39 protein-coding genes (1 of these 39 cut by a window edge) are annotated in these 46,832 nt (G+C 40.1%); 14 read left to right on the top strand and 25 right to left on the bottom strand.

What is annotated here, in order from left to right; genetic code table 11:
- A protein-coding gene (locus ACN1CD_RS18445; protein ID WP_419131894.1) for a glycoside hydrolase family 2 TIM barrel-domain containing protein crosses the window boundary here: on the top strand, positions 1-1,474 show its final stretch. 1,625 nt of this gene lie to the left of the window's left edge; 1,474 of the gene's 3,099 nt are visible here — the last part of the coding sequence; its start codon lies off the left edge, out of view; it ends in the stop codon at positions 1,472-1,474.
- Between the two features lie 216 nt (positions 1,475-1,690).
- Here ACN1CD_RS18445 and ACN1CD_RS18450 read toward each other — a convergent pair whose 3' ends face one another.
- The 14 genes from ACN1CD_RS18450 to ACN1CD_RS18515 all read right to left on the bottom strand — a co-directional run bounded on the left by ACN1CD_RS18450 (position 1,691) and on the right by ACN1CD_RS18515 (position 15,787).
- Positions 1,691-3,070, bottom strand: coding sequence for a DUF3526 domain-containing protein (locus ACN1CD_RS18450; protein WP_419131895.1), 1,380 nt, complete (start codon positions 3,068-3,070; stop codon positions 1,691-1,693).
- A gap of 4 nt (positions 3,071-3,074) precedes the next feature.
- Entirely contained in the window at positions 3,075-4,520 is a 1,446-nt protein-coding gene (locus ACN1CD_RS18455) for an ABC transporter permease (RefSeq protein WP_419131896.1), read from the bottom strand.
- A complete protein-coding gene (locus ACN1CD_RS18460) occupies positions 4,520-7,027 on the bottom strand; it encodes a TonB-dependent siderophore receptor (protein WP_419131897.1) in 2,508 nt (835 codons plus the stop codon). The genes ACN1CD_RS18455 and ACN1CD_RS18460 overlap by 1 nt, the downstream gene beginning before the upstream one ends.
- A gap of 13 nt (positions 7,028-7,040) precedes the next feature.
- On the bottom strand, positions 7,041-7,736 hold the full coding sequence (locus ACN1CD_RS18465) for an ABC transporter ATP-binding protein (protein WP_419131898.1): 696 nt from the start codon (positions 7,734-7,736) through the stop codon (positions 7,041-7,043).
- A gap of 89 nt (positions 7,737-7,825) precedes the next feature.
- Positions 7,826-8,200: a hypothetical protein gene (locus ACN1CD_RS18470; RefSeq protein WP_419131899.1), complete on the bottom strand. Its 375-nt coding sequence runs from the start codon at positions 8,198-8,200 to the stop codon at positions 7,826-7,828.
- A gap of 460 nt (positions 8,201-8,660) precedes the next feature.
- Entirely contained in the window at positions 8,661-9,569 is a 909-nt protein-coding gene (moaCB, locus tag ACN1CD_RS18475) for a bifunctional molybdenum cofactor biosynthesis protein MoaC/MoaB (protein WP_419131900.1), read from the bottom strand.
- 1 nt (position 9,570) lies between these two features.
- The gene (locus ACN1CD_RS18480; protein ID WP_419131901.1) at positions 9,571-10,014 is read right to left on the bottom strand and encodes a molybdenum cofactor biosynthesis protein MoaE; all 444 of its coding nucleotides are present in this window, start codon (positions 10,012-10,014) and stop codon (positions 9,571-9,573) included.
- Position 10,015: 1 nt separating this feature from the next.
- Positions 10,016-11,122 carry a ThiF family adenylyltransferase gene (locus tag ACN1CD_RS18485; protein WP_419131902.1) on the bottom strand — a complete coding sequence of 369 codons (1,107 nt, stop codon included), beginning with the start codon at positions 11,120-11,122 and terminating at the stop codon, positions 10,016-10,018.
- Between the two features lie 4 nt (positions 11,123-11,126).
- Positions 11,127-11,360, bottom strand: a complete 234-nt coding sequence (locus ACN1CD_RS18490) for a MoaD/ThiS family protein (protein ID WP_419131903.1) — start codon at positions 11,358-11,360, stop codon at positions 11,127-11,129.
- Between the two features lies 1 nt (position 11,361).
- Positions 11,362-11,859, bottom strand: coding sequence for a molybdopterin-binding protein (locus tag ACN1CD_RS18495; protein WP_419131904.1), 498 nt, complete (start codon positions 11,857-11,859; stop codon positions 11,362-11,364).
- A gap of 69 nt (positions 11,860-11,928) precedes the next feature.
- Positions 11,929-13,107: a gephyrin-like molybdotransferase Glp gene (gene glp / locus ACN1CD_RS18500; protein ID WP_419131905.1), complete on the bottom strand. Its 1,179-nt coding sequence runs from the start codon at positions 13,105-13,107 to the stop codon at positions 11,929-11,931.
- Positions 13,108-14,088, bottom strand: coding sequence for a GTP 3',8-cyclase MoaA (gene moaA / locus ACN1CD_RS18505; RefSeq protein ID WP_419131906.1), 981 nt, complete (start codon positions 14,086-14,088; stop codon positions 13,108-13,110). It abuts the gene before it with no gap.
- On the bottom strand, positions 14,088-14,672 hold the full coding sequence (locus ACN1CD_RS18510) for a nucleotidyltransferase family protein (RefSeq protein ID WP_419131907.1): 585 nt from the start codon (positions 14,670-14,672) through the stop codon (positions 14,088-14,090). The genes moaA and ACN1CD_RS18510 overlap by 1 nt, the downstream gene beginning before the upstream one ends.
- Entirely contained in the window at positions 14,672-15,787 is a 1,116-nt protein-coding gene (locus tag ACN1CD_RS18515; protein WP_419131908.1) for an XdhC family protein, read from the bottom strand. The genes ACN1CD_RS18510 and ACN1CD_RS18515 overlap by 1 nt, the downstream gene beginning before the upstream one ends.
- Before the next feature lie 228 nt (positions 15,788-16,015).
- Between ACN1CD_RS18515 and modA the strand changes: the two genes are divergently transcribed.
- From modA to ACN1CD_RS18535, 4 genes are all read left to right on the top strand, one after another.
- Positions 16,016-16,795 (top strand): molybdate ABC transporter substrate-binding protein, encoded by a 780-nt coding sequence (gene modA, locus ACN1CD_RS18520; RefSeq protein ID WP_419131909.1) that lies wholly within the window; start codon positions 16,016-16,018, stop codon positions 16,793-16,795.
- Positions 16,796-17,467, top strand: a complete 672-nt coding sequence (modB, locus tag ACN1CD_RS18525) for a molybdate ABC transporter permease subunit (RefSeq protein ID WP_419131910.1) — start codon at positions 16,796-16,798, stop codon at positions 17,465-17,467. It begins immediately after the preceding gene.
- Positions 17,464-18,078, top strand: a complete 615-nt coding sequence (locus ACN1CD_RS18530; RefSeq protein WP_419131911.1) for an ATP-binding cassette domain-containing protein — start codon at positions 17,464-17,466, stop codon at positions 18,076-18,078. The genes modB and ACN1CD_RS18530 overlap by 4 nt, the downstream gene beginning before the upstream one ends.
- Positions 18,079-18,230: 152 nt before the next feature.
- The gene (locus ACN1CD_RS18535; RefSeq protein WP_419131912.1) at positions 18,231-18,464 is read left to right on the top strand and encodes a hypothetical protein; all 234 of its coding nucleotides are present in this window, start codon (positions 18,231-18,233) and stop codon (positions 18,462-18,464) included.
- A gap of 352 nt (positions 18,465-18,816) precedes the next feature.
- Here the strand turns inward: ACN1CD_RS18535 and ACN1CD_RS18540 are convergent, their stop codons facing one another.
- The 7 genes from ACN1CD_RS18540 to ACN1CD_RS18570 form a co-directional block, all read right to left on the bottom strand.
- A complete protein-coding gene (locus ACN1CD_RS18540) occupies positions 18,817-19,398 on the bottom strand; it encodes a DUF2490 domain-containing protein (RefSeq protein WP_419131913.1) in 582 nt (193 codons plus the stop codon).
- A gap of 25 nt (positions 19,399-19,423) precedes the next feature.
- Positions 19,424-21,661, bottom strand: a complete 2,238-nt coding sequence (locus ACN1CD_RS18545) for a xanthine dehydrogenase family protein molybdopterin-binding subunit (RefSeq protein ID WP_419131914.1) — start codon at positions 21,659-21,661, stop codon at positions 19,424-19,426.
- A 20-nt stretch (positions 21,662-21,681) separates the two neighbouring features.
- Positions 21,682-22,701 carry an FAD binding domain-containing protein gene (locus tag ACN1CD_RS18550; protein ID WP_419131916.1) on the bottom strand — a complete coding sequence of 340 codons (1,020 nt, stop codon included), beginning with the start codon at positions 22,699-22,701 and terminating at the stop codon, positions 21,682-21,684.
- On the bottom strand, positions 22,694-23,164 hold the full coding sequence (locus ACN1CD_RS18555) for a (2Fe-2S)-binding protein (RefSeq protein WP_419131917.1): 471 nt from the start codon (positions 23,162-23,164) through the stop codon (positions 22,694-22,696). The genes ACN1CD_RS18550 and ACN1CD_RS18555 overlap by 8 nt, the downstream gene beginning before the upstream one ends.
- Before the next feature lie 92 nt (positions 23,165-23,256).
- Positions 23,257-25,602: a mechanosensitive ion channel family protein gene (locus ACN1CD_RS18560; RefSeq protein WP_419131918.1), complete on the bottom strand. Its 2,346-nt coding sequence runs from the start codon at positions 25,600-25,602 to the stop codon at positions 23,257-23,259.
- A gap of 35 nt (positions 25,603-25,637) precedes the next feature.
- Positions 25,638-27,020, bottom strand: coding sequence for a YihY/virulence factor BrkB family protein (locus tag ACN1CD_RS18565; RefSeq protein WP_419131919.1), 1,383 nt, complete (start codon positions 27,018-27,020; stop codon positions 25,638-25,640).
- Positions 26,992-27,372 (bottom strand): hypothetical protein, encoded by a 381-nt coding sequence (locus tag ACN1CD_RS18570; protein ID WP_419131920.1) that lies wholly within the window; start codon positions 27,370-27,372, stop codon positions 26,992-26,994. Before ACN1CD_RS18570 ends, ACN1CD_RS18565 begins: the two co-directional genes overlap by 29 nt.
- Before the next feature lie 597 nt (positions 27,373-27,969).
- On the opposite strand from ACN1CD_RS18570, the gene ACN1CD_RS18575 reads away from it, so the two are divergent.
- From ACN1CD_RS18575 to ACN1CD_RS18590, 4 genes are read left to right on the top strand one after another with little or no spacing between them, the layout of a single operon-like run.
- Positions 27,970-31,125, top strand: a complete 3,156-nt coding sequence (locus tag ACN1CD_RS18575) for a SusC/RagA family TonB-linked outer membrane protein (RefSeq protein ID WP_419131921.1) — start codon at positions 27,970-27,972, stop codon at positions 31,123-31,125.
- A 9-nt stretch (positions 31,126-31,134) separates the two neighbouring features.
- Positions 31,135-31,359 carry a hypothetical protein gene (locus tag ACN1CD_RS18580; RefSeq protein ID WP_419131922.1) on the top strand — a complete coding sequence of 75 codons (225 nt, stop codon included), beginning with the start codon at positions 31,135-31,137 and terminating at the stop codon, positions 31,357-31,359.
- Between the two features lie 11 nt (positions 31,360-31,370).
- Positions 31,371-32,861 (top strand): RagB/SusD family nutrient uptake outer membrane protein, encoded by a 1,491-nt coding sequence (locus tag ACN1CD_RS18585; RefSeq protein WP_419131923.1) that lies wholly within the window; start codon positions 31,371-31,373, stop codon positions 32,859-32,861.
- Between the two features lie 36 nt (positions 32,862-32,897).
- Positions 32,898-34,283, top strand: a complete 1,386-nt coding sequence (locus tag ACN1CD_RS18590) for an arylsulfatase (RefSeq protein WP_419131924.1) — start codon at positions 32,898-32,900, stop codon at positions 34,281-34,283.
- Positions 34,284-35,225: 942 nt separating this feature from the next.
- On the opposite strand, the gene ACN1CD_RS18595 is transcribed toward ACN1CD_RS18590, so the two are convergent.
- The 3 genes from ACN1CD_RS18595 to ACN1CD_RS18605 all read right to left on the bottom strand — a co-directional run bounded on the left by ACN1CD_RS18595 (position 35,226) and on the right by ACN1CD_RS18605 (position 38,303).
- On the bottom strand, positions 35,226-35,435 hold the full coding sequence (locus ACN1CD_RS18595; RefSeq protein WP_419131925.1) for a hypothetical protein: 210 nt from the start codon (positions 35,433-35,435) through the stop codon (positions 35,226-35,228).
- Between the two features lie 53 nt (positions 35,436-35,488).
- The gene (locus ACN1CD_RS18600) at positions 35,489-36,976 is read right to left on the bottom strand and encodes an alpha-amylase (RefSeq protein WP_419131926.1); all 1,488 of its coding nucleotides are present in this window, start codon (positions 36,974-36,976) and stop codon (positions 35,489-35,491) included.
- Between the two features lie 667 nt (positions 36,977-37,643).
- A complete protein-coding gene (locus tag ACN1CD_RS18605) occupies positions 37,644-38,303 on the bottom strand; it encodes a GIN domain-containing protein (RefSeq protein WP_419131927.1) in 660 nt (219 codons plus the stop codon).
- Between the two features lie 968 nt (positions 38,304-39,271).
- On the opposite strand from ACN1CD_RS18605, the gene ACN1CD_RS18610 reads away from it, so the two are divergent.
- Both ACN1CD_RS18610 and ACN1CD_RS18615 read left to right on the top strand, forming a co-directional pair.
- Complete coding sequence (locus ACN1CD_RS18610; protein ID WP_419131928.1) at positions 39,272-39,664, top strand: hypothetical protein; 393 nt, start codon at positions 39,272-39,274, stop codon at positions 39,662-39,664.
- Between the two features lie 234 nt (positions 39,665-39,898).
- Positions 39,899-41,230, top strand: coding sequence for a PAS domain-containing protein (locus ACN1CD_RS18615; RefSeq protein WP_419131929.1), 1,332 nt, complete (start codon positions 39,899-39,901; stop codon positions 41,228-41,230).
- 120 nt (positions 41,231-41,350) lie between these two features.
- On the opposite strand, the gene ACN1CD_RS18620 is transcribed toward ACN1CD_RS18615, so the two are convergent.
- On the bottom strand, positions 41,351-41,809 hold the full coding sequence (locus tag ACN1CD_RS18620; RefSeq protein WP_419131930.1) for a MaoC family dehydratase: 459 nt from the start codon (positions 41,807-41,809) through the stop codon (positions 41,351-41,353).
- A 1,274-nt stretch (positions 41,810-43,083) separates the two neighbouring features.
- On the opposite strand from ACN1CD_RS18620, the gene glf reads away from it, so the two are divergent.
- From glf to ACN1CD_RS18635, 3 genes are read left to right on the top strand one after another with little or no spacing between them, the layout of a single operon-like run.
- Positions 43,084-44,217, top strand: a complete 1,134-nt coding sequence (gene glf, locus ACN1CD_RS18625; protein WP_419131931.1) for a UDP-galactopyranose mutase — start codon at positions 43,084-43,086, stop codon at positions 44,215-44,217.
- A gap of 22 nt (positions 44,218-44,239) precedes the next feature.
- Positions 44,240-45,385 carry a glycosyltransferase family 1 protein gene (locus ACN1CD_RS18630; protein WP_419131932.1) on the top strand — a complete coding sequence of 382 codons (1,146 nt, stop codon included), beginning with the start codon at positions 44,240-44,242 and terminating at the stop codon, positions 45,383-45,385.
- A complete protein-coding gene (locus ACN1CD_RS18635) occupies positions 45,385-46,650 on the top strand; it encodes an amine oxidase (RefSeq protein WP_419131933.1) in 1,266 nt (421 codons plus the stop codon). Before ACN1CD_RS18630 ends, ACN1CD_RS18635 begins: the two co-directional genes overlap by 1 nt.
- Positions 46,651-46,832: the final 182 nt, after the last annotated feature.

Consider the following 46,832-nt stretch of genomic DNA (forward strand, 5'->3'; position numbering starts at 1 on the left):
CAACAGTATGGGGAACTTTCAAAACTATTGGGATTTGATGCGATCGAGTAAAAATATGCAGGGTGGCTTTATCTGGGAATGGTACAACCACGGATTTAAATCAACTGATGAGCAGGGCAGGACTTATTGGGCATATGGTGGCGACTTAAATGGTTACCAGAAAATGAATAGTGAGAATTTTTGTATGGATGGGATTATCTCGCCAGATCAACAATATTTGCCACATACACATATTGTTAAAAAGGTTTATCAGAATATTATCTTCAAACCAAAAGACATTTCGAATGGAATAATTACTGTGATTAATGATTTTAAGTTTACAGATTTAACTTCTAAAAATTACGATTATAAATGGGTCTTATTAAAGAACGGAGCGGAAGTGGCGCAGGGCAAATTTAATGCGATCATTCCAGCAGATGCTAAAAAAGATATCAAACTCAAATTACCCAAGATGCAGAAGCAAGCCGGTGTAGAGTATTTTCTTCAGGTATTTGCCTATACCAGGCAAGCCGATCAATTCATTCCTGCTGGTTTCGAGGTAGCGAAAGAGGAATTTGCTTTTGGATCTAATCGTTATTTTGAACCTGTAAAGACTAAAGCAGGGGAGGTTACAACAGCGGAAAAGGCAGAGAAAATCATTGTGAAAGCCAATCTGGTGGAGTATGAATTTGCACAAAAGAATGGTCAGGCTTTGCTTAAAATGAGTAAAGACGGGAAAAACGTTTTTAATGAGTTGCCTCGTCTTAATTTCTGGCGTGCACCAACCGATAATGAATTTGGTGAAGGTGCACAACGCAGCTTACGCTTATGGGAAGCTGCCGGATACAATGTGATTTACAATTACAAGGGAACAAAAAAGAGCGATCAGGGTGTTTCCATTTCATATGCAGCCAAACTTCGTGGCATTGAAGCCGCAGTAAACCTTATTTATACAGTAAATGGTGATGGAAGCTTAACCGTAGAGGCTGCTTATCAGGCTTTGGCAGATGATCTTCCAGAAATGGTGAAATTCGGCATGTTGATGAACTTATCTGGCGATCATGATCAATTTACCTGGTATGGCCGCGGACCTTACGAAAATTATATCGACAGAAATGCTGATGCTTTTATGAAAATATGGAACGGGAAGGTAAAGGATCAGCTTCATCCGTATTATCGTCCGCAAGAATCGGGAAATAAAACGGATACCCGGTGGTTAAAATTGTTAAATAAAGAAGGTAAGGGCGTAGAGATTATTGGTTTGCAGCCGCTCTCGGTTAGTGCCACGAATAACCTGCCGGAAGACCTGGATCCTGGGTTGACGAAAAAACAGCAACATGCATCTGATATTGTTCCCAATTCAGATTCGATCCTGGCGGTCGACTTGTTTCAAAGGGGAGTTGGTGGATTAAATTCCTGGGGTGCTAAACCATTAAATGAGTATAGGTTTATGGGCAAATCGTACAGTTATGGTTTTGTGATCCGGCCGATATAAATCGCTTGATTTTGAATGTAGTTATAGCGAGATGTTACAACCATTGCCCTGGTTAACTTGCGAAGTTTTCAGGGGAAAGAGCGTGGCAGAACTTCGCCAGTTTTATTAAATGTTTCCAGTAATTTGAAACATTAAGGAATTAAGGTAAATAAGTCAATGCTTAAAGTCTTAATGCCTTAATGTTTCGATAAATGATTAGGGAATCCAGTATAATAATTAAGATGCCTGTACATTTCTGGTGAGGGAACTACTTTTGAAGTTTCTGAATGCGATTGTCGATAAAACCAATGTCCAGATTAGGAGTGGAAGCAACCTGCTCCAATCGTGAACTTTGCTTGATGAAAAAGCTTTCAATCCGACGGTTTTAATATCTGTAGATGCAATATCTTTCTCTTGAAAAATAGCAGGATAAAAATGTAAACGGATTTGCTCATGGTAATTTCTAACAGCCTGTTGAAACTCCAGGTGTGCGCCCAGATCAGATCCGGCCAGCTCATTCACCGCCAGTTGCGTTTGAATGGTAGGGAAAAACAAGGCTGCTATATTGGTAAATTGCTGTCTGGCAGCGAGTTTATCTGCAACAGCCAATCTGCTTTTTAATGCCTGATCATCACCCATTTGCTGCATGCCATAATACCAGAACCAACTGAAACTTTTATCTGCCGGGAAAGGATATTTTTTTAGCTGCGGATAGTGCTCGAAAAATGGTTTCATGGTCACTTCCTTGGGCATATCCCATTTCTCATGGTAGCCCTCTCGTTGATTAATTACATTTTGCAAGGCTTCTGGTACCGAATACTTTTGGGTAAGTAAAAGGTTTAAAGATGCGGGAATCACGATGCAGATGGCTACCCAAATGGCCACGAGTGCCGATGCATTATAGCTCGAAGATTTATCCAAAGAAATGATAAAAATGGAAACTGCAAACCAGAAGGCAAGATAGAGCACAATCAACCCTGCAACTGCAAAAAAAGTAGTGTCTATTGGCAGTTCGAGATAAATCACTGCAACTAAGAGAAGTAAAAATGCCACAACAAAAACAGCTGCAATTCTGATTAAGCATTTCTGCCAGATTACCTTCGACAGTTCATTGCTTTGCGATTTTAATAACGACCATACGCCACTTTCCTGCTGTTCGGAAATTAAGTTGTACGTAAAAGCAATGATTACCAGCGGGAAGAGAAAAATGTAAACAAAGCTAAGATCCATATTGCCCAGAAGCATGCTCACCGGATTAGTAATATCGGTATCGTAAAGTTGTCCTTCTACTGCGAGCATCGTAACCGAGATGAGGCATGGATTTACATCCCTTTGGCCATTGGCAAATGCCGCCCATTGATCTGGCAGGTTCGCCGAAGAAAATTTATTGTGAAAGAAAATCAGTCCGATATCTTTATTAAAGTGCTCAATATTTTCAAGTGTGTGTTTTTTCTGCAATACCGCTGCCTTTTCGATCACGGCCTTTTGGTTGGCAATAAAGGTTTTTCCAAAATATAAGCCTGCAAAGCCAGTAAGGAGCAATACAACTATGCCGATCCAGGCAGAGTAATTTCTGAAGAAAAGTTTGAATTCTAAATGATAAGTGCTTTTTTTCATTTGTTTATATTGTTTTAGTCCACTTGGATGCATACTGAAGCAAGAAAAGTATTGCGGATAACCAGATTAGCATGGAAATCAGTGATAGCGATTCGTGCGCCAGAACGTGGTTTAAGGGATCGAATTTGTAATTAAAGTCTGGCTGCTGGGCCCAGTTAGATTTGCTGATGGATAAAGGTTTTTCATGCTCACCCGGAGAAATATTACTGATTTTATCAATTTGAAGTTTGTTCATTTTCTGCGCCAATCCGTAGCGGTAAGCTTCAGCCTGGTTTTGAAAATCTACATAAGTCTTAAAATCAGAAGCGGTTAATGCCATCGAAATCTGTTTCAAGGATAAATAGGGATTAATCAAACCTGCAAACACGGTAAAGCTGTTTTGTTTCTCGAAGGTCTCGTTTAGCTTGCGTTGGTGATCGCTGTAAATATTCGAGGTAATTTTTTCCCCTTCGGCCATAATGTATCCACCGTAATTGAAAGGCAACTTTTTTACATCAGTTACCTGGTATTTGCGAAGCAAGGAATCTTTGATGGCTGCATAATGTGCATCGTTTGGATCATGACTATCACCTTGTTTTCGAATGTCGGCAGCAATGGCATCAGCAAATTCAATTTTTGATGGCGTAGGGTGAATCTTCGAACCCATGGCCTGAACGATTCTTGGCATGAGCACGGCAAAAAATATCCAGCAGGATAGCAGTGTAATCAATGCCGTTTTAGAACTGCGTTGAAATGCTGAAACCAATACGGTAATGGCCGAAACCACGAAAAAATAAACCGAGTAACTGGTAATCAGAATTAAAAGGCGCAAGGCTGCATCCATGCTGATCTCCCAATTGCTTAAAGATGCCCACAGCAGAATGGTAAGTAGAATGAGTGGAATAAAAATGGTTAAGGCCACGCCAATAATTCCAAATGTTTTGCCCCAAAGTAGCTTTTTCCAACTTACATCCTGACACAGCAAAATTTTAAGTGTTCCTGATTCCCGCTCTGCGGAAATGCTGTTATAACCCAGAAAAAAGATGAGCAGTGGCACCAATAACTGCAACACCATCGCAATGCTGATTTCACCAAAACGCAACATTCCGTTAGAAAAACCGGCCTCGCTAAAGTTTACTGTGTTTTGCTTATGGGCTTCCAGAAATATGGAAACACCAGCGAAACTTTCAATCCCGAAATCGAAGAAACTTAATTCGTGCTTTTCGCGGAAAGCAAGGTAGCCATAATGGGCCATCCGGTGCGGGTGTTTATCTGGTTTGGAAAGCCATTGTGACCGTACTAAATTTTTATAATGCAAGCGTTGGTTGTTTTGTGTTTTAAAATTTTGCCAGCCTACATAAGTGGCCAAACAGAGTGAAAGCCCCAATAAAATAGTGAGTACTAACGTTGCCTGATTACCAAAAGTAGATTTGTAGGTTTGTTTGGCGATTGTAACAGTTATTTTCGGCATTATATTCTATAGGTTACATTAAACATTACATTTCTGGGCGTACCCGGGAAGAGGCGTAAATAATTTTGTGCGCCAACCCAATAGGTTTTGTTCAGGATGTTGTTGATGTTCATGGCCAGCTGAACTTTAGATGCAGCAGGTGAATAATAGATCGCCGCATCTACAACAGTATAAGCCGGAAGGGTAAAATCTCTGATGTATAAGGGAAGTTTGTTCCCACTATATTGCAGGCCTGCACCAAAACCAAGTCCTTTTAATGTTCTGGTTTGCAAGTCATAACGGGTCCATAAGCTGGCGCTGTGTTTTGGGGTGTTTTGCACCCGTTCACCCACAACTAAAGGATTAAAATCATCAGTAACAATGGCATCTACATAACTGTAACCCACATTGAATTGCCAGTTTGGTTTGATGAAACCCGATGATTCTACCTCAATTCCCCTGCTTCGCTGTGCACCGCGTTCAATTAAACGGTTTACATCCAGCGGATCGTTGGCATTCATTAACAGATTTTTCTGGTTAATTTCGAATAGGGCAACATTTACCATCAAATTGCCTCCAAGCCATTCAGATTTGGCACCAAGTTCTTTCAGGTTACTTTCCAACGGTTTAAAATTAGTACCTGCGGGTGGTGGCACAATTACTAAACTGGAAGTATTGCCCTGTGGTTGATAACCCTGGAGGTAAGTACCATAAACGTTAATGTGGCTGTTTACGGCATAGGTAATTCCTAACCTCGGCAAGAGTTTGTGCTGACTGATTTTGGTTTCGTTGGTAAGCCTGTAATTGCCATAATCTTCATACCATTCTTGTCGCAAGCCTAAGGTTAAGGTAAGTTGCTCATATTTGATTTGATCCTGAATATAAACACCGTTAATGAGGTAATACGAAGGTGGTATTTCTACTTTCGTAAACACGTAATCGCTCAGGTTTTTTAAGGTGTAGGTTGGGTTAGCCAGGTTAAAATGCTCTACATTCGGAAGAGGGGCATTTACGCCGTTAATTACACGAAACTGATATAGATCTTTCTTAGTAACATCATATCTTGCTGCAATTGTTCCATCTTTTAGGCGATAGCCCTGAGCAGTATTGATTCCGCCGCCTCTTAATTTTTGAGTATTGATGCGATCGTAGCCCACCACCAGTTTATGCTCGAGGCCAAAAGTATTTGCATTGATATTAAAATAAGAACTGATATTTTCTGTTGAATATTTTTGCTGGCGCTGAACGGCGATCATACCTGCCAGGGTACGAATGGGCTGATTATTCTCATCAATTGCGAAGGCGTTATTGGTGCGGTGTTCCAGAAGATCTTCGTTCCAGTTTTGTTGCATATAGGCCACATTGAAAGCTATATTTTTAGAAAATTTATGGGCGAAATTCGCCATCAGCATGAGGTCTTGTGTATTAAACTTATCATTGCTGGCGCCCATGTTAAACCGGATAGGAGTACTGTTCAAGTCTGTTTGCCCAGCTATAGCACCGAAAATTGCCTGTCCGCGATCTAGTCTGGAATTGCTGTTGTTTAACACCATTTCCACATTTAAGCTAGTCTTATCATTTGGGATATAAGAAAAAGATGGGGCAATCATATAACCTTTTCTAAATTGCAGGTCACGGAAACTTTTACTGTCTTCGTAACCTACATTTAACCGGTACAATAAGGTTTTTTCGGTGTTGATAGGACCAGTAAAATCCAGTGCACCACGAACGGTACTGAAACTTCCGCCAGAAATGCTGATCTCTTTACGGTCTTCTGTTAGTGGTTTTTTGGTCACCAGGTTGATACTCCCGCCAGGGTCTACACTGGAAAAAGTAGCACTCGCTGGACCTTTTATTACTTCAATTCTTTCGAGGTTATTGGTGAGTGGCTGATTGAAATAATTTTGACGGGTACGCATGCCATTGATGATCGTTCCCTCTTCGTTTTGATTAATGCCACGGATGGAAAACTGGTTGTAAAAACTGCTCTGAGATACACTGGTTACGTTTTTAACAGCGTCGGCCAATACAGCCGCTTGTCTATCGGCAATTAATTCTTTTGAGATAGAAGAAATGGCTTGCGGAATATCCTTGTTTAAAGTAGCCGTTTTTGTAGCTGAAAAAGAGTAGTTTCCATAATACTTTTTGCCGTTTGTGCCCACAATTTCAACAGTTTGCAATTCTTCGTTGGCTGTTGCCAGAACAATAGGGTCGAGGTTGAACTCGCCCAAGCCATTAATGGGGATGTTTTTAGAAAAGGTGCTGTAGCCAATCGCCGAAACAGTGATGGTATAGGTGGCTGTTTTTGGTAGCACAATAGAGAAGTTTCCTGTTGAATCGCTGCTCAGGTTCAGTTGATCTTTACCGCTTTTAAATTTAATGGTGGCTTTGTTGATGCCTGTTCCTTGTGCATCAGTTACTTTTCCAGAGACTTTAACCTGAGCAAAAGCAGTGATACTGATGGTGTTGATAATTAAAAAAAAGAAAATTGCCTGCCATATCCAGCGGGCGTTATATTGTTGGTACATTAAAAATGTTTGATTAAATGGTTTGTAAGTATAATTCCTGAAGATCTGTAGCTGAGATTTCGCTCGCCAATAAGGTGTGAATCAGTTCGCCTTGTTTCATAATGCCGATATGTGTGCCCAGGCTCACGGCATTAAAAATATCGTGTGTCGCCATCAGAATGGATTTCCCTTCTGAAGCTAGCTTTTTCACCAGTTCGGTAAATTCTGCTGTAGCCTTTGGATCAAGTCCGCTGGTGGGTTCATCCATTAAAATGATTTTTGCGTTTTTTGCAACTGCGATGGCAATGCCTACTTTCTGGCGCATGCCTTTACTAAAGCCTGCCAGATGTTTATGGTGTGCGGCTGATTGTAGACCACAGTTGGATAAGAACTTCACGAGTTCTGGCTCGCTATAATTAAAACCTGCGAGTTTGGAAAAGTAATCCAGATTCTCTATGGCAGAAAGGTTTCCATAAAGCATTACTACTTCAGGGATATAGGCGAGATGCTTTCTTCGTTGATCATCGCTTGCAGAAATTTCTTCATTATTGATCAGAATTTTTCCAGCGCTGGGTTCGATAAATCCTAAAAATAAGTTGATAGTGGTGGTTTTTCCGGCACCGTTTTGACCCAGTAAGCAGTATACTTCCCCAGGATTAACGGTTAGATTTAATTGATTGAGGGCTTGATACGATCCATAATTTTTGGACAGCGAAATGGCTTGAAGCATAAAAAAATAAAATAAGTTGATTGTACACCGCAGGCGGGATACAGTAAATAAGATCTTCGATGTTGAAAGAAAAGAGACTCGCTAAGGAGTTAGGCGATCACACTTGGCGGACCTTTATTGGCCGCAGAAAGAATATAGGCAACAGGGTGTTTTCCCAGATAACTAAATTGGTATTCAGATGGTTCATTTACTACCAAGGTTGTTTCACAGGTGCTAGGAAGTGTATAAATATGAGATTGATGTTTTACTACTTCACAAAGTTTGCAATTTACTTTGCTTACTTTAAATTGAGTGATCGATTGTACCTGCTCTGATTTGGATTTGCAATGATCGGAAGGATCCTGATCATGGGAGTGAAGCGCCTGAATTAATAGGGCATTGGTGAACAATATCAATAACAGAAACGCCCAGATTTGGGTGAGTACTGCCTTGCGATATGATTTACCTGAATGCTTCAATTGCAACAAAGATACATTTATGAGTAGGCTTTCTACAATTTTTTTGAAATTTATTGGCTAGCCCTGGTCGTAGCGAGATGCTACGACCTAATCATTCAATCGAAACATTATGGCATTAAGACTTTGAGTATGGATTTATTTACCTTAATTTCTTAATGTTTCTCAAAATACTTGAAGCCTTCAATAAAACTGGCGAAGTTCTGCCACGCTTTTCTCCTTTGAAACTTCGCAAGTTGACTCTAGTTTCAATAAAACTGGCGAAGTTCTGCCACGCTTTTCCTTTTGAAACTTCGCAAGTAGACTCTAGTTTCAATAAAACTGGTGAAGTTCTGCCACGCTTTTCCTTTTGAAACTTCGCAAGTTGATTTAATCCTGTTGTAGCGTTTAGAGGGGGTGGTTGATAAAACTGGCGAAGTTCTGCCGCGCTCTTTCCCGTTGAAAATTAGCAAGTTAACCCTCTGTTATCCTAATGTTTCTGACCTTTATTCACTTTGAAAAGATGTAAAATCTGGGGAAACAATGCATCAATATATTCTTCTACACCATTTTTAGATCCTGGAAAGGTTAATACCAAAGTGTCGCCAATAAAACCAGCGATACCTCTGGATAACATCGCATAAGGCATGCGTTCTTGTCCATATGTTCTGGCAGTTTCCATGATTCCATCAATTTGGCGGTCGATAAGTGGACTGATGGCTTCGGGGGTAACATCTCTAGGGGACAAACCTGTTCCTCCTGTAAAAATAAGCAAGTTGATACCACCATGAGACAGTTCTGTTGCGGTATTACTAATTGCTTCAACTTCATCAGGAACAACTGCGTATTTTTCTGTTTCGATCCCAAATTGTTCCAGCCTCGCCATAATTGCTTTGCCTGAAAAATCTTCAGCAATCTGCCCGAAAATAGAATCCGAACACACTACAACTGCGGCTTTCAATTCAGGAAATTTAAGGTTTTTGAAGTCAGATTTTCCACCAGATTTTTTAAGCAGGCGAATATTTTGAATTTCTATTCCTTTATCAATCGGTTTCAGCATATCGTACATGGTAAGTGCAGAAACAGATGCACCATGCATGGCCTCCACTTCGACTCCGGTTTTGTAAATGGTATGTACTTCTACAGAAATGATGATGTTTAAACCTTCAATTTCATAAGTAATGGAAGTAAATTCGATTGGAAGCGGATGGCAATCCGGGATGACATCGCTTGTTTTTTTAACACCAAATAACCCTGCCGCACGGGCAAATTCAAAAACATCGCCCTTAGGTATTTTCCGTTGGACCACTGCATCTATCGTTTCTTGTTTCGAAACCTTAACTGTAGCGGTGGCGATGGCAATTCTTAGTGAATTTGACTTTTTTGTAATGTTTACCATATTAAATATTTTCCTTCCACTGGTGCGATTCGTCTTCAAATATTTCTTTACCCCAAATTGGTAATTCAGCCTTAATTCGCTCTACCAATTCGTTACAGGCTTCAATGGCTGGCTTTCGATGTGCTGAGGAAGTAAATACAAACAAACAAATTTCACCAGCTTTTATGTTGCCCAAACTGTGGTGTACATGCATGCAGCTTAATGGATATTTTTCAAAAATCGCTTCCCTGATTTCGTGCATTTTAGTTAAGGCTACTTCTTCGTAGGTGGTATAATCGATGGCTGCCACAAATTTTCCATCTATTTCATCTCTCCTTACCTGGCCCATAAATATACTATGCCCACCGATAGCAGTTTTTGTAGCGTGTTTTGCAATGCTTTCAGCGATAAAAGCCGGATGAATTGCACCTGCTACAAAAATATTTTTTATTTTCTTTTCACTCATGTTATTTTTTTAGAAAGTGATTTCTCCATTTCGAAATGCCACCTTTCAAGCTATAAATTTTCTTCATGTGGCCATATTTTTCATGCAATAATTCAGCAGCAGCTACACTTCTGATTCCATGCTGACAAAGCAGTACAATCTTACTGGCTTCGATATTGTTTTGCAGAAAAGCGCTAAACTCAGACATTGGCACCTGCTGATAAATATCTTTATTTAAGATTGGGAACTCGTGTTTTTCCCTTACGTCGATTACTAAGGCTGCTTCCTGATCTTGTAAATGTTGCATTTGTTCTACATCTATCTCTTCGAAAATGGATGCCGTAGCACCAGATTGATCATCATTCATCGTTAAAAAATCGGCTTTGCTTTTTGGTAAATCGTAATTACTGCCAGCTGAAATGTTGAGTTCATATTGTGAATGGGTAAGCGAATGATAATGAAATAGTTTATTGATTAACGGCTGGCCAATTCCGGTAATCAGTTTGATCGTTTCTGCTACAACCATGGTGCCGATGATTCCAGGTAGCACGCCCAAAACGCCATTTTCTGCACAGTTTTGAACTTCACCAGCCTTTGGAGGAATAGGGAAGAGGTCGCGGTAATTCGTGGCAATTCCTTGTTTATCTTTCACATTAAAAATAGCCAGCTGACCTTCGAAACCCGAAACCGCTGCAAATATCAAGGGTTTTTTAAGTAGTGCACAGGCATCGTTAATTAGATACCGTGATTCGAAATTATCAGTGCCATCTATGATCAGATCATAACTTTCCAGTAAGTTGAGTATGTTATTTTTATTCAGGCGGATGTGATGATCTTTAATCGAAATATCAGGGTTCATCAACCGTAGTTTTTTCGCGGCGACCTGAACTTTAGGTTTGCCGATGTCGCTGGTATCAAAAAGAATTTGTCGGTGGAGATTTGAGAGTGAGACCGTATCATCATCCACCATCCCAATCGTGCCAATGCCTGCTGCAGCAAGGTATTGCAATACCGGGCAACCCAAACCGCCAGCACCAAGCACCAGTACGCGGGCTTCACTGAGTTTTTGTTGTGCTTCTGATCCGAATCCTTTTAAGATTAGCTGCCTGCTGTATCGCTCCTGATCCATTGAATTAACCTCCCGAAAATGGCGGCATAATGGCCACCATATCGTTTTCTGTAAGTTGTTGGTTTGATTGAATAATATTTTGATTAACCGCTAACTTATACTTCATTCCTGATAATTGCGGAAATGATGTTTCTAAATATTGTTGGAGCTGGTTGGTGTCATTAATTTCAGAAACTTCAATTTCCTGTCCCGCGATGAATTCAGAAATTTTACCAAAGCTGATGATTTCTAATTTCATATTAGTTCGCTTTAAGAATACTTATTTTAGTTAATCCCTTAACAAATCTCCTGCCTGTTGCCAAATCAGAGGTGGCAATCATGGCAATGTTTCCTTTTTCTGCTTTCGCAGGATCGGCAATAAAATCAGTCAAAATTAAGATATTGTTTTCAGATTTTGAATTGAAGACTTCGTTCCAGGAGAAGATTACTTTATAGCCATCCGTAGCCGTAAAAACCAGGTAATATTCGCTTAGTTTCTTTGGTGAAACCTCATTAATTTCTACTTTGCTGAGAATTTCTTTTAAGGATACTCCTTTAATGTTTTTGATGCTGCTTTTGCGTTGCATCAAATGGTTATAAATGACTAAGCTATCCATGTTTACCATTTTGTAATCGGCAAGCGAAGCCAAATCAACAGTTAGTTTTTTCTTTACACTTCCTTCCACCGTGAATTGTTTGCTTTCCTGTGCCTGGCTTTTGATGCAAAATAAGATTAGAATGGCGAATAGGTATTTCATTACAAATTTTTGTCTTGATACTTGATACTTACTACTTGATACTTACTACTCACTACTTGATACTTAATATTATTCAGGAAGCAACAGCACCGTTACTTTTTCTCCTGCCATAAAATATTGTTGGTCTTCGTTTAAGCGGATTAGACAATTAGATTGGGCAAAAGAACTTAAGCGAAACGATTCCTGCGCATTTAATGGTTTTGCTTTTCCATTTGCATAAATTCCTTTCAAAAAATGGGTGAGTCCGATGGGTTTTTCATAGTCAATTTCCAGTTTTGCTTCAACTTCTTTTACACTGCTTTGCTGCTTTGATAAAGCTTTAATTGCTGGTAAAACATAGTTGTAATAGCAACTTAAAACAGAAGATGGATTGCCAGGTAAGCCGAAAACAAGTTTCTGTTCTTTTGTGCCAAAATATAATGGTTTTCCAGGTTTCTGCTTTATTTTATGAAACTTCTGCTCAATGCCACATTTCTCAGCGGCAGCAATCACATAATCATAATCACCTACACTTACTCCTCCATTTAATAGCACAACATCGCTCTCGTTCATTGCAGTATGAAGTGTTTCAGTCAATGATTCCAGATTGTCGTTTACCCAAAGTAAATTAATATCTAAAATGCCTTCAGATTTTAATGCGGCTGAAAGTGAGTAAGAATTGGATTCATACACCTGCCCAAAAGCCAAGGGTTTCCCTGGTTGTTGTAATTCATTTCCTGTGAGAATGATGCTGACTTTAGGCATGGGGAAAACAGTGACTTCGCTGATGCCAATTCCGGCAAGAAAGCCCAGTGCTGCCGGCGTGAGTAAGCTTCCTGCCTGCATAGCAAGTGCGCCAGCTTTAATTTCAGCACCTTTTTCTCTCACATTTAATCCAATCGTAGCTTTAGGATCTTCGATCGTAATCTGATCGGCCGATCGGGAAATTTTTTCCTGCATCACTACCGTATCTGCGCCTTCAGGAAGTGGTGCACCTGTAAAAATCCGACTGGTTTCGCCGTTTCCAATGGTTAAAGATTGATTGGTGCCAGCAGCCATCTCGCCAACTAGTGTATATGTCTTTATTGATTCTTCAAATTTGATCGCATAACCATCCATAGATGATTGCCTGAAAGCGGGAATATCAAACTTTGCGTAAATATCGGCAGCCAGAGTATGTCTGGCGGCTAGATTAAGCGGTACGTTTACGGGTTGAAGAAGGGTAATGTTTTCGGCGATAATCTGCTTGGCTTGGTCTACGGTAATCATTTATCCTCCAATTGTGATCATACTCCTGTTATTAATGGCCTCGGCATCAAGCTTTTCAAAATGACTAATCAATTGACCGCCAAGTTCTTTTTTCTTATCCCAAATGTTGGCTTTAATTAGGGGAAGTACCTCTTCATTATTTCTCAAGGCAGTAAGTAAATCGGTTTCCCCATTGGAGAATAAGCAATTTTTAAGTTTTCCATCGGCGGTTAAACGCATCCTGTTGCAGGTGCTACAGAAAGGCGCTGTCATGGTGCTGATAATGGCGAAAGAGCCTTCATGCCCTGGAATCATAAAATGTTTAGCCGTATCGTGAGGTGCACCTTTTACAGGCAAAATAATGAAGTCTTTTTCAACCTCTGTTAGAATTTCCTGAAGTGAAAACATTTTATTACTCGTCCATTTGTTACCACTAAACGGCATAAACTCAATAAACCTGATTTCTATAGGATTATGTTTTGTCCATTCGATAAAATCTTTGATCTCGCCATCGTTCAAACCTTTCATTACCACCATATTAATTTTGACGGTAATTTTTTCCTGAAGCAAGAGTTCGATGTTGCTGCGTACCTGGTGGAAAACATCCCGACGGGTAATTAGCATAAATTTCTCTGGCTGTAAGGTATCCAGACTGATGTTGATGGTTTTTATTCCGGCCTCTTTTAAGGTAGGAAGCATTTCTGCAATCCGGGTTCCATTAGTGGTGATCACCAGCTCTACAGGTAGTTTTCCCAATGCGGAAATAATTGCTGCGGCATCTTTTCTAACTAAAGGTTCACCACCGGTAAGCCTGATTTTCTTTACACCCTGCTCTACAAAAATTTTGGCAAGTTTAATGATTTCGTCGGTTTGCATTAACCTGGAAGCAGGGGTGAAGTCGTATTCCTCCTCTGGCATGCAATAAAAGCAGCGGAAATTGCAGTTATCGGTTAAAGATATCCTTAAATAATCATGAACTCTTCCGAACGAATCTGCTATCATTAATTGTTTATTAAATTGTGGTAATCGGTTTCGGTATCAATATCAATATTACCCAGCGCAAATGCAACTGTTTCCACATCATTATCGTGTAATTTTAATAGTGATTTTGCTCCGTTATTTCCTTTTAGAGATAAAAGTTGAGGGAAATACCGTTTATTGAACAGTGCCGGGGTACCGGTTGTTTTAGCATAACTGCTTGCAATGATACCTTTTTTTGTGCTGATCTGTTTTTGTTCTAAGGCTAGAAGAACCGTGGCATTGATAAATGCCTGGTCGGAAACGGTAATGATCATGTTTTCCAGTTCTGGTGCATGCTTTAATATTTCGGCTACGCCTGCTGCGATGCTGGATACCATTCCCTCCGCCCAATTTTCATTTACAATAAATGGTAAATCTGGAGGTAATTTTTCCTGAATCTGATCTGCAAAGGCACCAAGAACCACCAAAACTGGTTTAAAATTGGTTTCTAAAGCGGCATCAATCGTCCATTCGATCAGGGTTTTATCCTTAAATACCAACAGCTGTTTTGGCCGACCAAGGCGACTGGAATTTCCTGCAGCCAGGATGATGATTCCGGTATCCATCAATTATTTTCAGTTTCGTGAACATGGATCGGCGCATTTTTCTTTTTCAATTGCCTTGCAGATGCGCCAGATAAAACAGCCTTAATTTCTGCGATAATAGATATTGCAATTTCTTCAGCAGTTTCTGCACCAATATCTAATCCAATAGGTCCGTGTATACGCAACTGGTTTTCTTCTGTATTCAGGTTCAATTCGTCCAACATTCTGATCAGCTTCTTTTTCGGACCTAAAGTACCAATATATGGTGCGTTTGTAGGCAACAAAAGGTTTAGTAGCGCAAGATCATAGTTGTAATTATGCGTCATTAAAACGAAAGCCGTATTTCCATCAATTTCAACCTGCGGAAGCAATTGCTCAGGCTTGGTAACTAAAATTTGGTTGGCGTTTGGAAAGCGCTGACTGGTGGCATGTGTCTGTCGGCCATCAGCGATGATAACCTTCCAACCGAGTAAATCGGCAAAGTTTGCAAGTGGTTGCGCATCGTTTCCGGCACCGGCAACAATAAGCGAAATCGGCGGACTGATAAATTCCAGAAATACCTGAATAGGTTCTTCATCAACTAAATATTCTAAAAAAGTAGATTTTTTAGCTTTCAGAACTTGTTGAAGGTCGTGATGGAAAAGAGGTAAAATCTCATTTTCCTGATGGGTGTGTTGATCATTTTGTGTCACCAGGGCATTGGTTCCAATTTGCTTCTTTCCATTTAAAGAAAATAATACTGCCAAAGCCGCATTTTCGCGTTTAGCTTCCAATGCTGATAAGATCGCGATCGGATTTGCCTTTAAATTATCGAAAATTGGTTCAAAAAGAATATAAACAATTCCATTGCAACCGAGTTGTACCCCAAATTTCGCATCATCCTCATCCATAGAATCGTAGGTGACTAATTTGTTTTCTTGCTGGTGGATGGCACTTAGCGCTTTTCTTAGTGCATCTCCTTCCAAACAACCACCACTAATGGCGCCGGTTAAAATGCCATCTTCGGTAATGAGCATTCTGGCACCTGGCCTGCGATAAGAAGATCCCTCCACTTTAACCACAGTGGCTAAAGCTGTTTTTTTTCCTTCTTTTCTGGCCTTATCGTATGCTTTTATAATATCTACAATCTCTTTCATAGGATGATTTTCGGGTAACGCAAGTTAACCACTATATTTTAATATGGGCGTACCACCCGCTACAACTATTAACAATACCTGCGCTGATTGTTTTAATTTTTTTGTGGATCGATTTTATAGAGTTGTTTTACAGCCGTTTTTCTGGAATTCACTCAAACCCAAATGCCATTTCCTTGTTAATTTAGCTAAATTAGCCTTTTGTAAAATGGTTATGATAAGTTTTCATTCATGAGAAATCCCCTTGGTATTAAGATATTAATTTTGCTCTTCTGCATAACTGCTTACACATCGCTTTCAGCTCAAATATTACGGGTGGCTGTGGCGGCGAATGCACAGACATTAATCAAAAAACTTCAGGCAGATTTTAATAAAAAAACAGGGATAAAGATCGAAGCTATTGTTGGCGCCTCAGGAAAACTAACCACACAAATCATGAATGGTGCACCTTATGATGTGTTTTTGTCTGCCGATACGGAATTTCCGGAGCAATTGTATGCAAAAGGTTTTGGGTTGCAAAATCCAAAAATTTATGCCCTGGGCAGTTTAATTATCTGTGGAGACGCAAAGGTGGATCTAAAGAACTGGCAAAATGCATTACATGATGCAACAGTAGGTCGGCTGGCCATTGCAAATCCAAAAACTGCTCCTTATGGCAAAGCTGCTGAAGAAGCGTTGGCCTTCTATAAACTGAAGGAGAAAATAACTTCAAAACTGGTGTATGGAGAAAGCATTTCGCAGGTAAATACTTACATTCAGACTGGCGCTGTTGGTTTGGGCTTTACTACAGAATCATTTTTGTATGAAAACGTGGATCAATCTAAACTAAAATGGGCAAGGATAGACTCTAAAAGTTATCAAAAAATTGAGCAGGGTGCAATTTTATTAGCTTATGCGAAAAAAGGCATGTTGACAGAAGCTAAAAAGTTTTATGAATATCTTTCATCACCCTCAGCCCGAAATATCATTCGCAAAAGTGGCTATCATTTACCTTTAGTAGAGAAAAGTTAAATGGATTTTGAACCGATTTTATTAAGCTTAAAACTTGCCCTGATTACGACAGCCATACTTTTGATGATCGGAATCCCGGTGGCTTATTGGCTTTCAGGTAAGAGTTCAATGCCCAAAATACTGGTGGAAGCGCTGATTACAATGCCATTGGTATTGCCACCATCAGTTTTAGGTTTCTACCTGCTTTTGGCTTTCAGTCCGAATAATGGATTCGGTAAATGGTTGCACGAATACCTCAATCTTCAACTTGTTTTTTCTTTTGAAGGATTGGTATTGGCTTCTGTTATTTACAGTTTGCCTTTTATGATTAGTCCTGTGAAATCGGCCTTTGGTCACTTGCCAGAAAACCTGGCGCAAGCGGCCTACACCATGGGTAAAACGCGTTGGCAAACCTTTATTCATATTTTATTGCCTAACATTAAAGCTTCAGTCTATACTGCCGCGGTATTGACTTTTGCGCATACACTTGGCGAATTTGGAGTGGTGCTGATGATTGGTGGAAACATTCCTGGGGTAACGAAAGTGGCTTCCATTGCCATTTATGATTCGGTTGAAACCATGGATTACACTAGCGCCAATTATTATGCCTTGATTCTTTTTGCTATTACTTTTACCATTGTGCTTGCTGTTTTTATTTTTAATAAAAAAGCTGTTAAAAATCCTTTTGAATGATAGAGATAGACATTTCTAAGCGTATCAAAACCTACAAAGGGTGGGAGGATTTAAAAATCAATACCCAATTTGAAACGGGAAAAATTACGCGAATTACCGGTCCTTCGGGCGTTGGAAAAACCACTTTACTGAAAATTTTGGCTGGATTGGTAACACCTGAGCAAGGAGTAATTAAATTTAAAACTGATGTTTGGTTTGACTCCGCAAGAAAATTTTCGAAGCGGATTCAGGATCGAAATGTCGGTTTTGTTTTTCAGGATTATGCATTGTTTCCAAACATGACTGTTGAAGAACATTTGAAATTCGGAACAAAGAATCACGAATATATTGATCAGTTATTGGCGATTGGTGAAATGGCAAGCTTCCGCCAAAATTTGCCCAATCAGCTTTCCGGTGGGCAACAGCAACGGCTTGCCATTTTACGTGCTTTATCTACCAAACCTGCTTTACTGTTAATGGATGAGTCTTTTTCTGCACTTGATAAAAAGTTGAAAAGTACATTGCTGGAGAAACTTCAAACATTATTTTTAGCGCAGGGTACAACAGTTTTGCTGGTTACACATAATGAAGCTGAACTGGAGGGAAGTTCTGGGGTGTTTTGTATGGGGTAGTAAAGTGACTATATGTTAATCATCCCCATGGTTGGTGGCTCACCAACCATTTTGCCATCACCAATTCCTTAGTTAGTGGCTCACCAACCAAACCGCTTTTTCGCTGCGCAGGCTTGCCTCGGCTGGCCGCCGAAGGGCTCTTACTTTTTTGCTTGATCAAAAAAGTAACAAAAAAATCAAGGCTTGGACCTGATGTCGGATTAGCTCGTCAAAATTTAAATGGCGGTAGCACAAGGGCTCGATTTGGTTATAATAAGGGATTTGTTTTAGGAGCCGTTCGCGCTACCTTGGGTTTGGGATGTTTGAACGTGGATGCAAAAATTTCAACGGCTTCTCCTTCCATCATTTCCTATGCCGCAGAGCAGGGTGCAGATTGCGGGATGTAAATAGTAGGTGTCGATCGCGAGGTGCGAAGAATGCTTTTTTCTACGCCCTTTCCCTGCCGGGGAAAGGTGCCGCCAGGCGGATAGGGGCTTTTTCTCCTTTCATCATTTCCTATGCCGGATGGCAGGGTGCAGATTGTGGGATGGAAATAGTAGGTGTCGATCGCGAGATGCAAAGAATGCTTTTTTTCTACACCCTTTCCCTCCTGGGGGAAAGGTGCCGCCAGGCGGATAGGGGCAATTAAAAACTTGTTGTAATCATCAACTGCCACACATTAGTTTTAGCATAACGATCTTCTTCCTTTTGTGTCCAAAACATGTAGCCAAACTCTGTGTCTATTTTTTTGCTCCAACGTTAACCTAAAGATGCCAGAGAACGATTCTGATCGAAGATATGCCCATTCACATTGTCTTTATTTTGAATGGTGAGGAAAAGTTCATTTTGCACACCTGCATAAAAGCCTTTGGTAAAATCAGCATTTGCGGCGATCGGAATCTGTGCAGCAATAAAGGCCCTAGCACGTTGTGAGAAATCAGTGCGAGCTTCCTGATTAACAAAACGTTGTTCTAAACGGAATCTTAAATTCCACTCTGTACGCCTGGTGTTGAAACTAAAAAGGTATTGCTGGTAAATCCGATTCTCGGGTGTAAGGATTTTCATCTGCATTTCATCCCTTTCCCATTTCCCAAGAAAGGTGTAACCAAACGCGACAGCATGTTTTTTGTTGATGTTATAATTTAATGCCGTACGGAAAAGTAATGCGGAGAAATCATTAAACTGATCAGAGGAACGCAACTGCAAGTCTGCTAAGACATCAAAATTTTTATTGAGTTTTTGTGTGTGAGAAATAAACAGCCACCCTGTATTTTCGGTCTGGGCGGCTGTATTAAATGCTATTAGGCATAAAGTAACTATTACCGATAATTTTCTAATCATTATTTTGTTGAATACAGTAGCGAACTTAAATCAACTCGTTGAAATGAATGGGCAGCTTATAAATGCGCTTCCCTGTAGCATGGAAAATAGCATTCGAAATAGCCGCAGGCATCCCCACAAGGCCAATCTCTCCAACGCCTTTTACGCCAAGTTCATTAATCAACTCATCAGGTTCATCAGCAAAGATGACGTCGAGTTGTTGAATGTCTGCATGAACCGGAAGATGATACTCACCTAAGTTACTGTTAATGTATTTCCCAAGGTTCGGATCCATAATCGTTTCTTCGTGCAGCGCCTTGCTGATTCCCCAAACCATTGAACCGTAAACCTGGCTTCTAGCCGTTTTCGGATTGATTATTTTCCCCGCGGCAACTGCAGTTACTGCCCTGGTTACGGTAACTACGCCCAGATCTTTATCAACCTCAACTTCAACAAAAGATGCACTATGGGTGGCTAAACTATAGTTTTTAAGTTTCAGTAAATGGGGTTTACCCATATTGGTGGTTTTAATGGCCCTGCCTTTATTAAAGGCAATCAGATCCTTAAAAGTGACCAAGGCATTTGGATTATTATTTAAGAAAATCGTTCCATTTTTGAAAGTAACCTGATCATCTTCAACCTTTTTAAACGGTGAATCAGTCATTTCTTTGGCCTTTTTCAACAACTTTTTTCTCAGTTCCTTTGCTGCAACTACTATGGCAACACCGGTAGAAGATGTCATTGCAGAGCCGCCCTGAAACATAGAGAATGGCTTTTTGCTATCGCCATATTGGAAATTAACATCTTCCATATTTAATCCAAGCTGATCCGCCGCAATTTGCGTCATCACGGTAAAGGTTCCGGTGCCAATATCAGTAACCGCATTATTGAGCACCATTTTCCCATCGGCAGTAATCATGGCTTCTACGCGGGAGGGAAATTGAAACGCATCCCAGATTCCGGTTGCCATTCCATAACCCACCAGTTTGTTTCCGCGCTCCATACTTCTTGGTTCCGGATTTCGTTTATCCCAGCCAAACTTTTCTGCCGCTTCCAGGTAACAGGCCCTTAAGGCCTTGCTGGTATACGGCTTTTTTGCTGATGGATCCATTTCTGAATAGTTGATCAGCCTCAATTCGAGTGGGTCGATATTCAGTTTATAGGCCAGTTCATCCATGGTACATTCGATGGCGTGCAAAGCTGTACTGCCTCCGGGTGCCCGCATATCCAGTGGTGTGTACACATCCAATGGAACAAGTTCCTGCTCAAACAAGGTGTTAGGCGCAGGGTAAAGCCTGTGGCTCCATGCTGCAATCGGCTCAAAATAATCTTCAAAAGAAGAGGTTTCACTTTTTGAGGAATGATTCAATCCTGTCAGTTTGCCATTGATATCTGATGCAAATCGTAGGTTTTGAATCGTCGGCGGACGGTGTGCAAAAGAGAACATTTGTTTCCGCTCCAAAACCAGTTTAACATTGCGTTTGAGGTGAAGCGCAGCCATTACACATAAAAATAACTGATACTGCGGACGAAGCCCCGAACCAAATGCACCACCTACAAATGGTGCTAGCACCCGCACATTTTTATATTTTAGTCCGAAGATATTAGCAACATAAAGTTGATTATTAATGGTTCCCTGCGTTTTATCATAAATGGTCAGTTTGCCATCGCCTTCGTAAACAGTTGTAGTTGCAAATAGTTCTAGTGGATTATGGTGTTCGGTTCCGTGGCTATAAGTAGTTTCCACTTTCACGGCTGCATTCTCGTATGCCTTTTCAAAATCGCCTGTTGGTGGCGGTGGAGGTGGTTTCAACGCTGTTGCAAAACCTTTTTTTGCTGGTCTCGACAAGTCAAGGTTACTTTTTAAAGAGGTTTTAAAGGATTCTTCTTCATATTGGAAAGCAACCTCAGTAGCTGCGAAGCGAGCCATTTCAAAACTTTCGGCAACTACAAGTGCAATTGGTTGGCCATTGTATAGGATGTTTTCATCGTAAAAAGGTTTGAAAACTGTTCCCGGGGGAGCATCCATATCGGTATATTGCAAATCGAACCAGGCCAGTTTGGTTCTGTTTTCATGAGAAAGTACCTCTACCACACCCGGCAAGGCCATAGCTTTACTCACATCAATACTTAAAATTTTTCCTTTGGTGATGGTGCTGTTCACCACATAGGCATAAAGTAAATTGTCAACTTCGTATTCAGCCGCGTATTTTGCAGTACCCGTTACCTTTTGTTTACCTTCCAAACGGCTAATCGGTTTTCCTACATTTTTATTGGTATCCATTTTCATGTGTTTCTTAAATATTATGCAGATGGACGTGCACCTGGTAACTGACTTTCTGGATTTAAGGCCATTAAGCCATTCCTGATGATTGCTTTTTTGGCGAGTGCGATTTTAAAGTCATTCGACCCAAATCCTTTGGCGCCTCTTAAAATGAGGTCTGCTGCTGCAGCAAAATTTTCTGCATTTGCCTCTTTATTTTTTAAAAATGCTTCAGCTTCAATGCTCCGCCATGGTTGATGTGCAACTCCACCCAAAGCAATTCTTGCTGATTCAATGATGCTTCCATTTAACTTAAATGCCGTGGCGACTGATACCAGTGCAAATGCATAGGAATGGCGGTCACGGAGTTTTAAGTAGGAATAATGATCAGAAAAACCCTCCTCTGGTAAATCAATAGAAGTGATGATTTCTCCTCTTTCGAGTGTATTATCTAAATCCGGACGATCGCCGGGTAAGCGATGAAAATCTGCAAAAGCAATACTGCGATCGCCATTTGGTCCGCTTACACTAACCACTGCTTCTAAAGCGGCTAGCGCGATGCACATATCTGAAGGGAAAACGGCGATGCATTCTTCACTTGTTCCTAAAATAGCATGAATTCTATTGTAACCATCTTTGGCCGGACAACCCGAGCCAGGTTCACGTTTATTACAAGGCACATCAGGGTCATAAAAATAATAGCAACGGGTGCGCTGCAAGAGGTTTCCGCCATTGCTGGCCATGTTTCTGATTTGTGCAGAAGCCCCAGCTAGAATTGCCTTTGAAAGTAAAGGGTATTTTTCTGCTATTACCGGATGGTAAGCGGTGTCTGCATTTTTAACAGCTGCACCCAATCGGACTTTTCCATCCTCTAAAGTTGTAATCTCTGCATTTTCATTTAGGTGATTAATGTCGATCAGACTGGAAGGATGAGTGAGGTTGTATTTCCAAAGGTCAATGATGTTGGTGCCTCCGGCCACGAACGCTGCTTCTGGAGCCTGATTAATTAAATCGATCGCGTTGTGAGTATTGGCAGCCTGTTTATATTCGAAATTATTCATGAGTGCCTCCGTCTTTAACCTCCATAATGGCATCGATGATACCTATATTTGCACCACAGCGGCAAAGGTTTCCACTCATTAATTCCTGCACTTCTTCTCTTGTATGGGCGTGACCTTCCTGAAGCATACCCACGGCACTACAGATTTGTCCGGGGGTGCAATAGCCACATTGAAAAGCATCATGATCTATAAAAGCTTGTTGAATAGGATGAAGTTTATCTGCTCCGGCAATGCCCTCAATGGTGGTGATTTCAGAGTCATTTTTCATCACCGCAAGGGTTAAACAACTCAAAATTCTTTTACCATCACAAATAACGGTACAAGCACCGCACTGTCCATGATCGCAGCCTTTCTTTGTACCTGTAAACTTAAGGTGTTCTCTTAAAGCATCCAGAAGCGAAACCCAGGGAAGCAGGTTCAGCTCATAACGCTGTTGATTAACGTTTAGTGTCGTTTTTGTCATTGTAGATATGTTTTGTCGTTCGGAAACCCGCACTCATACAACTCTCTACATTTAGAAAAGGTTTTATGCTAAAATGAATTGGTTACAACTTATTACATAATCTTCACCTCGGCATCTTTAAGTTTTTTCACCAGCTGTTGCAAAAACTGACTTTTAAATTCAGCTTCCACATAGATATTATTAATCCAGAGCAATACTTTAATCTCCAGACTATCAGCGGTTATGTTGTTAAGCAATACCTCCGGAGGTAATTTTTTAACGGTATTATCTGCTTCATCTAACATTGAGGTGATTAGTTTGCTAATTGCTTCAAAATCGCTGTCTGCACTTACTTTGAAAATAAGTTCAGTTTTGATGAAATCATTGTTGAGCGTCCAGTTTACTAACCTGCCAGAGAGTAAGTCGCCATTTGGAATAATCACTTCCGAACCCTGAGGCGTAAGAAGTTTACTCGAGCGGATGCCAATATCACGCACTTTTCCCTTTTTATCTGCGAGTTCTACGTAATCTCCAATGCGGAATGGTTTTTCGAAAATGAGAATGATTCCGGAAACAAAGTTGTTTACAATATTCTGCATCCCCAAACCAATCCCCACGCCAAAGGCACCCAATACCACGGTTAATTTATCCATCGGCAACCCCGAAGCCATTACAGCGAGTAATACACCTGCAACGATAATAACCAGACGTACCAATGCTACTTTTGATCCTTTGTGCCCGCTGCCTTCGTTAAAGGTAATGCGTTCTTCGCCAAATAATAAAGGAACATGTTTTTGCAGTTTATTAGCAATGTAAACGATAATTACAAAAAATAGGATATTGCCAAAACTGAAATGAATACTGCCGAATACCCTGGGCTTAGACAATACTTCGCTCAGCCAACTCCATAGTCCGCCAATCAGACTCAGGTTGATGAGTAACACCATTACCCACAATAAAATACAGAGAAAAGAAAGGCCTTTTTTAAATTTTTCTTTGGCTTTATTATAATTGATTCTCGAAAAAATACCTTTATTGCAAGCGCTGATTTTCATTTGCAGATCGAGTGCATCAAGCATAATTTGCATAAATACACTCAAACCGATGAGCTGAATAAGTCCGATTACGCCGGTAACACTGGTTACCTTAGCCATATCCACTCTTCCAAAAACATTAAATAAAACTGCGAGAACATTCATTAGCAGGAGCACAATTAGCACTGCCTTTACATATTTTTTAGAAAATTCTTTGAAGGTTACCTTATTGAAAAGCTGGATGCCTATCCAGATGAAGAAAATGTTAATGGCGATTAATACCAGCCGGAATGGAATTGTATCATCTACGCCGGCATTACCGACAATCAATACCGTATATAAAGCGATCAGCAATATCCAGAATTGGAGTTGTTTTTTTTCTAAAACGTTCCAGAGGTGTACCGTCATCAATACCAAAAGTAAAAATTGGATTAACTCTATGTATAGGGAAGGGGCATCAGGCTCAAAAAGTGGGGTAATGTTGAGCAATACAATTATCGTGGAGAAAACCGGTAGAGGTTTAAGGTATTCGAATTTAATTTCACCCAGCTGGCGCCTAACCAAAGCGCGTTTTGAATTCCTGAAGTTTCGACGAACCCAAACAAAAAATGCTATAGAAATCAAAATGGCCAGCAAACGGTTATCCCAGGTGGAATGAATAAAATATTTAAGAATTTGCTGCTGCCCCTGGTAAGAAGCCGAAATGAGATTACCTGTTGTATTACTGGCAGAATTTCTAAGCGGTGCTTCCCAGAGATACGGATCGCGTTTGCTTAAGGCGAGTTTACCTGAAAGTTCCAATTTCTCTGCCGTTTGTGCACGCAAATCGTTCACCATAACATTAAGCGCAGATGCATTGGCTAAAAGTACGTTAACCTGTTCTAGGTTTTTGCCCGTTAATTGTCCGGCATCCTGCAAACGGGATTTGATTTCATTAATTTGAGGTTGATATAATTTACTTCCTGGTAGACCTTTTTCATCATTCTTAAGCAGGGTGTCATTGCTTACGCTTACCACCTGATCAGACATTTTCTGAAGGGCATTGCTATTTTGTACCAGAATTGCTGTGATGCCTTTCAGCTTTGTGTCTGCATCCCGCAGGATCAGGTTGAAGCTTAACAAATTTTTAGTGTCCAGATCATCCTTAGCTTTGAAAGCTTTCACCAAAGGATTAACATTTTCTTTTACTGCATCAATTTGCCTTCTAATGCCTTCAACATCATACCCTTTTTTATTTACAGCATTGATTTCGGTAATGGCAGACTGAGCCGACTGTAGCTTAAATAGCAGTGTATCGGGAATAGTCTTGGCCGAATCAACCGTCCGATTTTCGGTGTTTTGCCCTTTGCAAAACGAACTTGCAAATACAAGTGAAGAGAGGATAAAACTTAAGAAAAGATATTTTTTTCTCACAGCAAATTTCATAATATTTAATAATAGTTTATTCTATGATGAACTCTTTACTTGGCCTGCGTTTGCTGCAGCGAACTGTTCTCCAATTCCGTCTCCACCTCTTTTATCCCAACAGCATAGTGATTAGGGTGAATTTCGGAGCCGTAAGCCAATGCATAAGATTTGGTAAACTCTGCGCCAAAATAAAGAATGATGGATGAATAATAGGTCCAAAGCAATAAAATTACCAAAGAACCCGCTGCTCCATAAGTTCCTCCGGTATTCGTTTTCGAGATATAAAATGAAATGCCAAATTTCCCGAGCATAAAAAGGATTCCGGTTACTGCTGCGCCAGAAACCACATCTTTCCATTTAATATCAGCATCTGGCAGCACTTTAAAAATTACGCCAAAAATTGTTGTAATCACACCAAAGGTAATCACCAGGTTAAGGATATAGAACACCAGAACAGATACACCTTCAAACCTGGCTTGCAGGCGCTCACTAAAGCCATCGAGTACGGCTGTAACGGCCAGTGTAACCACCAATAAAAAGCCCAGACTAACAATTACCGAAAAGGATAAAAATCTATTCTGCAACAACTTGAGCCAGCCACGTTTTGGCTTGGGTTTAATGCCCCAGATGGTGTTAATAGAATCCTGGATATCTGCAAAAATGCTCGTAGCACCAACCAGCAACGTAATAATGCCAATAATAAAAGCAATTGTTCCCTTATCGCCGATGGCTGCACTGGAAATTAAGCCTTGCATTTGAAGTGCAGTCTCACTTCCCAGAAAGCCTTTAAGCTGATCGAAAATTTTCCCCTGCGCCACTTCTTTTTCATAAAATATGCTGAAAAGAGAAATGATCACCACTAACAAAGGACCCATAGAAAAAACGGTATAATAGGCCAAAGATCCACTCATTTTGGTAATCTTATGATCAATAAGCCCATCAAAAGCTGATTTTAAAACAGCGAATATTCCTTTAAAAGTAAGTTTAACTTTTTTTCCTGATTGCTGCTCTGGCTGTTTTTCTGGCTGCGGCTGTTTTTGAGTGACCACCTGCTTTTGCGGTCGATCTATGGGTGCCTGAATAACGGGTTTAGGATTAGTACGCTTTTTTGCTAATGCTTTCTTAACAGTGAGGCTCGCTGCTGTAGATAAAATCATTCGTTTTAAGAACCCACTTTTCCGAAGGATAGTAGCATTAAGAAGTTTCGAAGTCATCTTAGGCAAAAATTTCTGCCGCATATCGCCAACTGCTTCGAGATCACTCTGCCAGGAAGGTTTTATAAGGCTATTTTTAATCGGTTTTAGATCGAAAGATTTTATTTTTTTTACCGAATGTAGGAGGCGCTCATTGCTTTTTTTAACCTGATTTTTTATCTCTTCCCGCCGTTCATCGAAACCCACTATATCTTTAATGTCCCTGCTCTTTGTTGTCTCCATTATGCTGTGTCGATAAAAATTTTCGAATGGTAAAATTAATCAGTCCAGGTTCTATTAAACTGTTTTTAGTCATGTTTACAATTATCGCTACCAAAATATAAAACAAGGTAAGGCCACCGAAGCCCAGTGCAAAGCTGCTGAACAAATCAGAAAAGAAAAAGCCGAGTGTTACTGTTCCAAAAAGGAAGGCCAGCAGGACACAAATCAGGGTGAAAGTGTTGGTGATTAGATTTGCACTTAGTTTGGCAACATGATGTACCGTATCTAATTTCAGTACTTCGAGTCTGAGTTCTGCATTTTTTTTTATTTCCTCAAATATGATTTCGGCTTCCCGTATTTTATCTTCGAACATAGGCTATTTATCTGGTTTCAGCAGGTTGATAATAGGTGTTGCTGTGTTAATTACATGCTGATGCACCAACCCAATTTCTTTTACCGCCGTAATACCAACCCTTGTCATCTTTACATTGTTTTATTTTTATCGAATTAATCAGCATAGAGCGCTCATAAATTTAGGAATGAGCGGGTTAGAAATAAGTCTTATTTTCTTTAAATAAAAATTAAATCATTGATTGTAAATAGCTTAATTTTTTTTAATAAAGACTACTAAATACATAGACTTAATGTATATTTGACACTAACTAAAACAGGAAATAAAAAAACCGATAGGTAAGTCTACAAGCGATTAAAAGATTTAGTTATGAATACGCTGATATATACAGCATAATCTGGAAAGGAGGAAGCATAAAAAAAGATAATTACTAAACATAAAAAAAGGGAAAATGCATTACTGCATTCTCCCAGATTAAAACCATTAACCGGAAATCAATTGGCGTTGCATCCGGTCAAGCTATTCAATAATCATGTTAAATTTATGAAATCTGTTGGGTAATCGCTAATCGTAGCTGATCCTTTTGCAATTTCATGATTAACACAAACCTAATCAATTATGAAAATAAGCGGAAAGTCCTGGAAGGACTCTCATAGCTCACTTTTGCCCAGAACTTTTCTGCTCACCGGATTCACAGGGATTATTTTGATATCCACTGTATTTCAAACATCAGCAAAGGGAAGCGGCGAAAAATTAAAAGTAAACCACATTTTCTCTTCAAATGGTATTTCCAGCATGCATCGCGATTTTTTTAATCATAAGGGAAACGCGGAAGTAACTTCTGGAGTTACCGTATCAAATGCAACCACTATCAAAGGAAAGGTAACTGATGAAAGAAATCAGCCGCTTCCTGGCGTGAGTATCAGGGTTAAAGGTAGTAAACAAGCCGTTTCTACCAATAATGAGGGTGACTTTCAGCTTATTACAGCAGAAGAACAACCAACTTTGGTCTTTACCTTTATCGGTTATAAAACACAGGAAGTTATATTTAAAGATCAGCCATTAGCCATAAAACTCGATCCGGATCAAAGCAAACTAGACGAAGTGATCGTAGTAGGTTATGGCACTCAAAAAAGAAGTGATGTTTTAGGTGCCGTGGCCACGTTTAACACTAAAGGAATCGAAGAAAAACCCATTGCCAGAATTGAACAGGCCTTAGTCGGACAAATGGCAGGTGTGCAGGTGCGGCAACAAAGTGGCTTGCCTGGCGCAGGTTTAAGCATTCAGGTTCGCGGCGCGGGATCAATCACCGCAGGGAATGAACCACTTTATGTGCTAGACGGCTTTCCACTGGATGTAGCCAGTCAAAATGCAGCTGGTGGAATTTCAAATAGTCCATTGGACAATTTAAACCCTAAAGACATTGAGAGTGTTCAGGTGCTAAAAGATGCGGCTGCGGGTGCAATTTATGGATCCCGTGCGGCGAATGGTGTCGTGATTATTACCACCAAAAAAGGTGTAGCCGGCAAACCACGGATTAGCATAAATGCCAATGCAGGTATCAGTTCTGTAGCCAGAAAGGTAGATGTGTTAAGTGCCGAAGAATGGGTGGCTCAAGCGACCGAATTGGCCAACAATGCCTGGGTAGCTTCAGGTCCTGGCCGCACCATCGGACAAACCAATACAGAAAAAGCAGCAATTCTTGGTTTGCCAGCAGGGACGATCAATACAGCGGTAATGACCGATCCAAGATGGGCGCAACCTGGGCATCCTGGATTGGATTACGTAGACTGGCAAGACGCCGTTTTTAGAAATGCTCCTTACCAGAATTATGAAATCTCTGCCAGTGGCGGATCTGAAAATGTGAGTTATTTCATCTCCGCCAATTACCTCGATCAAAATGGAACGCTTATTAATTCGAATTATAAAAATTACGGATTGAGGGCCAACATCGAAGCAAATGCCAGCAAGAAATTAAAGTTCGGACTTAATCTCGCTCCCTCATATTCCATCAATAATGCGCCGCCAGTTGAAGGAAAAGATAATCAGCTGATGACTGCCCTCACCATGGTTCCTGTGGTAGAAAGTTCGGCGGGGTTAAATACTGGCGCTTATGGCAACAATGTTTACACCTGGTCGAGTCCGAGGTCCATCAGTCCTTATGCCTATATCGAAACGGCGATAAATAAAATCAAAACTTCGAGGTTACTGGCTTCAGTATACGGAGACTATCAGATTGTGAAAGGACTTTCATTACGGTCTACTGTAAACTATGATAATATAGATAGAAATACTTCACAATATACTTCAGATCAGGTTTTGGTAGGGGTAGCCTCATCGTTACTCACTAATCCCGGGCTTTACTCAACGGGTGCATATATAGTAAACAAAAAGCAAAACTTTCTTAACGAAAATACTTTAAACTATACCACTACAATTGCAGACGTTCATAAAATTTCTGCCATTGCAGGTGTATCTTACAATATTGTGCATTCGGAAGGAGTGAGGCTGGCCACTGCCGGAGGTTTTGCCAATAATATCATTAAAACCCTGAGTAATGCGATTGCAAATGCAGCAGGAGTGACCACAACAGGTACTTCTACCGCTTCGAATAATACTTTATTTTCTTATTACAGCCGTTTACAATATGCCTTTAAGGATAAATATCTCTTCTCCGGAACGATCAGACGTGATGCTTCTTCAAAATTTGGCGCAGAAAACCGCTGGGGAACATTTCCCTCTTTATCTGCCGGATGGAAGATTTCGGAAGAGTCTTTCCTGAAAGATGTTAAAGCCATTAGCAATTTAAAGTTGAGATTAAGCTGGGGTAAATCTGGTAATAATAATATTGGTGATTATAATTCGATCAGTACTTTAATAAATTCTAACTACGTTTTTGGTGGAAACACACCAACTACAGCAACCGGACAGGTGGTTTCTGGCCTCGCAAACAAAGCGCTTAAATGGGAAACCTCAGATACCTATGATCTGGGTTTAGATCTTGGACTTTTTGGCAACCGCATTAATTTCACTTTCGATGCTTACCATAAAAAGAATACCGATCTCCTGCTGAATTTGCCAGTTTTATCGGCAAGTGGATTTAGCAGCAGTCTTCAAAATATCGGAGCCGTGGTAAACAAAGGTTTGGAATTTGGCCTCAGCTCGACAAACATCCGCACTACAGATTTCACCTGGTCGATGAATGCCAACATCGCATTCAATAGTAATAAGGTAACAGACCTTGGGCCAAGCCATGCCGATATAGAAATTGCATCTGCCTACAGCGGAAGCAATGCACCATATTTATTAAGGGAAGGTCTTCCTGCGTTTAGTTATTATATTACGAAAACGGATGGGATTTTAACCGCTACAGATATTGCCAATCCTGCAGTAGCAAAGGTTTCCGGGCAACGCGAGGGCGATGCAAAATACCTGGATGCGAATGGGGATGGAAGGATCAGTGCGGCCGATCGAGTTGTTGCCGGACAAGCCAATCCTAAATATACCTGGGGCTGGACGAACACTTTCAAATACAAAGATTTCGATCTTGGGATTCAGCTTTATGGTCAGCATGGAGGTTCAATCTTGTCTTATCTGGGCCGGGCAATAGACTTTTCCGGAAGTACTACGGCCAATGTACTTGGGGTGTGGAGAGATAGATGGTCGCCTGCTAACCCCGATCCTAATGCACCGAGAGGCAGATTGGCCACCAATTATACCTATCCTAATGTGACTTCGGATTGGGTCTACTCCAGCGATTTTTTCCGTGTGTAGAACATTACTTTGGGCTATAACTTAAAACACATTTTTAAAACCCGTACGATCTCTTCTGCAAGAATATTTGTGGCCCTGGAAAATTATTTTTCACACGATGAGTACAAAGGTGGGGCAAACCCAGAGGCACAAAACACCAACGTAAGCGGAAACAGCAGCTATGCGGTATCTGGCGATTATGGTTCGATGCCATTAAGTAAAACGGCTTCGATTGGTTTAAACATTGGCTTTTAGAATAGAATAAGATGAAAATTAAAATATATTTAACCCTGTTTTCTTTAATGCTGATTTTGATCAGCTGCGAAAAACAGTTGGATCAAACGCCCGAATCGAGTTTGGCGACTGATAACTTTTTTACCAATAATAACGACTTTTTGCAGGCAGTAAATGGGGTATATTCCCAGTTGAATAATTATCCAAGTCAGGCGCTGTGGCTAAGCGAAATGCGAAGCGATAATATCAATGCCACTTCTGATGGCAACCGTGATTGGGATGGAATAAACAATTTCACGCCGAATATTACCACTACCGGATTTATTACTACTGCCTGGCGGGCAAACTTCAACGGTATCTTTAACGCAAATACCGTACTCGAAGCATTAGAAACGAAGTCGAGCGTTTTATCCCCTGCAAATGCTACTCGGTATGCTGCCGAAGTACGTTTTCTACGGGCGTTTTACTATTTCTCTTTGGTGAGAACCTTCGGGCAAGTGCCGTTAATTTCAGATGTAAAAAGTGCTGCTGAAGTTGCATCAATTCCCCGCAGTCCGGTGGCAGATGTGTATGCATTAATCGAATCAGATCTTCAGTATGCCGCGACCAATTTGCCAGCAACTTTTACGGGTATTGATCTCGGCAGGCCAACTGCTTCTGCAGCCAGGGGTTTACTCGGTTTGGTTTATTTAACTAAATCCGGACCAACCTACGGCATTAATGGCCCTGGTTTAAACAGCAATGAATATGATAAAGCTGCTGCGCTTTTCGATCAGGTGATTAGCGGAAGCCCATTTAGTTTCGGCGCTAATTATGCTAATATATTTTCCTACACTAATGAGAATAATAGTGAGGTGGTTTTTGATATTCAGTTTGCTTCGAGCTTAAATGGTGCAGGTTTTCCTTCTCATTTGGCACCTGTAGCCTATTGGACGAGTAATGGGATTTCCAACAGCTTTGGAAATGGGTATGGAGCAAGCACTTTTCCGGTTTCAAAAAGCCTGGTGAATTCATATACCACCAACACCGTAAGCGGAACAGATGTTCGCTATCCTTTTAATGTAGCTACGACGTATGCTCCAAGTCCGTTTATTAAAAAATATATTGATGTGCCTAAAAGGGGACTATCAGGACGGGACTGGTCGATTAATTTTATAGTTTTGCGTTACACGGATATTTTACTGATGAAAGCAGAATGTATCCTTCGCGGGGCGCCCGGTTCGCAGACTGATGTTGATGCCATTGTAAACCGAGTACGGGCAAGGGCAGGAGTAGGGCCGTTATCCAATGTAACCCTTCCAGTTCTTATGCAAGAACGACAAAGGGAATTTTTAGGCGAAGGACTTCGGTGGAATGATCTGGTGAGATCAGGATTAGCTATTACGCAGATGAATGCCTGGCGGACTGCCGATGCGATTACAAAAATTAATGAAGTAGTACCAAATTATATTATTTATCCGGTACCAGCCGCTGAAATTCAAACCGCGCCTGGCTTATATACACAAAATCCCGGCTACAATTAGCGCCGGGATAATTGGATTGATTTTTAACGAGATAAAATGAGTGGAAAAAATTTATTGATGGCAGGTATTTTACTCTTTTGGAGTGGAATCACCCTTGCACAATCAAAACCTGGACAAAAACCCAACATTGTTTTTATTCTGGCGGATGATTTAGGTTATGGCGATGTTGGTGTTTACGGACAAAAGAAAATTCTCACCCCAAACATTGATCAATTGGCGAAGGAAGGTACTCGTTTTACTGATTTTTACGCTGGTGCGCCTGTCTGCTCGCCATCACGGGGTTCGATCCTCACGGGTTTAAATACTGGTCATGCCACCATCAGAGGTAATGCGACTGATCAGGGTGGAATTGCCGGGAAGAAGGGTAAAAACGTAGTCTATCGGGCGAACCTTACTAAAGATGATTATACCATTGGTAACCTGATGCAGGATGCTGGCTACCGGACTTCACTTGTTGGGAAATGGCATGTAGATGGTTACGATTCGCTGGCTACGCCTTTGCAAAGAGGCTTTGATCAGTTTTCGGGCTGGCTGATTAATGTTCCTTCAACTTATGCCAGTACCTACTGGCCCGATCATCGTATCATAAACGGTAAACTGGTGCCGGTAACGTCAAATGAAAATGATCAAAAAGGTTATTATGAAACGAATATATGTACAGATGAGGCATTGGCTTATCTGAAAACACAAAAGCAAAATGATAAACCTTTCTTCCTGATGCTAAATTATAATAATCCACATTCTCCATTGGAAGTACCATACCTGGCGATGTATAAAGATAAAGACTGGCCAGAGGATATGAAAATCTATGCTGCGATGGTTCATTATTTGGATCAATCGGTAGGAAAGGTGAAGGATTATTTAGTTAAAAGCGGCTTGTCTAAAAATACGATTGTTTTCTTTGCTTCTGATAACGGACCAAGATCAGAACCAACTACCAGGTTAAAGGCTGTATCAGAATTTTTTGATTCCAACGGACCGTTGAAAGGTTACAAAAGAGACCTTTATGAAGGTGGAATCAGAATTCCATTTATTACCTGGGCACCATTTATAAAAAATGCACCAAAAACAAGTTACGTTCCTGGATATTTTCCTGATATCATGCCCACCTTCGCTGCGCTTGCTGGTAAAACTTCTGGTTACCGTACCGATGGCGTAAGCATTTTGCCGACCATTAAAGGTGAAAAACCAAAATCTGATCGTTTCTTATACTGGGAGTTCTTCGAATTAGGCTTTGAACAAGCCGTTCGCTATGGCAAATGGAAGGGAGTGAAGCGCAAACATAAACTTGAACTTTATGATTTGAGCACAGATATTAGTGAAATGAATGATGTGGCTGCAATTCATCCCGACGTTGTAAAGAAAATCGAAGCTTACCTTTCAACCGCTAGAACTGAATCGCCATACTGGACAGTAAAATAAGGTTGGTCGACTTACGAAGTTTAGTTGGCCTGTATGTTGGAGAAACTTCGTCAGTCTAATAACGAATTTAGACTTGTGTTTAAACTGTCGAAGTCTTTCTGCGCTCCAAGCCTTTGAGACTTCGCAAGTTGATTTACTTACGAAGTTTAGGTGGCTTTGCGTGGTGGAGAAACTTCGTCAGTCTAACAAATAATTTAGATGCGTATTTAAACTGTCGAAGTCTTTCTGCGCTCCAAGCCTTTGAGACTTCGCAAGTTGGTCGACTTACGAAGTTTAGTTGGCTTGTGTGATGGGGAAACTTCGTCAGTCTAACAAATAATTTAGATGCGTATTTAAACTTTCGAAGTCTTTCTGCGCTCTTGGCCTTTGAGACTTCGCAAGTTGATTTACTTACGAAGTTTAGTTAGCCTGTGTGGTGGAGAAACTTCGTCAGTCTGACCAATAATTTAGATGCGTATTTAAACTTTCGAAGTCTTTCTGCGCTCCTGGTCTTTGAGACTTCGCAAGTTGATTTACTTACGAAGTTTAGGTGGCTTGTGTGGTGAAAAACTTCGTCAGTCTAATAACGAATTTAGATGCATGTTTAAACTTTCGAAGTCCTTCTGCGCTCCAGGCCTTTGAGACTTCGCAAGTTGATTTACTTACGAAGTTTAGATGGCTTGTGTGGTGAAAAACTTCGTCAGTCTAACAAATAATTTAGATGCGTATTTAAACTGTCGAAGTCTTTCTGCGCTGCTGGTCTTTGAGACTTCGCAAGTTGGTCGACTTACGAAGTTTAGGTGGCCTGTGTGGTGGGGAAACTTCGTCAGTCTTTTAGTGATTTATTTTTAAAACTGTCGAAGTCTTTCCACGCTCTCTGGCCTTCGAGACTTCGCAAGTTAATTTAGGACTGGCGAAATCCTTCCACACTTCTGGCCTTTAGACTTCACAAGTTGAAAAAGCTTAAGCGTTATGATCTGTTATCGCTTTACCCAAATTTACCACTAATTGCGTGTCTAAATCATCAAGCGTTTTCCAATCGATCCCTTCTTCTCCTGGCTCTGCATAGATTACACCTATTTTTTCTTCGCCCTTTAAAATTCTATAAGTTCCGTTATCCTGGGGTGCTACTGAATAAGTTAAGCCTTCCACGTTTAATTCAAAGTTTTCCATTTATATGATTTTTTATTTTAAAACTAATTTTACAATTTCAATCTGCTAAGATATTAGCCACGAACCGCCCAAGCCGATACCGAACCTGCATTGCAACGGAATTCGCCCGAACCATTTTCATCAATCGTTACTTCACCCTCTACATGACCTAAATAATCGGTAAAAACCTGTCCGGCAAATTGTACACCGATTTCCATGTGTTTAATACCAGCTTCACCGTTTGATAATATCACTGCCAAACCTGAACCCTGATGTTCTTCATCTCCGGCTCTGGTCCAGCCGATGCAACTTGGGTGATCAAAATAATCACGTTGTAAACCATACGCTTTATCTTTTCTCAAACTCAGCAATTGAGGAAGCTGCGGCAGCGAAAGCATGGTCACTTCATGATCTTTTCCATCAGTTCCTTTATCAACATAGGCAGAACCGTAAACATCTGAATAGAAAACACATGGATAACCTGCTTCACGAAGTAGAATGACGGAATAAGCATGTGCCCTAAACCAAGGCTCTACCGTTTGCTCAAGAGACTGAAGTGGCTGTGTATCGTGATTTTCTACCAGTGTAACGGCCAATTCCGGACGGGCTTGTACCAAACTTCCATCTAAAATGGTGGCTAGATCGTAACTTTCACCTGCTTTTGAAGCTTTAGAGAAATTTGCCTGAAGGCAAGCATCAAAAAGAGAAATACGTCCTTCAGTGGCCTCAATATAATTTAGCATGGCTTGCAGATCATACGGAGACCAGTATTCGCCTACGGTAAAAAGTTCTTTGCCCAGTTCAGCACGTAAATAATCCAGCCATTCGTTGAAGAAGGTATGCGGCATATGTTTAATCGCATCCAAACGGAAACCATCGAAACCTACCGTTTCATGAAACCATTTCCCCCAACGCTTCAATTCTTCTCTCACCGCAGGATTTCTGAAGTCGATATCAGTTAACATGAGGTAATCATAGTTGCCGTTTTCATCATCCAATACCTCTTCCCAGCCTTCACCATATTGGTTTTGGATGCTGTAGATAGCAGTTTCTTCAGTTCGGGCATCAAAATCAACACCAGTAAAACATTGATAATCCCATTTAAATTCTGAGTATTTTCCATTTCTACCCGGATAAGTGAATTTCGTGTAAGCATCAATTTCGTAAGGTTCGGAAATGAATTCGTTCCGGTTATCTGGATTTACTTTTCTAACTATTACTGGCTCATGTTCATCTGCACCACCGAGGTGATTCAGTACGATGTCTACATACACCTGAATCCCGGCTTCCCGGGCAGTTTTAACTGCGTCTATATATTCTTCTTTTGTGCCATACTTGGTTGCTACGCTTCCTTTCTGATCAAATTCGCCCAGGTCATACAAATCGTAAGAATCGTACCCGGTAGATTCAGTACCATCCATTCCTTTATGCGCAGGCGGCAACCAAATGGAGTCGATCCCCATTTCTTTTAAGCCTTTTGCATCGTTACGAACTTTCCTCCACAGGCTACCATCTTTTGGATAGTACCATTCGAAGTATTGCAGCATTGTATGATTTTCCATTTATTTTTATTTTTGAATACAACTCAAAAAGTTTCGCTTTGTTTGGCAGATCGAATAAATCTCTTCAAATACATCTGATAACCGTAGTAGTAAGGCGATAATGGTGTCTAAAAATCAAAACTTCGATTTTTGTATTTAACTTTTAATGATGATTTTGTGTAATATTTAGGATACTTCGTTTGCCTATTGGCTAATACGATAAAGGATAGAAGACTGCGAATTAAATGATTTTAATTTGTTTTCGTATCGAAAACTAAGGCTGTTTGGAGCTGGTTTAGTTATTGAATCTGGCTTAACTGTCAATAGGACAATTTATTACAAAATTGTGTCGTGCTTTTAACTATTAAAATGTTTGGTATTGTATTTTTAAGGTTACGTGAAATTTATATTAAATATTGTTTTTTAATATTGTAAATACTACATTAGCTAAAGATTTAGTAAAGTAAATAACGATATAGCTCTCAAAATAAACATCTCCATAGTGTTTTTACAATGCGATAAGCCTGTCTTATCGCATTTGTATTTTAGTTTTTTTTAGTAATCAACATTGAAATTTATAGGTTTCATTAATTTTTTCCTCGAATATTAATGTATACTGAAAAGGGGTGATGGAATGCTGCAACAGAAATTATAAACATACAATAGAAGTCTTTTTTAATCAACCCATTTAATTTTTAGTCGATACCGGATTTTTTGCAAGAACCAATGGCTGTTTTGGTGTCAACATTGCATTTGTAGGAATTCCTTCTTCTGTTATTTGATTTGTTAAAGAATTAATGGAAGTCTTTAACGCATCAAAATTGTTCAAAATAATTTTAGAAGTGTTACTTGCAATAAGGCAATGGCTTTTTGTAGATCCACCTAAGGTTACCTGGGCATTGTCTGCGATACAAGTATAAATGCTTGAAGTTTCGGTATTGATATCTGCACTTGCGTTTTCACGAAGAAATACCTGAAGAAACTGAAACTTTAGTTTACCAGCTGTTTTAACGACTGCATTATCCCCAGCTTCAATCCTATAAATATCGTTTACATAAACAAAGAATTTAGTTTTTTCATTACTGTGTGAAATAATGTGGAGGATGTCGCCTTGTTGAGTAACCCTGGCATTCCCGAAATTATCATCTGCATAGTTAATTCCAAAATTCCCGTTTTGAATTAGGATCACTTCCACATTGCCTTTCACTGAAATTTTTCTAAAAGGAGATAAAGTAGTGGATTTGATCGGGCGTTCTTTTGCCGCATAGGCTGTTGCAGAAATAGCGGTTGTAGATAAAAAGATCACAGCAAGTGCTGTCGCAATTTTCTTTGTAATAGAAGTACTCATGATGGCTTTATTGTTTAGAATAAATTATTTTATGGTAATTAATATACCTGCCAGCCGATTAACCAAGGCTATGCCAATGAATAAAAACTGACTTAGAAGGTTCTTAAATGGACTATTTAACATAATAGTATTTTTCTATTGTCCGTTATCGGACATTTCTTTGTTCGCATTTGAACAAGCAAAAGCAGTGGAAGGGCCTTTTCGGTAGTAGGGAGAGATATAAAAAGTAAAATGCATTGTGTTTGTGCAGTAGCGTCTGGAAGCATGGCAAATTTGAATTCTAAATGCAAAAGTTGTATCATTTAAATGCAACATTGTTGCTTATTTTTTGGATGCTATATTTTCATGATTACCTTTGGATCAGTTTAGATTAGTTAATGATTGCGGGGGAGAGTGGTTCCTTCCCCGCTTTTTTATTATGCAAGTGTTATAACCCCTCCGTCCCTAAAGGGGAACTGCCTTTCACTCGGTCATATCGAGTAGTCAAAAAATTAAATATCTTTCTATCTGTTGGCGTCTCACCAACAGAAAATAACAATTAATGTGATAAAAGTAGGCTGGTTGGTAAGCTACCGAACCAGCAGGTTAGGATAATTGCCCAATCTTCGTGTGCTGTGATTTTTTCTCTTTTCCCTCTGTGGTTAAAATTTCAGTAACACTATTTTATTCAATTCCAATTAATAAAAGTGATAAACTGATTTCATAAGTTACTATTTCGATTTAGTAAATTATTTCCATCTCTAAATACATCTGAAACAGCTTGATATGCGTATATGCCGAAGCTCATGCGAAAGTCATTACGTACAACATTCACTACTATTGTATGTTTAATAAGTCCAAAATATGAGTAATTGTGTATTTTTGTGACCTTTAATTTCCTTTTCTTTTTAGCCGCGAGTAAACTATATTTTCTTTTTCCCTTTTTCCAGAACTTATAATATTTAATACGTACCCAACAGGGTATTTTTATGAAAAATTTTATTTTATTTTTGTTACTTTCTATCTTATGTGCAGACACGACGTTCGCACAACAAGCCGTTAGGGGCTGCCTTGTTGGTAATGTACTCTATACCGAGCCCTCAGGAAAAGGCCTTGATTATTTTTTAAGGTCGCCGGGTAGCCAGACATCTACCTGTGGATTTCAAAGGGTTGGTAATACAAGCAATTGCAGGCTCTACAATAGCGGAGATATTAATGCCGAAAGCAGTTACACATTATATCATGATGCAGCAAGTAGCGGTTGGGTAGAAATTTCGAATTGTCCGGTAGATGATACCTCCTGGATGCTCTTTGTGCCAGTTTCTTTATTTAGTATGTATAGTATATCAAGGAAAAAAGTATCCTTTATTAAAAAAACTTAAAGGAAGATCACTTTTAATCTAAAAAAATCTCCGATAGCTTGACCATATTAAAACTAAGTTACTGTAGAAAATATACCGAAGTGATGATGAAAATATGGCTCCTAAGTATTGAGCTTAACCATATGTTTTAAAGCAGGCTATTTAATTATTAATCAGGAGTTAATTCTTATTCTCCAAATTTTAAACAATGAATGCATAATCTTGTTAATATCCAAAGTTTTATAGTGTAGCACAATGACAAATTCTAATCACCCACCTAAAAGCGAAGCCAGCAGGCTGAATGCACTTCACCGTTATCAAATTATTGGAACACCGCCAGAAGCTAGTTTTAATCGTTTAGCAACACTTGCCGCTCAAATTTTTGATCTTCCGATGTGTACCATCTCTTTTTTTGGAGAAGATGAGGTGTATTTCAAAGCAAGTATTGGTTTTGGAGACCCAACTTTAACATCAGATAAAGAAAGTCTGTGCAATAACCTCGTTGTTGATGATGGTGTAAAGGTTGTTAATGATGTTTTTAGCTTACCTGAGTTGGCCAATAATATCCACAAGGTTGGGTTTTATGCCGGAGCACCATTATTTTCAGATAATGGCTATCGGATTGGTGCTTTGTGTGTAATGGGATATGAAGCCAGGGCATTCGATGAAACCAAACAGCAAATTTTACTCGGCTTGGCCGATGTAGTAATGGACCTGGTTACATTGCGATTGGCAACGGATCACTTGCTTAAAGAGAATGAAAATATCACTGCCGATAATGCTGGTTTAATTGATTATCAACATCAAATAGCTGAGGCAAACAGCAACTTGGAAATTCTTCAGGATAATTTCGAGATGCTATTTGAACATGCACCAATGGCTATTGGTATTATTTCTGGCGATGATAATATCATTATTCAGGCCAATAAAAAACTTTTGGAAATTTTAGAAAAAGATGCTGATTTCATTGGAGAGCCATTTGATGCTGTCGTTCCAGAATTAGAAGAACAGGATTTGTTGAAGTTAATTGCCAAATTACGAGAGACCGGAATGCCACAACATGGCCAGGAAGTGAAGTTGCTGGTTTGGGTAGAAGATCACCTCAAAAGTCTTTATATTAACATTACACTTCAATTTACAAAAGACCTGGAAACCGGTGCCAAAAACATCATGTTTATGCTTGCCGATACCACCGAATATGTAATTTCAAAGCAGCTTAATCAGGAAGCTAATGTAGTACTGATGAGTGCAATCGAGGCAGGCGGAATGGGCTATACGGTAGTTGAATTTGCAACGGGAAAGATGATTTCTAATGATCAGTTTAAGCAAAACTATGGTTATGAAGTTAATGAAGAATTTGATTATTCAGATTTATTTGATGCCATGTTGCCGAAATACAGACAAATGATCAAGAAGTCTGTTCAAGACGCAATTGAAAATAACGGCGTATACAAAGCCGAGTATGAAGTAAAATGGAAAGATGGTTCTATCCATTGGATCAGCGCATTCGGTAAGCCCAGATATGATGTACATGGGAGGGCTTCACACATTATCGGGCTCAACAAAATAATCGAAAAAGCAAGTTAAAAAACCAGCTCATTGTTTTTCGAAGGCAATTAATTCGGACTTACTTATTTATCAAGGGCCTCTCTGGCAGAAATGTTTCGATTAGGTGTTTGCTAGCAAGAAAGATTGGTTACAGGCTCTTTAATTGAAGTGATATAAAAAGACTACATTTCCGGTATATACAGGTTTCTTGCCATCTCTGGTAGTCAGGATGGCCTGGATTACCACTTTGGTAATTCCCCGCAGGTCGCTGATGGCCTCGAGTTTAGCATGGAGCTGAACTTCTTGGCCAGCGATAACAGGCTGACCAAATTTAAAGCTTTCAATACCATAGTTAACTTCCATTTTCACATTTCTAATATCAGCAATCTGTTTCCACAAATAAGGAATGAGCGAAAGCGTCAGATAGCCATGGGCAATAGTAGCGCCAAATGGACTTTCTGATTTACATCTTTCAGTATCGGTATGAATCCATTGTGCATCCTTTGTAGCTGTCGCAAATTTATTAATCTGCTCCTGACTTATTACATGCCAATTTGAAGTGCCCAGTTCTTTGCCCAGGTATTCTTTGTATTCGTTGAAACTGTTGATGATAAGCATTTTAAAATGTCTAAAGTTTTGTTTTAATATCGTTAATGCCAAGTTGTGCTTTTCGCAATGGCAAAAATAAACATCTGGAGCATAAATTATTGATCAAATTACAAATTTCCTTCACTATTTTCTACATTCCATCTTTTCGACTTCGGGCGTACGACCATTAACAAGGGGAATTGTACATGATGAGTCGTAAAATTTACCAAATCTTAGTCTGTCACTTTTTTGTGAAACATTTTTTCAATTTATACTGTCATATATACAAAATGAATGAGATAGAGGTTGGTGTTTTTGTGCGAACTCATACTGAAATGGAATTACTGAACTAAATTTACTGCGTAGCTTTCCGCTGCGCTACAGGTCAGCATGACGAATCGGTCAGTGCATCCCTCGAGGAAATCCCTTTGCAACGAATCGTCCTCCTGAACTTGATTCAGGATCTTATCCATAGGTGCTGAACTAAATTTAGTGCGTAGCTTTCCGCTGCGCTACAGGTCAGCATGACGAATCGGTTCGTACATCCTCTCTAGAAATCCATCTTGCAACGAATCGTCCTCCTGAACTTGATTCAGGATCTTACCGAAGATAGGTACTGAACTAAATTTACTGCGTAGCTTTCCGCTGCGCTACAGGTCAGCATGACGAATCGGTTCGTACATCTCTCAAGAAATCCATTTTGCAACGAATCGTCCTCCTGAACTCGATTCACTGTTGTCCGGTTAAAGTTTAAACGATCTATTAAATCCTTTAAATCAAGCTAAAAAAGCTGTTTTTATCTCATTTTTAAAAGGTAAGCCCATTGTTTTATAGGTTTCCTAAAAATCTTGCACTAATTCGGCTGTCCGGTAAAAAACTATCATTTTCAGAGGTTTTAATATTTTAAACCGCTCATAGCTTCCATATCCTGCAAAATATTCTTTTGGTTAAGGAATATTGCAGCCATTTGTGATTAGGCTGTCCGGTAAAAATTTGTTCAAAAAGTTTTACCGGACAACAGTGAACTCGATTCAGGATCTTAATTAAATAGGTGCTGACCTAAATCCGATAGCTATCGGATCAGTATGACTACAAACTTAGATTAATCAGCATTTAATATCTAAATCCAAGTCAGTATTTATACACAAAAACGTCGATTAAATACGTAATTTTTGATTTGAATTTTTTTGCCTAAACAACCGACTCAAAACCCGTGTTGCATCTTCAGCTAGTTTGAGAAACCTTCTTTAGAACCAAATTCTAAAATGACGGACAGATCAAGACTAGCCTCCCACAATAATAATATGATAGAAGATAAGGAATACGACTTTTTAATAGTAGGAAGTGGTTTATATGGATGTGTTTTCGCGCACGAGGCAACCAAGAGGGGGAAACGGTGCCTCATCATCGATAAGAGGGCACATTCGGGCGGCAACGTGTATTGTGAAAAAATGGAAGACATTAACGTACACCAATATGGTGCACATATTTTCCATACCAACGATAAAGGTATTTGGGATTATGTAAATAATTTTGTTGAATTTAACCGCTATACCAACAGTCCGGTAGCCAATTATAAAGGAACGTTGTATAACCTTCCATTTAATATGAATACCTTCTATCAGCTTTGGAAAGTACAAACGCCTGCCGAAGCGAAGGAAAAAATTCAATCTCAGGTGGAAGAATCGATGGTAGCCGTGCCTGCCAATCTTCGCGAACAGGCTTTGTCACTCGTTGGCACTGATATTTACGATAAACTCATTAAAGGCTATACCGAAAAACAATGGGGCAGACCCGCAGAACAATTGCCTGCTTTTATTATAAAGCGATTGCCCGTACGTTTTACTTTTGATAACAATTACTTCGACGATAAATACCAGGGCATACCCATTGGTGGCTATAATAAATTAACCGAAGGATTGCTAAAGGGAATTGAGGTGAAGCTGGAAACGGATTATTTTGCCGAGAGGGAAAAGTGGGACAGCCTGGCCAGTCAAATTGTATTTACCGGTAACATCGATCAGTTTTATAATTACCGCTTCGGAAGACTCGAATACCGGAGCTTAAGATTTGAACACCAGGTTTATAATACCGTAAACCTACAGGGAAACGCAGTAATTAACTATACCGAACGCGAAATTCCTTACACGAGAACCATCGAGCATAAACACTTTGAATTTGGCAATCAGCCGAAGACCGTTGTAACGAAAGAATACCCGGAAGAGTGGACACCAGAGAAGGAAGCTTATTATCCGATAAATGATGAGCGCAATACCAAAATATTTAAGGAATATAATAAACTGGCCAAACAAGAACAACATACCCTGTTTGGAGGGAGGCTGGCCACCTACAAGTATTATGATATGCACCAGGTTATTGCTTCCGCATTACATGCTGTTGCTGTCCACTTCAAAGAACAGCCAATTAATCATCTATAAAAACCTAAACCATTAAATATATATGAGTAAGTTAATATCTGCTTTACCTAAAAATCTTCTATGTTTCTCACATCTTCGCTGGGACTTTGTCTTTCAGCGGCCGCAACATTTAATGACCCGATTTGCAAAGGAGCAACATGTTTTCTTTTTGGAAGAGCCTGTTTTTGATGCTCAAGGTAGGGATTATCTTGCCAAAGAAATTCGTGATGGAAATATAACCCTATTAATTCCACACCTGGCTGTTGAGAAAAATCAGGAAGAAGCGCAACGGGCAATGAGCAATTTACTTTCCGAATTTTTAGCAGGCGAGTCTATGCGCGAATGGATATTCTGGTATTATACGCCAATGGCGCTGCAATTCTCTTTAAATCATAGGCCCGAACTGATCATTTTCGATTGTATGGATGAACTATCGGCTTTTGATTTTGCACCAAAAGAACTTTTAATGCTGGAGAAAAAGCTGATGGATATTGCTGATGTTGTATTTACGGGAGGACATTCTCTCTATGAAGCCAAAAAAAATCAACATAATAATATATTCGCTTTCCCGAGCAGTATTGATAAAACGCATTTTGCTTCCTCACGAGAAGAGATTGAGGAACCTGAAGATCAGGCAAAAATCTCCGGAACAAAACTTGGCTTTTTTGGCGTGATCGATGAACGATTTGAAATTAATTTAATTGAGCATATTGCTGCAGCACGGCCAGATTGGCAATTAATTTTACTAGGCCCGGTAGTTAAAATTTCTCAGGATACGTTGCCGAGACGGGCAAATATCCATTACCTCGGACAAAAATCCTATCAGCAACTTCCAGCCTATTTATCCGGATGGGATGTGGCGTTAATTCCGTTTAAACTAAATGAATCAACGCGGTTTATTAGTCCGACGAAAACACCAGAATATCTTGCCGCCGGGGTTCGGGTGGTTTCTACGCCTATCCGCGATGTGGTAAAACCCTACGGAACTCAACGTTTGGTGAGTATTGCAGAACATCCAGAAGATTTTGTTCAGGCGGTTGAGCAAGAGTTAAATGCGGCTGATGAAGCAGCGTGGCTTTCTAAAGTGGATCATTTTCTGAGTGATAAATCCTGGGAGCATACTTTCTCGGCCATGAAACTTCAGATGTTAACTGCTATGAAGCGTCCTGACACCTTATTGGCGAGTTAATGATGACCGATTCTTTCACGCCGTTTTCTTCCTTCTGGATGGGTGGCTTTGAATGTACAGATCAGCTTAATCACTATGGCAACCGCGTAGATTTATTGGCCTTAACCGGGCATCTGCAGTATACCGCCCGTGATTATGCCTTGCTGAAAACCTTTGGTATTTCTACCGTTAGAGAAGGAATTCGTTGGAGTAAGGTTGAAACACGACCTTATGAATATGATTTTTCTTCTGTACGGAACATGATTGATGCCGCAAGGATTCATGGCATTCAACAGATTTGGGATATTTGCCATTTTGGTTATCCTGATGACCTGACGCCACTGCACCCGCATTTCCGGAATCGTTTTGTAGGCATGTGTATTGCCTTTGCCGAATTTTACCGCGATTATGCACCAGAGTTTGAGCTGATTGCTACGCCAATTAATGAATTAGGCTTTATTTCCTGGCTTGGTGGTGAACAGGCCAGTACAACACCTTACGCAAGAGGGATTGGTTGGGACATTAAGTACGCTTTGGTTGGTGCTTATATAGAAGGTATCAAAGCGATGAAAGCCATCAACTCAACCACTAAAATCATGAGCACCGAGCCCCTCGTTAATATTGTACCGCCATTAAATGCTCCCGATGAAATGGTATTTAAAGCTGCTGAAGAACATGAGTTACAGTTTCAGGCAACTGATATGTTAACTGGTTTAATTTGCCCGGAATTAGGCGGAAGCAGTGAACTGATTGATTTTATGGGTTTCAATTTCTATTACAATAACCAGTGGGTTTTTGGCGATTTTACCTCCCTTCCATGGGCTAACTTAGAATTAGATCCCCGCTGGCGTGGACTTTCTTCACTCTTGCTGGAAGCCTATACCCGTTATGGGAAACCAATTGTATTGGCCGAAACCAGTCATTCTGGCGAGCACCGTCCAAACTGGTTGGAACTGATTACCCGCGAGTGTATGAAAGCAATTGGTGCTGGCGTACCTCTAAAAGGCGTTTGCCTTTATCCAATTATAGACCGGCCAGATTGGGATCATTTACATATCTGGCATCACTCCGGTTTATGGGATGCAGATGGCGACAATCCTTTCGGCAGGTACCTTCATGAACCTTACGCCAGAGCTTTTCTTGATGCGCAGCATACTTTACAAATTTATAGGTCTGCATTTCATGCCGGGATAACCGAAGGCTTTATTTATTTAGATCAGGGTATTGGAATAAACGGAGAAACAAAGGGAACTATGATTTCACTGGCGCCGGAAATTTTAATATAACAATTGACTGATTTGCCTCGGCTAGCCGGCGAAGGGCTATCTTCTTTTTCTTAACAAAAAGAAGCAAAAGTCAAGGCTTGGATCTGATGTCGGATTAGCTCGTCGAAATTTAAATGGCGGTAGCACAAGGGCTCGATTTGGCTTGTAATGAGGATTTATTTTAGGAGCCGTTCGCGCTACCT

Origin of the sequence: Pedobacter sp. N23S346, assembly GCF_048515415.1 — a bacterium.
Lineage (GTDB): Bacteria > Bacteroidota > Bacteroidia > Sphingobacteriales > Sphingobacteriaceae > Pedobacter.

Coding starts and splice junctions, on each gene's coding strand:
- ACN1CD_RS18600 (WP_419131926.1), bottom strand. CDS start 36,976: ATGGAAAATCATACAATGCTGCAATACTTCGAATGGTACTATCCAAAA.
- ACN1CD_RS18590 (WP_419131924.1), top strand. CDS start 32,898: ATGAGTGGAAAAAATTTATTGATGGCAGGTATTTTACTCTTTTGGAGT.
- ACN1CD_RS18540 (WP_419131913.1), bottom strand. CDS start 19,398: ATGATTAGAAAATTATCGGTAATAGTTACTTTATGCCTAATAGCATTT.
- ACN1CD_RS18510 (WP_419131907.1), bottom strand. CDS start 14,672: ATGGATACCGGAATCATCATCCTGGCTGCAGGAAATTCCAGTCGCCTT.
- ACN1CD_RS18530 (WP_419131911.1), top strand. CDS start 17,464: ATGATAGAGATAGACATTTCTAAGCGTATCAAAACCTACAAAGGGTGG.
- ACN1CD_RS18615 (WP_419131929.1), top strand. CDS start 39,899: ATGACAAATTCTAATCACCCACCTAAAAGCGAAGCCAGCAGGCTGAAT.
- moaCB (WP_419131900.1), bottom strand. CDS start 9,569: ATGGTAAACATTACAAAAAAGTCAAATTCACTAAGAATTGCCATCGCC.
- ACN1CD_RS18570 (WP_419131920.1), bottom strand. CDS start 27,372: ATGTTCGAAGATAAAATACGGGAAGCCGAAATCATATTTGAGGAAATA.
- ACN1CD_RS18595 (WP_419131925.1), bottom strand. CDS start 35,435: ATGGAAAACTTTGAATTAAACGTGGAAGGCTTAACTTATTCAGTAGCA.
- ACN1CD_RS18480 (WP_419131901.1), bottom strand. CDS start 10,014: ATGAGTGAAAAGAAAATAAAAAATATTTTTGTAGCAGGTGCAATTCAT.
- ACN1CD_RS18610 (WP_419131928.1), top strand. CDS start 39,272: ATGAAAAATTTTATTTTATTTTTGTTACTTTCTATCTTATGTGCAGAC.
- ACN1CD_RS18605 (WP_419131927.1), bottom strand. CDS start 38,303: ATGAGTACTTCTATTACAAAGAAAATTGCGACAGCACTTGCTGTGATC.
- ACN1CD_RS18560 (WP_419131918.1), bottom strand. CDS start 25,602: ATGAAATTTGCTGTGAGAAAAAAATATCTTTTCTTAAGTTTTATCCTC.
- modA (WP_419131909.1), top strand. CDS start 16,016: ATGAGAAATCCCCTTGGTATTAAGATATTAATTTTGCTCTTCTGCATA.
- glp (WP_419131905.1), bottom strand. CDS start 13,107: ATGATTACCGTAGACCAAGCCAAGCAGATTATCGCCGAAAACATTACC.
- ACN1CD_RS18485 (WP_419131902.1), bottom strand. CDS start 11,122: ATGGATCAGGAGCGATACAGCAGGCAGCTAATCTTAAAAGGATTCGGA.
- ACN1CD_RS18565 (WP_419131919.1), bottom strand. CDS start 27,020: ATGGAGACAACAAAGAGCAGGGACATTAAAGATATAGTGGGTTTCGAT.
- ACN1CD_RS18585 (WP_419131923.1), top strand. CDS start 31,371: ATGAAAATTAAAATATATTTAACCCTGTTTTCTTTAATGCTGATTTTG.
- ACN1CD_RS18455 (WP_419131896.1), bottom strand. CDS start 4,520: ATGCCGAAAATAACTGTTACAATCGCCAAACAAACCTACAAATCTACT.
- ACN1CD_RS18515 (WP_419131908.1), bottom strand. CDS start 15,787: ATGAAAGAGATTGTAGATATTATAAAAGCATACGATAAGGCCAGAAAA.
- modB (WP_419131910.1), top strand. CDS start 16,796: ATGGATTTTGAACCGATTTTATTAAGCTTAAAACTTGCCCTGATTACG.
- ACN1CD_RS18450 (WP_419131895.1), bottom strand. CDS start 3,070: ATGAAAAAAAGCACTTATCATTTAGAATTCAAACTTTTCTTCAGAAAT.
- ACN1CD_RS18465 (WP_419131898.1), bottom strand. CDS start 7,736: ATGCTTCAAGCCATTTCGCTGTCCAAAAATTATGGATCGTATCAAGCC.
- ACN1CD_RS18575 (WP_419131921.1), top strand. CDS start 27,970: ATGAAAATAAGCGGAAAGTCCTGGAAGGACTCTCATAGCTCACTTTTG.
- ACN1CD_RS18495 (WP_419131904.1), bottom strand. CDS start 11,859: ATGAAATACCTATTCGCCATTCTAATCTTATTTTGCATCAAAAGCCAG.
- ACN1CD_RS18635 (WP_419131933.1), top strand. CDS start 45,385: ATGATGACCGATTCTTTCACGCCGTTTTCTTCCTTCTGGATGGGTGGC.
- ACN1CD_RS18630 (WP_419131932.1), top strand. CDS start 44,240: ATGAGTAAGTTAATATCTGCTTTACCTAAAAATCTTCTATGTTTCTCA.
- moaA (WP_419131906.1), bottom strand. CDS start 14,088: ATGATAGCAGATTCGTTCGGAAGAGTTCATGATTATTTAAGGATATCT.
- glf (WP_419131931.1), top strand. CDS start 43,084: ATGATAGAAGATAAGGAATACGACTTTTTAATAGTAGGAAGTGGTTTA.
- ACN1CD_RS18460 (WP_419131897.1), bottom strand. CDS start 7,027: ATGTACCAACAATATAACGCCCGCTGGATATGGCAGGCAATTTTCTTT.
- ACN1CD_RS18545 (WP_419131914.1), bottom strand. CDS start 21,661: ATGGATACCAATAAAAATGTAGGAAAACCGATTAGCCGTTTGGAAGGT.
- ACN1CD_RS18620 (WP_419131930.1), bottom strand. CDS start 41,809: ATGCTTATCATCAACAGTTTCAACGAATACAAAGAATACCTGGGCAAA.
- ACN1CD_RS18555 (WP_419131917.1), bottom strand. CDS start 23,164: ATGACAAAAACGACACTAAACGTTAATCAACAGCGTTATGAGCTGAAC.
- ACN1CD_RS18490 (WP_419131903.1), bottom strand. CDS start 11,360: ATGAAATTAGAAATCATCAGCTTTGGTAAAATTTCTGAATTCATCGCG.
- ACN1CD_RS18550 (WP_419131916.1), bottom strand. CDS start 22,701: ATGAATAATTTCGAATATAAACAGGCTGCCAATACTCACAACGCGATC.